Source organism: Coprococcus sp. AF21-14LB (genome assembly GCF_003458885.1).
Taxonomy (GTDB): Bacteria; Bacillota; Clostridia; order Lachnospirales; family Lachnospiraceae; genus UBA9414.
The window spans coordinates 1-52,525 of record NZ_QRVX01000015.1 but is presented as its reverse complement, the minus strand read 5'-3'; the positions used below and the strand labels follow the sequence as shown (position 1 = coordinate 52,525).

Annotated in this window: 55 protein-coding genes and 3 pseudogenes; 7 read left to right on the top strand and 51 right to left on the bottom strand. The window is 40.1% G+C overall.

What is annotated here, in order from left to right:
• The 3 genes from DWX73_RS05730 to DWX73_RS05720 all read left to right on the top strand — a co-directional run.
• Nucleotides 1–499: TetR/AcrR family transcriptional regulator (locus DWX73_RS05730; protein ID WP_147334774.1), on the top strand; the 499-nt coding region annotated here is incomplete at its 5' end.
• A 231-nt stretch (nt 500–730) separates the two neighbouring features.
• A complete protein-coding gene (locus DWX73_RS05725; RefSeq protein WP_118347714.1) occupies nt 731–1,813 on the top strand; it encodes a YibE/F family protein in 1,083 nt (360 codons plus the stop codon).
• The gene (locus DWX73_RS05720) at nt 1,810–2,565 is read left to right on the top strand and encodes a YibE/F family protein (RefSeq protein ID WP_118347712.1); all 756 of its coding nucleotides are present in this window, start codon (nt 1,810–1,812) and stop codon (nt 2,563–2,565) included. Before DWX73_RS05725 ends, DWX73_RS05720 begins: the two co-directional genes overlap by 4 nt.
• Nucleotides 2,566–2,616: 51 nt before the next feature.
• Here the strand turns inward: DWX73_RS05720 and DWX73_RS05715 are convergent, their stop codons facing one another.
• Both DWX73_RS05715 and lexA read right to left on the bottom strand, forming a co-directional pair.
• On the bottom strand, nt 2,617–3,981 hold the full coding sequence (locus tag DWX73_RS05715) for an MATE family efflux transporter (RefSeq protein ID WP_118347710.1): 1,365 nt from the start codon (nt 3,979–3,981) through the stop codon (nt 2,617–2,619).
• A gap of 18 nt (nt 3,982–3,999) precedes the next feature.
• Complete coding sequence (gene lexA / locus DWX73_RS05710) at nt 4,000–4,617, bottom strand: transcriptional repressor LexA (protein ID WP_118347708.1); 618 nt, start codon at nt 4,615–4,617, stop codon at nt 4,000–4,002.
• Between the two features lie 207 nt (nt 4,618–4,824).
• Between lexA and DWX73_RS05705 the strand changes: the two genes are divergently transcribed.
• Complete coding sequence (locus DWX73_RS05705; RefSeq protein WP_118347706.1) at nt 4,825–5,250, top strand: LysM peptidoglycan-binding domain-containing protein; 426 nt, start codon at nt 4,825–4,827, stop codon at nt 5,248–5,250.
• A 234-nt stretch (nt 5,251–5,484) separates the two neighbouring features.
• The gene (locus tag DWX73_RS05700; protein WP_118347704.1) at nt 5,485–6,549 is read left to right on the top strand and encodes a tyrosine-type recombinase/integrase; all 1,065 of its coding nucleotides are present in this window, start codon (nt 5,485–5,487) and stop codon (nt 6,547–6,549) included.
• Nucleotides 6,550–6,608: 59 nt separating this feature from the next.
• Here DWX73_RS05700 and DWX73_RS05695 read toward each other — a convergent pair.
• The 3 genes and pseudogenes from DWX73_RS05695 to dtd all read right to left on the bottom strand — a co-directional run bounded on the left by DWX73_RS05695 (nt 6,609) and on the right by dtd (nt 10,470).
• Nucleotides 6,609–8,659: pseudogene (locus DWX73_RS05695) on the bottom strand (HelD family protein).
• 26 nt (nt 8,660–8,685) lie between these two features.
• The gene (locus DWX73_RS05690; RefSeq protein WP_118347702.1) at nt 8,686–9,921 is read right to left on the bottom strand and encodes a hypothetical protein; all 1,236 of its coding nucleotides are present in this window, start codon (nt 9,919–9,921) and stop codon (nt 8,686–8,688) included.
• Between the two features lie 102 nt (nt 9,922–10,023).
• Nucleotides 10,024–10,470, bottom strand: a complete 447-nt coding sequence (gene dtd / locus DWX73_RS05685) for a D-aminoacyl-tRNA deacylase (protein WP_118347700.1) — start codon at nt 10,468–10,470, stop codon at nt 10,024–10,026.
• A gap of 163 nt (nt 10,471–10,633) precedes the next feature.
• Here dtd and DWX73_RS05680 point away from each other — a divergent pair, with 163 nt between their 5' ends.
• Nucleotides 10,634–11,392, top strand: coding sequence for a tRNA 2-thiocytidine biosynthesis TtcA family protein (locus DWX73_RS05680; RefSeq protein ID WP_118347698.1), 759 nt, complete (start codon nt 10,634–10,636; stop codon nt 11,390–11,392).
• Between the two features lie 126 nt (nt 11,393–11,518).
• Here the strand turns inward: DWX73_RS05680 and DWX73_RS05675 are convergent, their stop codons facing one another.
• Genes DWX73_RS05675 through DWX73_RS05640 form a run of 8 tightly spaced genes read right to left on the bottom strand, consistent with a single transcriptional unit; the run spans nt 11,519 to nt 18,108 of the window.
• Entirely contained in the window at nt 11,519–12,166 is a 648-nt protein-coding gene (locus DWX73_RS05675; protein WP_118347696.1) for a cytidylate kinase-like family protein, read from the bottom strand.
• Nucleotides 12,167–12,211: 45 nt separating this feature from the next.
• A complete protein-coding gene (locus DWX73_RS05670) occupies nt 12,212–13,120 on the bottom strand; it encodes an RluA family pseudouridine synthase (protein WP_118347694.1) in 909 nt (302 codons plus the stop codon).
• Entirely contained in the window at nt 13,113–13,652 is a 540-nt protein-coding gene (gene lspA, locus DWX73_RS05665) for a signal peptidase II (protein ID WP_118347692.1), read from the bottom strand. Before lspA ends, DWX73_RS05670 begins: the two co-directional genes overlap by 8 nt.
• 47 nt (nt 13,653–13,699) lie before the next feature.
• Entirely contained in the window at nt 13,700–14,467 is a 768-nt protein-coding gene (locus tag DWX73_RS05660; protein WP_118347690.1) for a YlmH family RNA-binding protein, read from the bottom strand.
• A gap of 10 nt (nt 14,468–14,477) precedes the next feature.
• Nucleotides 14,478–15,011: a cell division protein SepF gene (locus DWX73_RS05655; RefSeq protein ID WP_118347688.1), complete on the bottom strand. Its 534-nt coding sequence runs from the start codon at nt 15,009–15,011 to the stop codon at nt 14,478–14,480.
• Nucleotides 15,012–15,032: 21 nt separating this feature from the next.
• Entirely contained in the window at nt 15,033–15,728 is a 696-nt protein-coding gene (locus DWX73_RS05650) for a YggS family pyridoxal phosphate-dependent enzyme (protein ID WP_118347686.1), read from the bottom strand.
• A gap of 14 nt (nt 15,729–15,742) precedes the next feature.
• Complete coding sequence (locus DWX73_RS05645) at nt 15,743–17,143, bottom strand: HlyD family efflux transporter periplasmic adaptor subunit (RefSeq protein WP_118347684.1); 1,401 nt, start codon at nt 17,141–17,143, stop codon at nt 15,743–15,745.
• A 17-nt stretch (nt 17,144–17,160) separates the two neighbouring features.
• Nucleotides 17,161–18,108, bottom strand: coding sequence for a TIGR01212 family radical SAM protein (locus DWX73_RS05640; protein WP_118347682.1), 948 nt, complete (start codon nt 18,106–18,108; stop codon nt 17,161–17,163).
• 81 nt (nt 18,109–18,189) lie between these two features.
• On the opposite strand from DWX73_RS05640, the gene DWX73_RS05635 reads away from it, so the two are divergent.
• A complete protein-coding gene (locus DWX73_RS05635) occupies nt 18,190–18,387 on the top strand; it encodes a DUF378 domain-containing protein (protein WP_118347680.1) in 198 nt (65 codons plus the stop codon).
• Between the two features lie 84 nt (nt 18,388–18,471).
• Here DWX73_RS05635 and DWX73_RS05630 read toward each other — a convergent pair whose 3' ends face one another.
• The 38 genes and pseudogenes from DWX73_RS05630 to DWX73_RS05455 all read right to left on the bottom strand — a co-directional run bounded on the left by DWX73_RS05630 (nt 18,472) and on the right by DWX73_RS05455 (nt 52,351).
• Nucleotides 18,472–19,122, bottom strand: coding sequence for a D-alanyl-D-alanine carboxypeptidase family protein (locus tag DWX73_RS05630; protein ID WP_242996646.1), 651 nt, complete (start codon nt 19,120–19,122; stop codon nt 18,472–18,474).
• Between the two features lie 5 nt (nt 19,123–19,127).
• A complete protein-coding gene (locus tag DWX73_RS13905) occupies nt 19,128–19,442 on the bottom strand; it encodes a hypothetical protein (RefSeq protein WP_242996644.1) in 315 nt (104 codons plus the stop codon).
• Complete coding sequence (locus tag DWX73_RS05625; RefSeq protein ID WP_118347678.1) at nt 19,426–19,821, bottom strand: methylglyoxal synthase; 396 nt, start codon at nt 19,819–19,821, stop codon at nt 19,426–19,428. Before DWX73_RS05625 ends, DWX73_RS13905 begins: the two co-directional genes overlap by 17 nt.
• 12 nt (nt 19,822–19,833) lie before the next feature.
• Nucleotides 19,834–20,964 carry an FtsW/RodA/SpoVE family cell cycle protein gene (locus DWX73_RS05620; RefSeq protein ID WP_118347676.1) on the bottom strand — a complete coding sequence of 377 codons (1,131 nt, stop codon included), beginning with the start codon at nt 20,962–20,964 and terminating at the stop codon, nt 19,834–19,836.
• The gene (locus DWX73_RS15490) at nt 20,961–21,173 is read right to left on the bottom strand and encodes a cell division topological specificity factor MinE (RefSeq protein WP_213049413.1); all 213 of its coding nucleotides are present in this window, start codon (nt 21,171–21,173) and stop codon (nt 20,961–20,963) included. The genes DWX73_RS05620 and DWX73_RS15490 overlap by 4 nt, the downstream gene beginning before the upstream one ends.
• A 21-nt stretch (nt 21,174–21,194) precedes the next feature.
• Nucleotides 21,195–21,977, bottom strand: a pseudogene (gene minD / locus DWX73_RS05615) (septum site-determining protein MinD); the annotation flags it as partial.
• A 17-nt stretch (nt 21,978–21,994) separates the two neighbouring features.
• Nucleotides 21,995–22,648 (bottom strand): septum site-determining protein MinC, encoded by a 654-nt coding sequence (locus tag DWX73_RS05610; protein WP_118347720.1) that lies wholly within the window; start codon nt 22,646–22,648, stop codon nt 21,995–21,997.
• A gap of 22 nt (nt 22,649–22,670) precedes the next feature.
• Nucleotides 22,671–24,224 carry a penicillin-binding transpeptidase domain-containing protein gene (locus DWX73_RS14805; protein ID WP_330413499.1) on the bottom strand — a complete coding sequence of 518 codons (1,554 nt, stop codon included), beginning with the start codon at nt 24,222–24,224 and terminating at the stop codon, nt 22,671–22,673.
• Nucleotides 24,221–25,522, bottom strand: a complete 1,302-nt coding sequence (locus DWX73_RS14800) for a hypothetical protein (RefSeq protein WP_330413498.1) — start codon at nt 25,520–25,522, stop codon at nt 24,221–24,223. Before DWX73_RS14800 ends, DWX73_RS14805 begins: the two co-directional genes overlap by 4 nt.
• 49 nt (nt 25,523–25,571) lie before the next feature.
• Nucleotides 25,572–25,964 carry a rod shape-determining protein MreD gene (gene mreD / locus DWX73_RS05600; protein ID WP_330413497.1) on the bottom strand — a complete coding sequence of 131 codons (393 nt, stop codon included), beginning with the start codon at nt 25,962–25,964 and terminating at the stop codon, nt 25,572–25,574.
• Between the two features lie 164 nt (nt 25,965–26,128).
• Entirely contained in the window at nt 26,129–26,992 is an 864-nt protein-coding gene (gene mreC, locus DWX73_RS05595) for a rod shape-determining protein MreC (protein ID WP_118347674.1), read from the bottom strand.
• A gap of 37 nt (nt 26,993–27,029) precedes the next feature.
• Nucleotides 27,030–27,749, bottom strand: coding sequence for a RadC family protein (gene radC / locus DWX73_RS05590; RefSeq protein ID WP_118347672.1), 720 nt, complete (start codon nt 27,747–27,749; stop codon nt 27,030–27,032).
• 36 nt (nt 27,750–27,785) lie between these two features.
• Complete coding sequence (locus DWX73_RS05585) at nt 27,786–28,046, bottom strand: DUF4321 domain-containing protein (RefSeq protein ID WP_118347670.1); 261 nt, start codon at nt 28,044–28,046, stop codon at nt 27,786–27,788.
• Between the two features lie 134 nt (nt 28,047–28,180).
• The gene (locus tag DWX73_RS05580; RefSeq protein ID WP_118347668.1) at nt 28,181–29,806 is read right to left on the bottom strand and encodes an NAD(P)/FAD-dependent oxidoreductase; all 1,626 of its coding nucleotides are present in this window, start codon (nt 29,804–29,806) and stop codon (nt 28,181–28,183) included.
• Entirely contained in the window at nt 29,803–31,044 is a 1,242-nt protein-coding gene (locus tag DWX73_RS05575; RefSeq protein WP_118347666.1) for an NAD(P)/FAD-dependent oxidoreductase, read from the bottom strand. Before DWX73_RS05575 ends, DWX73_RS05580 begins: the two co-directional genes overlap by 4 nt.
• Before the next feature lie 10 nt (nt 31,045–31,054).
• Nucleotides 31,055–32,338 (bottom strand): methionine gamma-lyase family protein, encoded by a 1,284-nt coding sequence (locus DWX73_RS05570; protein WP_118347664.1) that lies wholly within the window; start codon nt 32,336–32,338, stop codon nt 31,055–31,057.
• Between the two features lie 33 nt (nt 32,339–32,371).
• Nucleotides 32,372–33,334, bottom strand: coding sequence for a tRNA (adenosine(37)-N6)-dimethylallyltransferase MiaA (miaA, locus tag DWX73_RS05565; protein ID WP_118347662.1), 963 nt, complete (start codon nt 33,332–33,334; stop codon nt 32,372–32,374).
• Between the two features lies 1 nt (nt 33,335).
• Nucleotides 33,336–35,360, bottom strand: coding sequence for a DNA mismatch repair endonuclease MutL (gene mutL, locus DWX73_RS05560; protein WP_118347660.1), 2,025 nt, complete (start codon nt 35,358–35,360; stop codon nt 33,336–33,338).
• A 6-nt stretch (nt 35,361–35,366) separates the two neighbouring features.
• A complete protein-coding gene (gene mutS, locus DWX73_RS05555) occupies nt 35,367–38,027 on the bottom strand; it encodes a DNA mismatch repair protein MutS (protein WP_330413495.1) in 2,661 nt (886 codons plus the stop codon).
• Between the two features lie 325 nt (nt 38,028–38,352).
• On the bottom strand, nt 38,353–38,577 hold the full coding sequence (locus DWX73_RS05550) for a DUF6718 family protein (RefSeq protein ID WP_118347656.1): 225 nt from the start codon (nt 38,575–38,577) through the stop codon (nt 38,353–38,355).
• A gap of 401 nt (nt 38,578–38,978) precedes the next feature.
• Nucleotides 38,979–39,344, bottom strand: a complete 366-nt coding sequence (locus tag DWX73_RS13465; protein ID WP_147334773.1) for a hypothetical protein — start codon at nt 39,342–39,344, stop codon at nt 38,979–38,981.
• Nucleotides 39,345–39,584: 240 nt separating this feature from the next.
• Nucleotides 39,585–40,001, bottom strand: a complete 417-nt coding sequence (locus DWX73_RS05535; RefSeq protein ID WP_118347718.1) for a putative ABC transporter permease — start codon at nt 39,999–40,001, stop codon at nt 39,585–39,587.
• 74 nt (nt 40,002–40,075) lie between these two features.
• Nucleotides 40,076–41,518, bottom strand: coding sequence for a tRNA (N6-isopentenyl adenosine(37)-C2)-methylthiotransferase MiaB (gene miaB / locus DWX73_RS05530; RefSeq protein WP_442871982.1), 1,443 nt, complete (start codon nt 41,516–41,518; stop codon nt 40,076–40,078).
• Nucleotides 41,519–41,602: 84 nt separating this feature from the next.
• A complete protein-coding gene (locus tag DWX73_RS05525; RefSeq protein WP_118347648.1) occupies nt 41,603–41,779 on the bottom strand; it encodes a DUF4250 domain-containing protein in 177 nt (58 codons plus the stop codon).
• A 19-nt stretch (nt 41,780–41,798) separates the two neighbouring features.
• Complete coding sequence (locus tag DWX73_RS05520; RefSeq protein ID WP_118347646.1) at nt 41,799–42,026, bottom strand: DUF896 domain-containing protein; 228 nt, start codon at nt 42,024–42,026, stop codon at nt 41,799–41,801.
• A 114-nt stretch (nt 42,027–42,140) separates the two neighbouring features.
• Nucleotides 42,141–42,455, bottom strand: a complete 315-nt coding sequence (locus DWX73_RS05515; RefSeq protein WP_118347644.1) for a hypothetical protein — start codon at nt 42,453–42,455, stop codon at nt 42,141–42,143.
• A 111-nt stretch (nt 42,456–42,566) separates the two neighbouring features.
• A complete protein-coding gene (locus DWX73_RS05510; RefSeq protein WP_118347642.1) occupies nt 42,567–43,400 on the bottom strand; it encodes a pyridoxamine kinase in 834 nt (277 codons plus the stop codon).
• A 12-nt stretch (nt 43,401–43,412) separates the two neighbouring features.
• Entirely contained in the window at nt 43,413–45,071 is a 1,659-nt protein-coding gene (locus DWX73_RS05505; RefSeq protein WP_118347640.1) for a putative polysaccharide biosynthesis protein, read from the bottom strand.
• 17 nt (nt 45,072–45,088) lie between these two features.
• The gene (gene ybeY, locus DWX73_RS05500; protein WP_118347638.1) at nt 45,089–45,583 is read right to left on the bottom strand and encodes an rRNA maturation RNase YbeY; all 495 of its coding nucleotides are present in this window, start codon (nt 45,581–45,583) and stop codon (nt 45,089–45,091) included.
• A gap of 17 nt (nt 45,584–45,600) precedes the next feature.
• The gene (locus DWX73_RS05495) at nt 45,601–46,629 is read right to left on the bottom strand and encodes a PhoH family protein (RefSeq protein WP_118347636.1); all 1,029 of its coding nucleotides are present in this window, start codon (nt 46,627–46,629) and stop codon (nt 45,601–45,603) included.
• Nucleotides 46,630–47,859, bottom strand: coding sequence for a sporulation protein YqfD (locus tag DWX73_RS05490; protein WP_118347634.1), 1,230 nt, complete (start codon nt 47,857–47,859; stop codon nt 46,630–46,632).
• A 17-nt stretch (nt 47,860–47,876) separates the two neighbouring features.
• On the bottom strand, nt 47,877–48,173 hold the full coding sequence (gene yqfC / locus DWX73_RS05485; RefSeq protein WP_242996643.1) for a sporulation protein YqfC: 297 nt from the start codon (nt 48,171–48,173) through the stop codon (nt 47,877–47,879).
• Nucleotides 48,174–48,253: 80 nt separating this feature from the next.
• Nucleotides 48,254–48,670, bottom strand: coding sequence for a SatD family protein (locus DWX73_RS13895; protein ID WP_278321073.1), 417 nt, complete (start codon nt 48,668–48,670; stop codon nt 48,254–48,256).
• Nucleotides 48,652–48,906, bottom strand: a pseudogene (locus DWX73_RS14280) (SatD family protein); the annotation flags it as partial. The pseudogene DWX73_RS14280 and the gene DWX73_RS13895, both read right to left, overlap by 19 nt.
• 126 nt (nt 48,907–49,032) lie before the next feature.
• Complete coding sequence (locus DWX73_RS05470) at nt 49,033–49,620, bottom strand: 5-formyltetrahydrofolate cyclo-ligase (protein ID WP_158556826.1); 588 nt, start codon at nt 49,618–49,620, stop codon at nt 49,033–49,035.
• 35 nt (nt 49,621–49,655) lie between these two features.
• Entirely contained in the window at nt 49,656–50,276 is a 621-nt protein-coding gene (locus DWX73_RS05465) for an HAD family hydrolase (protein ID WP_118347716.1), read from the bottom strand.
• 130 nt (nt 50,277–50,406) lie between these two features.
• Nucleotides 50,407–51,438 (bottom strand): YeiH family protein, encoded by a 1,032-nt coding sequence (locus tag DWX73_RS05460; RefSeq protein ID WP_118347624.1) that lies wholly within the window; start codon nt 51,436–51,438, stop codon nt 50,407–50,409.
• A 13-nt stretch (nt 51,439–51,451) separates the two neighbouring features.
• Nucleotides 51,452–52,351 (bottom strand): NAD(P)/FAD-dependent oxidoreductase, encoded by a 900-nt coding sequence (locus DWX73_RS05455; protein ID WP_118347622.1) that lies wholly within the window; start codon nt 52,349–52,351, stop codon nt 51,452–51,454.
• Nucleotides 52,352–52,525 lie beyond the last annotated feature (174 nt).

Below are 52,525 nucleotides of genomic sequence, written 5' to 3'. Positions count from 1 at the left end.
TTTAGACAAATTAACCGTTAAAGATATCATTGAAAAAGCAGAAGTAAATCGAAATACATTTTACTATTATTTTGAAGATATCTATGACTTGCTTCATGCGGTATTTAAACAGAAATTTGATGATTATTGTAATGAAGCTAGAGAAAAATCTTCTTTTTATGATGAATATGTTCGAGCTGCTGAATTTATCTTAAATAATAAACGAGCAATGGAACACATATACCATTCAAAAGATAAAGAGCTGATTCAGCAATATATGGAGAAAGTTACTTGGATTTTTATAGAATATTTTGTAATAGAAGCCGCTGATTCTTATAAATTATCAGATGAAGGAATTCATTATCTTACAGGATTTTATACCGATGCCATTGTAGGAAATACAATGCGTTGGATTAAAGAAGGTATGCCTCCTTTTCGAGAAAAATATCTTTTATTAGTCTCAAAGTCATTTGAAAATTCTATAGATGATATGATTCAATCCTATTTAAAATATTCTTAAAAACTGCGATGTATCAAATAAATAATCAAATCTACATAGGAATACAGATAAAATACAGCAACTGTTTGAAATACTAACAGAAACTGTTTTTGTCTGTATTTTCTTTTCTTCTTTTCATTATATTGTCAAATGTATCTGGGCTTGGATCCATTGAGCTTGCCGTTTTGATTAGTTGCAGTGTCAGTAGATGTATGCTATCATAAATGACATAGGTTTATTGAGGTGAAAACTATGTCAAAAAAATATATTTACAGTATCATTTTCTATTTGTTATTTTTGATATTTGTAGCAAATGATGCATGGCTTTATAAAACTCCGATTGCAAAGATTACACAAGTTACAGAAAAGAAAATTGCAGAAATGCCTGCTGTCCGTGGCGGAAAAGAAATCTACTATTTGCAGAATTTAAAAGTCAAAATCTTAAATGGCAGTCAAAAGGGAAAGATACTGACAATTAGAAATGAATATACTACCTCTCGTATAATTGATCAAAAATATCATAAAGGTAATCGCGTTTTATTAGAAAGCAGCAATGGAAAACCAGTTGCAGCAATTAAAACTCAGAAACGAGATTTCTATTTGGCAATGCTGTTTGGCGGAATCATCGTACTGCTGATTCTTTTCACAGGCAAGCAGGGGATTCGTACTTGCATTTCCCTTATCGTAAACGGAGCTATTTATATTCTCGGATTTTTCTTGTTTTTAGGCGGATATGATCTTTTGCCACTGTGTAATTTGCTTGTTATCATTTTTACCATTGTAACTATGCTGATTTTGAATGGTTTCCATCGCAAAACAGTAGCGGCAATTTTATCCACGTTCTTTGTATTTTCCCTAATCATGATGATCTTTTTTGTTACTTTAAATACCACTGAACCATTTGATTATGGAATGATGGAATATCTTGGAAGTACAGAAAATCCGGAACATCTCTTTATAGCAGAAGTAATGTTTGCCGGTCTTGGCGCCATTATGGATGTCGCTGTTACATTAACCTCTGCTATGGAAGAACTGATTCGGAAAAAACCTGATATTTCTCTTCGCAAATTATTTCATTCCGGACGGGAAATTGGATATGACATTATGGGGACAATGATCAGTGTATTATTATTTACCTTTGCCGCAGGGTTAATTCCATCTTTTTTAATCCGAATGAACAATGATGTTCCGTTCATTACTAACATTAAACAATATATTCCATTTGAAATTTCCAGATTCTTGATTGAAAGTATAGGAATTGTTGCTGCAATCCCGATTTCTATTGCAGTTTCCTCAGGATTTTTTAAATTGGCTGTTCGAAGGGAGAGAAGATGATGATATTAGTACTCATTCTTGTATTATGTATTTTTCTCTTCTTCGTAGGAGGAGAGCGTGGCGCTATCGTTGTAACAACGCTAGCCGGAAATGTTTGTGTATTAGCAGTTACGCTCATTCTTTTGGCAAACGGAATGCCGATTTTTCCCATTGTTTTTCTTGCCGCAGTACTAATCAGTTATATTACATTAATCCGACAAAATGGAAACAATCAGAAAACCTGGTCCGCATTTGTAAGTGTGGCAGGGATTATGCTTGTTCTTTCAGTAGCCATTGCAGTAATTGTGCACATTACTAATGCTGGTGGATTAAATGAAATTCAATCTGTCCAAGAAGATGTAGCGTTTTATTATACATTGGATATTCAGATTCCTATACAGAAAATTGCTGTAGGAGTTGTTATTTTAAGTGCACTTGGAGCTATTATGGATACAGCGCTTTCTGTAACGTCAGCAGTATACGAAGTTTCTCTTCATAAACAAGAATTATCCAGAAAAGAATATATTTTATCTGGAATCCAAGTGGGAAAGGATATTATCGGAACAACCGCAAATACACTTTTATTCGCATACTTTGGAGAATCTATTTTACTATTTTCTTATCTGGTGAATATGAAATATAATTGGGAAATGATTTTAAACTCAAAGCTTTTATTTCAAGGTCTTGCCATGATGGCGGCCGGTATGACCGCATGTCTGCTGGCAGTACCTGTTTCATCATATATCATAGCAAACGTAATCAGTGATAAATAAGAAAAACTGCAGAAGAGGAATGTTCTGCAGTTTTTTGTAATATTATATAACTTATTTGAATTCCGTGGGATGTGCTAGTTCCTTCATGGTTCTGCGATTTAGTATCACTGCCAGGAAAAAAGCAAATACATCAGCAACAGGCTGAGCAAGCTGAATTCCTGTTAACTGGAGAAAATAAGGCAGAACAAGAATCATCGGAAGAAAGAATAATCCCTGTCTTGCAGCCGCCAAGAGAGAGGCGCGCATTGTTTTGCCGATTGTCTGCATCAACATATTATTCATTAAAACCCATCCGCCTAAAGTAAATGTCACACACTGCATCCGAAGCGCTGTGCTGCCAATGGAAATCACAATAGGATCGTCCTTTCGGAAAATTGTGACAAGCGGTTCTGCAAACACGATCCCAAGTACAGAGAAGATAATAAGACCGCCAGTAGCGACCTTTACACAGAACCAAAACGCCTCCTGTACGCGCTTATACCGCCCCGCACCATAATTATAACCGCATACCGGTTGAAATCCCTGACCAAAGCCAATCAGGGCAGAATTTGCAAACATGGTAATTCTTCCAACAATAGACATTGCGGCAATGGCTGCATCGCCAAATGGATTTGCAGATAAGTTTAACGCCAGCGTTGCGATACTTGCAAGTCCTTGACGAAATAGTGATGGAAGACCGCCGCCGGCAATCGTAAGTAAATGTTCTTTGATATGCTTTAGATTCTTCAAACGAATCGGTATGCAAGTAGAAATCCGAATACCTGCCAACAGCAAAATGAAGCTGATAAGCTGGCTAATGATCGTAGCAAGGGCTGCACCGGCAACGCCCATATTCAATCCAAAAATAAAAATCGGATCCAGTACAATATTAATGACAGCACCAGAAGCAATCCCGAGCATTGCATAGAAAGCATTCCCCTGAAACCGAAGCTGATTATTCAGAACAAATTGCGCTGTCATATACGGTGCTCCAAGCAGAATAATTCCAAGATACGCTTCCGTATGGGGAAGAATCGTTTCCGTAGAGCCAAGCAGAAGAGAGAGTGGTTTCAAAAAAATCAGTCCCACAATTGTAATGATAAATCCTACAAAAATAGCAAGATAAAAACCGATTGCTGCAAGCTGTTCCGCTGCTTCATGATCTTTGGCTCCTAATTTTCTTGACATGGAATTCCCAGATCCATGACCACAAAAAAATCCGGCTGCCTGTATTACAGCCATAACAGGAAATGCAACTCCGACTGCAGCGGTAGCGCTCGTGCTGATCTGCCCGACAAAAAACGTATCCGCCATATTATAAAATGCCGTAACAAGCATACTAATTATCGTCGGGATCGCCAGTCGGATAATAACCGATGGAAGAGGATCATCTGTCATCATTTTAAACTTTTCTTCTTGAGAAAGTGGATGTTTCATACTAATACTGCCTCCCGATTAACGCATAAAACGGAAGACACCGATTACTTTACCTAAAATTTCAACATGATCCACAATAATCGGATCCATGTGATCGTTCTCCGGCTGAAGTCGATAAATACCTTCTTCTTTATAAAAACGCTTAACAGTAGCGCTGTCATCAACCATAGCTACAACCATATCTCCATTGGCCGCTGTACATTCCTTTTGAACCAGTACAAAATCACCATCCAAAATACCGGCATTAATCATACTTTCACCTGATACTTTCAGCATATAAGTATTCTTATTCGGCATAAATTCCACAGGAATAGGGAAATAATCTGTAATATTCTGTTCTGCAAGGATTGGTTCTCCAGCCGCAACCCGTCCAACAATTGGAACCTGAACCATTTCCCGGCGTGACAGATTAAAGTTCTCATCAAGAATTTCGATCGCGCGCGGCTTTGTTGGATCTCGACGGATATAACCATTCTTTTCAAGTGTCTCTAAATGTGAATGAACAGAAGAGGTAGACTTCAAATTCACGGCTTCACAAATCTCACGTACTGCCGGTGGAAAACCTCTTTCTAAAATCTGTTCTTTTATATATTCTAAAATTTCGGACTGTTTTTTGCTGATATTTCCATTTGACATAGTAATTCCTCCTGAATATGGCACAACTAATTTAAATTTAGTTTATCATAGATAATTTGAAAAAGCAAACAAATGTTTGAAATGTCTTGACAAACGTTTGTTCGTATATTATAATGCGAGCATAAACGAACATTCGTTCTGATTGATAAGAAAGATAAGTTATAATCCATTAAGAGTTCTACAAGAAGAGCAGGAGGGGAATGTATTATGAAACATAAGAGCAATTATCATCATCACAATCCAAATAATCAAACGAACCATAATCACAGACGGAGATCCTCTGTCATAAGAATACGTGCAAAGCGCTTATTCATGGTTATTTGTATGTTAATTGTAATCAGTTGTACCTTATTGCTTGGAAGCGCTTTTGCAAGTGCACATGATTCTAGCGAAAAGAACACAAACAATAAGTATTATAAATGTATTGAAGTTGCTCCTGGAGAAACACTATGGACTATTGCGGATCGTTATGCTTCAACAGAATATGATTCGTATCAGGAATATATCGATGAAGTCATTCAAATTAATCAGATGGATTGTTCTACGCTGTATGCTGATCAAAAACTTATTATTCCATATTATGCAGAGGAACACTCAGAAGATATCTATACAGCATCTGCGCTTATGCAATAGCTTTTTGCCATATACCATATAAATAATACATATCATGTGACTGAATCGAATTCTTGGAAAAGAGTTGGTTGAATGAATTTTGTGTTTCATTATTGATATTTGTCTCTTCATTGAGAGAAGTATATCTATACGACAAATACAGATTTATCAAATAGATATAGACTAAATTGATTATTCATGGTACAATCTCTTTAGATTTATTAATTTTAAGATATTCAGAAAGGGTTTACTACTATGGCGAAAGACATTAGAACATACCATGAACAGGCTTTTATTGACAATACGCTGCGGCTGCGTGAAGTTCTTCAAACAATGCCGCCTTTTGTAAAAGATTATTTTCGAGCGATTGAACCGACTACTTCCGCAAAGACAAGAATTTCTTATGCTTACGATATCCGTGTCTTTTTCCGGTTTCTCATGGAGAATAACCCTGTTTATCGCAACTATACACTCAATCAGTTCCAACCCGCTGATTTAGAACGTGTTGAACCGGTTGATCTGGAAGAATATCTGGAATATCTGAAGGTTTATCACTCTGACGATGATAAACAAATTACCAACAGCGAAAAAGGGATTGCAAGAAAGCTTTCAGCATTAAGAAGTTTTTATACCTATTATTACCGTCATCAAGTAATCACAAAGAATCCAACAGATTTTGTAGATATGCCAAAGATACATGAAAAAGCTATTGTGCGTCTGGATACCGATGAAGTTGCAATTTTACTTGACTATGTTGAGAATTGCGGAGCAACACTAACCGGTCAGAAAAAAGTATATTATGAAAAGACAAAAGAAAGAGACCTTGCCATTCTTACTCTCCTGCTCGGAACAGGAATTCGTGTTTCTGAATGTGTCGGTCTTGATCTGGATGACATTGATTTTAAAAATAACGGAGTAAAAGTAACTAGAAAAGGCGGAAACGAGATGGTTGTCTATTTTGGACGTGAAGTTGAAAAAGCTCTTCTTAATTATCTCGAGCATGATCGAAAACTCCAGAATCCTCTTCCGGGAAATGAAGAAGCCCTCTTCTTATCTACTCAGCGAAAACGCATGGGTGTGCAGGCAGTTGAGAATATGGTAAAGAAATATGCGCGACAAGTAACTCCAAATAAAAAAATTACACCGCATAAGCTGCGCAGTACATATGGTACTTCTCTCTATAAAGAAACAGGAGATATTTATCTTGTAGCAGATGTATTAGGGCATAAAGATGTTAATACAACCCGGAAACACTATGCAGCCATAGACGATCTTCGTCGCAGGCAGGCTGCCAGTGCCGTAAAACTCCGGGAAGAATAACCTGACTTTAGCTTTATCTGCTAGATTACTTATTGGTTTTCACAAAAATAATTCATTCGCTAATTTTCTATATGCAATATGGAAAGTTCATGTAATGCTCTTGTTGCACAGATATATTCTGCCTGTCGTGCCAGTTTCTGATTTGGAATTTCTTGCTGCCAGGAACAAACACAGTCAAATTCCAGTCCTTTTGCAAGATAAAATGTCGTGACAGTAAGGCCTTTTTGAAATGAACTGCTGTTTCGATCAAGATATGTTACTGCAGCATATTCTTTCAGATGCTCATAAATCCAGAGAGCTTCTCTCTCTGTTTTTGTAAGGATTGCTGCTGTTTCATATCCGTTGACTAATACTTCCTTAGAATCCGGATAGAGATATTCCAGACAAGATTGCAGTGCTTCCACTCTACTGTGAAATATTGCTTCTTTTATCGGCGTTCCATGTCGCTGAAAAACACTGATACCGGATAATCCAATAAGACGATTTGCATATTCAGTAATTTCTACTGTGTTTCGATAACTTTTGTTTAGAACAATTTTCCGAATCTGTCTTCCATATATTTTAGGAAGAAACTGAAGTACATCCTGCTGTTCTTCATCCATTGTCTGTGCTTTATCGCCAAGAATTGTCATACGGCAGGAAAACATCGTTTCAAGGATACAGTACTGCAGATATGAGTAATCCTGCATTTCATCGACAACAAGGTGTTTAATGTGTTTATGCTGACGAACGCTGCAAAGACGATATTTCATATACAGCATCGGAAATACATCCTCATATCGGAGAAAACGTTCTTTCTGAGGAAGTTCCGGAAGTGGTTCAAAGCCAAACATCTCTAAAAATTGAGAATAGATTACATAGAGATCTTTTGTTTCATACATTTTTTGAAATTCTTCTGTAATGACTGCCCGCTCTTCTTCCGTCAGATCTTTTCCACGTAATGTTTCATATTCATCTATTACATATTCCATAACAGAATCCATTCTTGATAGTAATGGGATCTGAGTAAATTTATCATAAAACAGGTGAATCAATTCATATTCGCTTTTTTCATAGCCTTTCCAGTGAATTTTATGAAATTGAACAAGACTATCTTCTAAAATAGCGAAATACCCTTCCATCATACCGATAAAATCAGCAGATTGTTTTTCGTGAAATTTAGAACCGGCTTCTGGTGCAAAAAGCTGTTGTTCCAGAAGATCATACTGATCCTCACAATCATTGATATACGGCAGAAGCTCTCGATAAGCAAAAAGATCAAAACTCATTTCCTGAATTGGTTCTTCTCCCAATTCCGGCAAAATTTGAGAAATATAGTCTGAAAACACTGTGTTTGGAGATAAGATTAAAATATTGGAAGATTTCAAGTGTTTGCGATCATGATAAAGTAAATACGCTATTCTATGAAGTGCAATCGAAGTTTTTCCACTTCCGGCAGCTCCTTGAATAATCATAATTCGATCTTTCGTATTTCTAATAATTTCATTTTGTTCTTTTTGGATTGTTCTGATAATATTTTCAGATGAATGTCTCCATTCATTCCAAGCTCTGCTTTTAAAATATCATCGTCTATTTTAATATCACTTTCAAATGCATAGATCAGCTTACTATTTCGGATTTTGTACTGCCATTTTGAAACTACTTCACCACTCATTTTTCCACCAGGTGCCAGATAGGATGCCGGTCCTTTATCATAATCATAGAATAAACTGCTGACCGGAGCACGCCAGTCATAGATTAATGGAATCTGTCCACTTCCCTCTGAAAAACTGGCAATCCCGATATAAAAGGCTTCTGCATCATCCTCACCGTCATATTGAAAATCTACTCTCCCAAAATAAGGGGAATCTAGCATTTTGCGAAGACGCCGTCGAAAAAGCCGCTGCTCTCTCGTACTATTCATCTGTTGAAATAATGCTTGCTGATTATCATAATTCTCGTAGCCATATTCATCCATTTCTGTATAGCTTTCCCAATAATAGTCATGCATACGGTCAATATCTTTCTGACCATCGGCAATCTTCTGATCCAATTCCTGAATTCTCTTCTGTAATTTTGAAAGTACGAAAAAAAGATATTCTTCTGATGTATTTGTAGTAATCTCGTTCATAATTACTCACTCCTGTTGCTCTAGTCTTATGGGGTATTCTGTATCACTTCATTAGAGCCAAGCGGCATTAAATAATATGAAATCGTAACCGGGTAGCCTGATGCCCCGTCATAATGCCAAAATCTTAAGTACTGTCGATCATTTGTCATACCATCAAATAACAAATGCTGTTGTCCTCCAAGCCAATAACCAATTTGTGGATTGTCTGTTAAAAAAAAAGCTTCCGGATAAGCACTCTGAAAATGTGAAGCAAATAATATCTGCACAGCATTTCGGGGATCATATTCCAATGCAGAAAACCCAGCAGCGACATAATCTCCCGGCATAAAGATATGGTACATATCATTTTCAGAAAATGCCAGTGTTTCTGGTTCCGCAATCATTTCCAGGCTGTACATTCCATTTTGTTCCTCAGTGAACGGATATACAGCATAACAGTCTTGTCCTTGCATAATTCTAAAATTCAAACAAACAGAAGTATCTTCTGCCAAAAGCGGCTGGCCATTGACCGCCGGAACTGTATATTGCTCTGTAAACGTAACCTGTGCAAGAAAATCGATATCTGTTCCCGCTGTAATTTTCACTGTCTCTAATTGAATATAACGATCTGCTCCGTCTGTACGTCGGGATAACGCATAGCGTTCCAAACTATTCTTGATCAACCAGTTTCTATCAGAATAGCTTCCGGCTATCCGAAAGCTTCCGGAAATAGTACTCTCCAGTGTTTCCAGCGTTGGATCCGCTGCCAGCAATTGCTGCATCTGACAGACAATCTCTGAATCCGCATCAAGCCGTTGCTCATCTAAAGAAGAGATCTCTTCGTTTAATACAGGATCTTTTGGAAATGGCTGCTGTTTTACAAAAAAATGTTTATAAGGATGCCAGATCATAGTCGTATCATGCACCGGATCACGCCAGGTGATGGTCTTCGGATCATCGAGTGAGGAGGATAGCTCATACGACACTTGGATTTTCAGGTCATCAGTAAAAAAGCCTCCCAGTATAAATGTAGTCAATCCGGCTCCGGCAAATAAGATCCACATATTTCTCCACGGCCGTTCCGACACCCAGTAAAAAACAAGGCAGCCTGCCGCAAGAAGTGCAAACGCCAGCGCAGCTAAAAGACTTCTAAGCCATGGGATTCTATATGTGATCTGATAATACTTCAGCAAAAAAATATCTGTCCATGTAAGTATTTCGCATAAAAATGCGAGTCCAAGCAAAATACATCCTGTTATCTTACGTTTTTTTGAAATTTTCATAACTCCACCATCTTTTATGTGTATTCACACATTTGTATCAATACATGCACAACAATGCATGACGCAATAGACATCTGCTTTTTTGTTTCCTTCAGCTTAGCATTATAATTCTTTAGAATCCAGAATGATTGTAAATGGTCCGTCATTCAATAAATCCACTTTCATATCGGCGCCAAATTCTCCTGTCTGGACAACCGGAATAACTTTTTTACATTCTGAAATAATATACTGATACATCGCATTTGCCATATCCGGAGCTCCTGCATCTGTAAAGCCCGGACGATATCCCCGTTTACAATTTGCATAAAGTGTAAATTGAGAGACAAGGAGAAGTTCTCCATCAACATCGGCAAGAGATAAGTTTGTTTTTCCCTGTTCGTCTTCAAAAATGCGAAGCCCTGTCATCTTTTTTACCATTTTATCTGCAATTTCTTTTGTATCATCATGTGTCACACCGATTAAAACAAGAAATCCTTTATTGATTTTTCCTATCATCTTCCCTTCTACTGTTACCGAAGCATGTGTCACACGCTGAATTACAAATTTCATAATCATTTCCTCCTAAAGTTCCTATTTGTTATTTTTTTATTATAGCAAACCTACTGGCTTCACACAAGAATCGTCTCAGAAAAGTGTTGCATTTCCGCAGAAAATAAGCTAACATAACGATGATTAATAGTATTTAGTATTGATAGTAAAGGCAGGAATACAGATGAAACTACAACAATTATTAAGCTTGACACGAAAAGCAGTTGATGAATATGAAATGATTCAGGAAGGTGACCATATTGCTGTTGGTATTTCCGGCGGAAAAGATAGTCTGGCTCTTCTCTATGCACTGCAGGGGCTTCAAAGATTCTATCCGAATCATTTTAAACTAAGTGCAATAACCGTAGATTTAGGCTATGAGAAGTTTAGTACAGAACCCATTGCAAAGCTTTGTGAAGAACTTCATGTGCCTTATCATGTAGTAAAAACAGATATCGCACATATCCTGTTCGAAGAACGTAAAGAGACGAATCCTTGTTCGCTCTGTGCAAAAATGCGTAAAGGCGCCCTAAATGAAGAAATATTAAAACTTGGATGCAATAAAGTGGCATATGGGCATCATAAAGATGATATTATCGAAACAATGCTTTTATCAATGATTTTTGAAGGCCGCTTTCATTCATTTTCTCCGAAAACGTTCCTGGATCGAAGAGAAATTACCGTGATTCGCCCATTGATGTTTATTAATGAAGCGGATATTATCGGTTTCAGCCGCAAATATCAGTTACCGGTATCAAGCAGCCGTTGTCCGATTGACGGACTGACCAAACGCCAATATGCCAAAGAGCTGCTACACCAGATTAATACAGAAAATCCGGGAGCAAAGGAACGGATGTTTACCGCAATCTTAAATGGAAATATTAGCAGCTGGCCGCCGCGCACACTTCACCCGCGCATCCAGCAAAAGAAAGAAACTGAATAGTTTTTCAGAGCGTAAATAAAGCTCCGGCAGAAATACTTCTTTAAACATAAAGAGAGTTCTCTGTCGGAGCTTTCTGATTCGTTTCAATGCACACCGGATGGCAGATCCGGCAACTCAAAACAAATCTTAAATTGCTTCTACTGTTTTTTGATCGTTAAATGCGTCAACATAACGAATAATTGCTTCTACGGTCTTGTCGATTCCAAGCTTAGAACTGGACAGACAGAGGTCATAGCTAGACGCATCTCCCCAACGCTTGCTCGTGTAATAATTATAATAGCTTGCACGCTTCTTATCTGCTTTTAAAATCTTATCCTTTGCAGCTGCATCTGTCAAATCCTCTGTCCTTGCAATCCGCTGAATACGCGCATCTAATTCCGCATGTATAAATACACTGACGCGATTTGGAAATTCTTCCAAAGCATAATCTGCACAACGTCCTACAAGAACACAAGGACCTTCTAATGCTATCTTCTTAATCGTATCAAACTGTGCGAGAAAGATCTTTTGATTCAGCGGCATATCTGAATATGCAGATGATGCAAATCCATAAGAATACGTATCCATCACGAGAGAGTACAGAAAGCTGTTTGTAGGCTTCTCGTCATGGCTTTCAAATAGCTCTTTGCAAATACCGCTTTCTTTGGCTGCGCGCTGCAACATTTCTTTATCGTAGAAACCGATTCCATAGTGAGCGGCAAGTCTCTTTCCGATTTCGTGTCCACCACTTCCAAATTGTCTTCCAATTGTAATTATTGTATTCATTTCACTCATAATGCCACTCTCCTTTTTAGATGATATGACAATTATATACTATTTTTACAATTTACGCAATAAATCCTCGAAATATTTTGGTAAAGGTGCATCAAACTCCATATATTCTCCTGTAGATGGATGATGAATTCCTAGTATTTTTGCGTGAAGTGTCTGTCCCTGGAGTTTATATGGACATTTTGCCGGACCATACACTTGATCTCCAAGAAGCGGGTGATGGATTGATGCCATATGTACTCTGATCTGATGTGTTCTTCCTGTTTCCAATTGGCATTGAATGTAAGTATACTGCGCAAAACGTTTCAATACTTTATAATGTGTTACCGCTTCCCGTCCACGATTATAATTTACAGCCATTTTTTTCCGATCAATAGGATGACGGCCGATTGGAGCGTCAATTGTTCCGGAATCTTCTTTAATCACGCCATGCACAATCGCATGATAGATTCGGCGAATACTATGCTCCTTGAGCTGCTCTGCCAGGTTTTGATGCGCCGCGTCATTTTTGCAGACAATAAGGGAACCTGTTGTATCCATATCAATCCGGTGAACGATTCCGGGACGCATTACTCCATTAATCCCGGACAAATGCCCCTGACAGTGATAAAGAACCGCATTGACGAGGGTGTGACTGTAATGTCCGGCTGCAGGATGAACGACCATTCCTTTTGGCTTATTTACGATTAAAATATCATCGTCTTCGTAAAGAATATCCAACGGAATATCTTCCGGGACAATATCCGGTTCCTGAAGTTCTGGAATCTGTACTTCAATCCGATCATCCGGAGATACTTTATAGTTGGCTTTCACAGTCATGCCGTTTACAGAAACAAGGCCGTCTTTTAGTAATTTCTGGATATAGGAACGAGAATACATCTCCATTTCCTGCGCTAAAAACTTATCAATCCGATCATTGGACTGTTCTTCTACAACAAATACTTCCAGATTATTCATTTGTAGTCCCTTTCTTTCTATGCAGAAGTAAATCTGTCATTAAATCCATATCTTCCTCTTTGTAATAAAACAGGATCAGACAAAGGAGTATAAAAGTAGCTACTGTAACAAAAATATCCGCAACATTAAAAATCGGAAAGTTAATCAGCGAAAGATATAAAAAATCAATTACATAATTATGGCAGACGCGATCAATCATATTTCCAACTGCACCCGTCATAATGAAAACAAGACACCACCGCAGCGGAGTGTAGCGTTTTTCAAATGGCATTTTCGTGAAAAAGAACATCCCGATCATCAGCATAAAAACACCAATGAGAACAAAAAACACTTTTTGATTTTGAAATATGCCAAATGCAGCTCCTCTGTTTTCCAGATATTGCAATTGAAATACATTTTTAATCAAAATAACAGGTTCCTTATCTTTTAAATTTACTACAGCCAGATATTTGGTAACCTGATCCATTACTACCCCCGCCAGAAATGCAAGCATACCGAGGGAATAGCACCGCCTTTTTAAAACATTTGTCATGAAATACACTTCTTTCTTTAAATTGTTTTACAATGAAATACATTTACTTAAATATATTTATTGATGCATACACTGATCCGTCCTTTTTTCGTTCTGCCGGATGCCTCACAGAAACGAAAGCGTCCAAGTCCCCGAACGGAAATAATGTCCCCTTCTTTTACTTGATAACCATTTGAAGTGATCAGCTTTCCATTCACAAACACTTTTCCACCTTCAATCTGCCCGGCCAATTTACTTCTGGACGCTGAAAATGCCAGCGCAAGCAGACTATCCAGGCGCACAGAGGCAACTGTTCCGCGAATCGACTCTAATTTCGGTTCATAATGAAATTCTTCTTTTAAGATCCTCTGTGCCAGAACAGTTGTATGACGTATCCGTGTTAGATTGTCACAAATGTATTGTGCAATGGAACGATGTGCAAATAAAATAGCCCGATCCTGTTCTACAAGAATATCACCCAATTTACACCGTTCCAGTCCCAAATGTAAAACTGCACCAAGCACATCTCGATGTGACAATTCTTCTGCGAATTTCTTTTGGAGCGGTACAATTGCAATTGTTTCATACGGAAAGTCGATCTCTTCTACCGGATACAAAGAAAAAGCATCAGGTAGAAATGCAACCATCTGACGCTCTGAATACATATATCCTCCGCTGGAACAATACATCGTGTCAAATTCATTGTGCGGTGTCGTATGTAAAATATTTAGTTCATTCAAATTCAAAAAATCTGAATAGCAAATGATACCGCGCCGATATGCTGTCCGCGACAGCTCTATCAGGCGCTTCTGTAACATTAATTCTTCTTTTTGCATAAATCTTTCCTTAAAAACGTGTACGAATAGAAGGAACATCAAATGAAGAGTTCAGTAAATCCTGTAAATCCCCGGAAATTTCAACATTCGTTGGTGTTACAAGGAAAATATAGTTGGAAATCTTCTGAAGATTGCCACTGATTGCAAATGCAGCTCCGGATGTGAAATCAATAATCCGCTGTGCAATCTCAAGATCCAGTCCTTCCAGATTCAAAATGACCGTACGTCCTTCTAACAGCGTCTCTGTAATATCTCTTGAATTATCTACAGAATTCGGCTTAATCACGCAAACCTCCATGCTAGGTGCACTTTTTCTTGCTGTTGGACGCATCGGAGTTACTTTATTATTAGACATTCTTGAAGATTTGGAATGACTGTCACTGTAATCTTCTTCCTCTTCTGTGCTGTCTTTTTTTCCAAATGCATTTTTCTTTGATTTATCATCATAATCATCAAATTCTTCGTCATCATCCATGAAATCGTCATCATCATAATCATCTTCATCTAACTTCATGATGGAAAGAAACTTATCTAATACTCCCATGTTATTTTATACACTCCTATCTTATGTTCTGTCGTAATTTCTCTCACCGAAGATGCCTGTTCCTACACGAACAACTGTAGCACCTTCTTCAATCGCAACTTCATAGTCGTTGGTCATACCCATTGAGAAAATACTCATAGTAACATTATTAACTTTTTTTGCTGTGATGTCAACAGATAATTGCTTTAATTTTGCAAAATATATCCGATTTTCTTCAGGATTTTCTACATATGGTGCAATGGTCATAAGTCCCTTTACGCGAATATGGGAAAAATCTGCAAAATGATCAATTTCTTTCAGTAATTCTTCCGCTGAAAATCCGAATTTACTTTCTTCTTGCGCTACATTTACTTCAAGAAGAACATCTGTTATACAGCCTTTTTTTGCCGATTCTGCTTCAATTGCTTCTGCAAGGCGCAGCGAATCCACCGAATGAATCAATGCTGTTTTCCCAATAATATATTTAATTTTATTGCGCTGCAGATGACCGATCATATGCCACTTAATATCTGACGGAAGCTGATCATATTTGTCTGTCAGCTCCTGCACTTTATTTTCACCAAAATCTCTTATCCCACAGTCATATACTTCCTTTAACATAGAAACCGGTTTTGTTTTGCTGACCGCAATCAGCGTTACTTCTTCTCGTTTTCGGCCGCATCGTTCACATGCAGCCTGAATATTTGCTTCTACTTTCTTCAAGTTTTCTTCTAACATGATCTCACGCTCCTTTATTCTAAGACAATTTCATTTTCCCGGACAGTGTCTCCGTACAAGGCAATCTGGTCATAATTAGATAACCCGTAGGCACTTCCGGACTGAATTACATAATATTCTTCACTCTCTGCCAATACATGGATTTGTTTAAAAACTGCATAGCCTTTATTGACATTATATACGCCCTTTAACGTCTTCGTCTTGCCAATGACATAAGTATCCTGAGATTCCGGCTCGAGAATTACATCTCCCTTTTCAAATAAGCTCTGTTCCAGATAAGAAATACCTTCTTCTTCATTTGCATAATAGACATCAGCCGCAACAAATTCTGTTGTATTTTTCTTTTTCTCTTTCAATACGCCGCTCTCATTTGTCTTTCCGCTTTCCGTAATATATTCTGTCGGAACAATATAAAACTTCTTTTCCACAACTGCTGATTTTGGAATCTTAAGTCCTGACTGATCTTCCAGAATGAGTTCAAAATCAAGATATCTGTCGCCGGCATAGCGAATCATCGAATGATCAAATGTCAGATACGCAAAATAAGCACCGTCTTTCTTCTCAATCCGGATTCCGGCCCAAATATTTTCGTTGTCTTTCAGCATTTTAAGCTTTACCGTATTCGCTTCTGATTCCAGAAGGGTTTTCGCAGTATCTGCTGACAACACCGTCACAATCTGCCATGACTCGGAAGTGATCAGCCGGCAGACCGGATCCCCGGCTTGTACCTTCTGATTGTTCATAAATTCCTGGCGACTGTAATCTTTCTTTTGCAGATGATCTAATGTAACCTGCTCTGCAGTTAGTCCTTCATAGCCATCTTGTGAAAACTGTATGATACCGTCATCCGGCGTCTGAAACAGGCTCAACCCGGCAATACTTCCTCCCTGAATTAAGGAATCAAGATACATCTGTTTGCCGATAGAAGAATTGCTCTGCAAAATACTTTCCAATCCTGTCTTTAAACTATATGTTTCTGAAAAACGATTTGGATCATAGCTCTCCACAAAATTCTGTGTTTGCATAAGAAACTGTGCCGTATCTTCCTGATCCAAAACAGCCTCTTCTGACTGTGAAACATTCTCATCATAAGGAATCTTTTCTTCTGAGATCGTATAAATATTCTGTCCGACGGCAACCTTACTTCCTTCCGCAGCGTAATAATTAAGATAACCTCCCGTCGCTGCCGGAATGATGATTTCTTCTCTAAGAACAAGACCACTGTATGAATTATCTTTCAAAATAGAGCCTTCCCGTACTTCATATCTAATCACATGATTCTTCGTTAGATAAGTAAATACCGTCACAATTAGATAAATAAAAATCACTCCAAAAATTAACAGTCCGATATTAAATTGCTTGTTTCTCTTTTTAAATGTTCTGATATTTGAATATTCTTTCAGTTTTCCAGCCACCTGGCAATGCTCCTGTATTAAATCTTAGAAAGTGCCGGACCATTACGGTAATGGAATTCTTTTCCCTGATAAATTCCCCGTTCTTCCATCCGTGTAAGCGCCTCGTCTTTTAGCTTCCACCAACTTGTATTCCAATTCGAAAAAATGGCTTCTTCCTCCGGAACCCGGCTAAAAAGCCTCTCCACAACAATCGTTGGATCTAAATATGCAATAAATGTAAGTAATCGTTCAAGATATTCTTCTTTTGAACATATTTGTATTGTACCATTTTCATATGCTTTGGACAATACAGTGTTACGCGCAATATAAAGAGAATGCAGTTTTACTATCTCTGATCCAAGAACAGAAACAATCTTAGCTGTTTCAATGACATCCTGCATCGTATCTCCCGGAAGATTTAAAATAAGATGAGTACATACTTCAAAAGGATAGCGGTGAATCCTTAGTACACTGTCAATATATTCTGCCAGTCCATGGCCTCTTTGAATTTGAGCCAGCGTATGATAATTTGCAGTCTGAAGCCCAAGTTCAATCGTAATTCTTACATCGTATTCCAATTGAATTTTATGCAGCAGCTCAAGATAGTCATCACGAATACAATCCGGTCTGGTAGAAATGGAAAGTTCCACAATATCCGGAAAGGATGCGGCTTCCCGCATATATGTTTCGAATTGGTCCAACGGCATAAATGTATTTGTATAATTTTGAAAATAAGCAATGAATTTTTCCGCTTTATATTTGCGTTGAATCTTCTCTTTCGTAGTTTCAAGCTGTTCTCTGACACTGATGCTGGAATTCATTGCTTCAAATCCGGTTCCGACTTCTGCGCAAAAGGCACATCCCTTACGTCCACCCAGACGATTTGGGCAGGTAATTGGAAGATTTACCGGAAGCTTATAGACTTTCTGATGATAGATTTTTTTTAAATATTCAGAATACACACGATAATATTTATTTTCATTCATATTGTAAAAAACTTCCTTTATATGTGAATAACCAACTGCATCCGGGATATACTATAACTATCGAGTAAAGGAGGATATCATATGAAATGGTTCGATAACACAGCATTAACGATTGTTATTATCGGTGCAGTGAATTGGCTCTTAATTGGTATATTTCATCTGGATCTTGTGGCTTTTCTATTTGGAAACATGTCTGTACTTTCCAGAATCATCTATACTATTGTCGGATTATGCGGACTGTATCTGATTAGTCTTTTTGGACGAATTCAGGAAATGTAAGCTATTTCCAAAAAGTCAAACACATAAACGCCACACATAAAAGAAAGAAGAGGGAATTTCCCCTCTTCTTTTGTAATGCAGTCATTAAAGTGCAGGTACTGCTTCTAACAGTGAGGTCATATCTGCATACAGTACCGGCCGCGTATCAGCTCCCATAACAATAGAAATGTATGGGCTGCCAGAAGCATTTTGACTGTACAAAATCAGGCATGCACCTGCTTCATTCGTTGTTCCGGTCTTACCTCCAACAACAGAAACATTCGCCGGCACGGGATACATTCCATTTATAAATTGATTGCTCTGTTTCCATATCTGACTTCGAATCGTTCCATCCGCCATAGTAATCGATGCCGTATATTCACTGGCAGAAACGATCTCCTGAAACACAGGATTCTTAATACATTCATTAAAAATCAAATACAGATCATATGCCGTAGTGTAGTGTTCTTCATGCTGATATCCGTTTGAATTCACGAAGTGCGAGTTTGTAGCTCCAAGAGATTGCGCTTTTTCATTCATCATCTGGGCAAAAGCCTCTTCACTTCCACTAAGAAACTCTGCGATTGCAACAGCTGCATCATTTCCGGATGGAAGCATTAATCCATATAAAAGATCACGAAGCGTTAATTGATCTCCTGTCTGCAAAAATGCTTTTGAAGAATCTGACGGCACATTTACCGCAGTCTGACTGACCGTTACAACCTCATCCAGGCGTCCGGATTCCAGTGCCAACAATGCAGTCAGTATCTTTGTTGTGCTTGCCGGAAAAAGTCGGTCATGAATTCGATAAGATATAATACCTTTTGTTCATTTACTCCGAAAAGACCTGCTCCATGTAACATTGTATCTTCTGAAACAGACGGATTTCCAATGTTCTCAGCTGTCACACAAAGCTCATCTGCAAATAATGATCCGCGATATAAATCTTTGCGGTATGTGTCAAGCTCATATTCCGTAATTGCTTCTGATGGTTTCGGCTTAGCACATCCTGAACAGGTGACACAGCAAAGAAGGATACAACTCATTTTGATAATTTTATTATTTATACATTTCACGCCAATCTAAGTCTCCCCTGTCAAGTGCATGAATGATTAGTTCCGCTGTTGCAATATTGGTTGCCATTGGAATATTGTAAGTATCACATAATCTGACAACATCATTTACATTTGGTTCGTTTGACTTTGGAGTCAGCGGATCCCTGAAAAATATAAGCGCATCGATTCCATTCTGCTCAATCTGTGCACCGAGCTGCTGCATTCCCCCCAGCGGTCCGGCGAGATATTTATGGATAGAAAGGTTCGTAACTTCCTCGATCAGTCTTCCGGTTGTTCCGGTTGCATATAGAGAGTGCTTGCTTAGGATTCCCCTATACGCGATACAGAAATTCTGCATAAGTGTTTTCTTTGCATCATGTGCAATTAATCCGATATTCATCTCTGTCTCTCCTTATTGATATTTTTTCGGCTGCAATCCTACATTAAGCACAAATCCGATTCCCATATATAAACAAATAAGAGAGGACAGACCGTAACTTATGAACGGTAATGACAAACCTGTATTCGGGAAAATTCCCGTTGCCACACTAATATTAATAAATGTCTGAATCCCAATCAGTGAGGCGACGCCGCCGCAGATAATCATACCTGCCAAATTTTGCGCCCGTAGTCCGATTAAAATACATTCCACTACTATTAATAATAACAAAATTATTACGATACAACAACCCACAAAACCTAATTCTTCTCCAATAATTGCAAAAATAAAATCCGTCTGAGGCTCTGAAATAAAGTTACCATTTTTTACAGAAGTAGTTGTATTATTATCAAGTCCCTTTCCTGTCAGCTGTCCGGAACCAATCGCCATAATAGAGTTGCTCTGCTGATATCCCGTTCCATCTCTATATTCATCCGGATGCAGCCATGCAAGAATACGTTTCTGCTGATATGGTTTAATCAGTTTCTGGTCCGGCTGCACAACAATGCTTAAAAAAATCACTGAAATAGGAATCACAATGACCAGTACTGTTCCGATGAAGCGATAATGCAGCCCCCCAAGATATAAAAGAGCACAAAATAATGCTGCAAGACAGATGGTATTAGAAAGATTCGGCTGTAGATAAATCAGAACCAGAGACGGCAGAATCAATGCAACGCCTTCCCAGAGTGTCTTATTTAAAAGCCCTTTACAATTCTTAAATACTTCTTCACGCTTCATCAAAAATTGAGCAAAAAACAAAATCATAAGAAGTTTTGTTAAGTCAGAAGGCTGAATTCTTGTAAAGCCCAGATCCAGCCAACGCTTTGCGCCGTTCACGGAAACTCCGAAGAATCTTACCGCAACAAGCAGAAGCAGATTCACGACATACATGACCCAATAGAATTTCAGCACCCAGTTATAATCAATCAATGACACAATTACCATAACAACGATACCCAGAATCACTCCGAAAATCTGTTTTGGCTGTGAAGATTTCTGTGCACTGCCAACTGCAAGAACTCCTATAATAGAAATTGCAATGACAAGCACTACCAGATTAAATTTGTAATCTTTCAAATGATACGGTTTTGTTAATTTCAAATTTCTTCTCCTGTAAGTTTGATATGTATGTGTGTATGTGTTACCTGAACTTCAAATTCCTCTTTTGTAATTTCTATATATCTGGAAAGAATCAGATATAATTCTTTTTCCAGCTGCTCCATTGCAGTCTCTGTACAGCAGATCCGGTCTGAAATCAGCAGTGATCTCAAGCGTTCTTTTGCGATTGGAACTGAAGCTCTTTTTTTCATATTTCTTTCCTCCCTAATGCTTTTTAATGCATGCATTAGTTTCTGGAAAATCCCGCCGCCTTGTTCCAGATCTAAAAACGGAACTTCTTCTCCGCCAATTCGTTTACAGATATTCCGGTAAGCCTGTCCTGCCAGAGAATCCTGATCGATGACAGACTCTCCCTGATTTGTCGCAATTACTACCTGCTCATCATCCGGAATCGCTCCGATCAGATGAACAGACAGAATCTCATTCACATCATCGACAGACATCATATCCCCTCTCTTTACCATATCAATACGAATTCGATTGATAATCAGATCAATCTTACGGATCTGATTTGTTTCTAAAAGACCGATGATCCGATCTGCATCTCGAATCGCCGAAACTTCCGGCGTTGTTACGACAAGCGCTCTGTCTGCACCTGCGATCGCATTTTGAAATCCCTGCTCGATTCCGGCAGGACAGTCCAAAAGCACATAATCATATTCTTCTTTTAACTCTCCCGTCAGCTTTTTCATTTGTTCCGGAGAAACCGCAGATTTGTCTTTCGTCTGTGCAGATGGCAGCAGATACAGATTTTCATAGCGTTTATCATGAATCAATGCCTGCTTTAACCGACATTTTCCTTCAATCACATCGACAAGATTATAAACAATCCGATTCTCAAGCCCCATTACTACATCCAGATTGCGAAGCCCAAGATCAGTATCGATTACAATAACTTTTTTTCCACTTTGTGCCAGACCGACACCGATATTTGCGGTAGTTGTTGTCTTTCCGACACCGCCTTTTCCTGATGTTACAACAATAATTTCACCCATTTCGATTCCTCCTGATCTTACTGTCCCATTCCCGCAAGCGGAAACATTTTAATTTTTGCATTCTGAAGAACTGCAATTTGCGGACAGAATGTAATTTCTTCTTTTTCAGAGCAGCGGGAATATCTGATCCCACGCCCGGCAATTTTCAGGCGTCCCGGACAAAATGCAAGAGCCGCAATAAAAGCCTCTTGATCTCCCGCAATTCCGGCATGAATATGTCCGGAAGCTGTTCCGAGTATGATCACATTCCCTTTTGCAGCGACACGGGCGCCTTCCTCCACATTTCCGAGAATGACAATACTCGTCTCGGATTCCAATATCTGATGTCTTTTCAGTGTTCCTTTGTAAAACTGTCCATCCTGTCTTGCAAAATCAGCAATGCAGTTATTAATCACATTGCGGTATGCAAGCTCTGTATGTTCCGACTGATCAACGATGCAGATAATATTTACTTTACCTGCTTCAGAAATTCGGCTGATCAATGCTTCTTCCTGTGCCTGACTCAAAGGACGGCCTTCAAATGAGACCGCCATTTTTGCCTCTTTGAAAAATTTCGCAGAAGATGCAAATTTCTCTTCCACCCGGTCAAGAAGCTCCGGAAACGGAATTTCCCGATCCAGGTGTACAAGAATGCCATATCTGCTGCTTTTGATGATTACGGAGGGTTTCATTATATTTTTACCTTCTTTCGCATTAATCTCCTGCAATCGCAGCTCCAAGCTCGGCAGCCTGGTTATGGATCAATGACGATTCATCAACAAGATGATAATAGTATTTGACAACATCTCTTCCAATCTCTGCAGCATAAGAAGAGCTGTATCCATTTGCAATTCGAACGGCAAGCGCAATCTCCGGATTAACACTCGGTGCATATCCTACAAAAAGCGCATGATCCGCGTGAGTCGTACTCTGCTGTGCGGTTCCGGTCTTGCCGGACATTTCAAAATCCAAAGATCTCATATCAGAAAATGTAGACGAATTTTTAACCATATCCGCCATACCATCCTGGATCAGATTCCAGCTAGTGGAGGAAATATTCTCCATTTTGGTTAGAAGTTCTGGTGTAAATGTTTCAATGACATTGCCGTCCAGATCCTGCGTATGATCCAAAAGTGATAGAGAATACACATTACCCCGACTGGCAACTGCAGTCACATAACGAGCCAGCTGACTTACCGTATAAATATTAGTACCCTGACCAATAGCAGAACGAACGGCATCCGTATCAGAAATGTTCGGCTCTGATTCAGGAATCTCAAGTCCGCTCTTCTTGTCTAAACCAAATTCTGCTGCATAAGATGCCAGTTTATTAACTCCAAGACTGTCTGAGTAGGAAGTTTCATTTTCTTTTGTTTCTGTGTTATAAGAAACCGTTTCTCCCAGTAAATGACCGACTTCATAAAAATAGCAGTTACATGATACATCAATTGCCCGCTCTACTCCGATACTGCCGTGTGCCCCACTGTATATCCAACATTTCGGACTCGGTGTTACCTTTGTATACACACCGGAACAATTAATTTTTGTACCGCCGTCAATAATGCCTTCTGTCAAACCTGCTGCAGAAGAAACCATTTTGAACGTAGATCCGGGAGCAGTTCTCTCTTGTGTCGCCTTATTATAAAATGGTCTTGAAGAACTTGTCTGAAGCTCATAATAATAAGCAGTATCCATTGTATTTGCCAGACGGTTATTATCATACCCAGGGTAAGAGACACAGGCAATCGTACTTCCGGTGTTTACATCTGTCATAACAATAGAACCGGTACACGGCTCAAGTCCCAGCGCTCCCGGAGTCAGCTCGAGCGACTGAATCTTTGCGCGAATGAAGTCGTAGGATGACAGCGAGCCATCTAACAGTCCATTTATCGAAGCCTCATCTCTCGCCAGAACGTTTTGTTCAAACAGAGCAAGGCAAAGTTCGGTTCCGCTGATTGTACCGTCTTTAATCATATAGCGATATACCAGTTTTGCAAAAGCATCATCTGTTTTTAAGTGGTCCAGTGTAAATGTCAGGATTGCCTGATAAATCTCAGAGGCATCGGAATATTTTGCATCTGCAGACATATAATTTTGTAACACAGATGTATCAATCCAGTTTTTCGAAATTGCATGATTCAAATACGTATAAAGGTTGATGGATTCGTCTTCCATCCATGCTTTGTACATTTCATCATTTGTATCAATTTTGTCTTTCTGTATAATTCCGATATTTGTCGTCAGCAATGTGGTTGCAATATAATTCATATACGCCTGCATTTCTTTTGAAAGTTCACTATATGCAGCGCCTGCGGGTTAGAAAGCTGTGCAGACAGTTCTGCCAGAGACTGCTCCAGTCGTACCTGGAAAGCACCGTAAATCGCCTGTTCATTTGCCCCGGCTTCTGCAAGCGCAATATGATCCATATCAAGGATGCTGTTGTTGATCAGCGCAAAATACACATCATCAATTGGAATGATTACATTTTTTGAATCACTTTCCGGATCCGGCGTATAGTTCATAATATTTTGGATCTTACTCAGTAAAATACCCGCTAACTTTTCTTCGATCACGCGATATGCTGCGATCTGAAGATTCTTATCAATGGAAAGATAGAGATCATTTCCTGCTTTCGCTGCAGACACTTTCTGAGACTCTACAACTTTTCCCACATTATCTACATAGACAGTTTCTTCTCCTTTTGTACCTTGCAGATATTGATCCATAGACTGCTCAATCCCGGCTTTTCCAACAATATCTGTCAGAGAGTAATTACTATCCTTCTCTTCTGACAGTGTTTCATATTCTGACTGGGAGATTTTGCCCGTATAGCCAAGCAGCGGTGCAAAATACATTCCATCCGGATAGGTACGGACAGAATCTTCTGCAATATCAATGCCATAAAGCGTATCGAGATGCTCCTCAATCGCAGCTACTGTCACATCTTTAATATCTGTGGCAATCGTTACCGGAATGTATTTCTGGTAACTGTTCAAATGCATAGCATAACGAATCGTTGTCAGCTTTACTACCGTTGCCTTGTCATATTTTTTCTGATCAATATTGTAACCGCTTTTTTCGTCTTCACAGAGAAAATCCATAATATCCTGTGCGGTAGCATTCTTTTGTTTCGTACTCAGTTCATCAATGGTCCGCTTCCCGTACACATCGGCAATGAAACGCTGTCTCCGCGTTCCCTCGCTCATGGCAAATTCATATTCTCCATTGCTGTTTACAAGGATATTGAAGTCATTCACAATACTGTCTCCATTGGATTCTACAATATCAATGACATTCAAAATCGTCTCATTGATCACATCATTTTTTTCTGCTCGTGTTTCTGCATCAAATGATCCGTCATCTTCAATGGTAACTGCATAGGCAAGCTTATTATCCGCAAGTACATTACCATTACGGTCATAGATCCGTCCCCTTGTTCCCTTGAGTTCTTTTTTCTTCTGTATTAATAATTTATAATCTTCCAAATAGTTCTGCCCATTTACGATCTGCAAGTCAAACACACGGTAAATCAGTGTGGAAAATAATATGCAGAATGCAATAATCAAAACAAAACCTCTGGATTTTATAACATTTTTAAATGTAATTTTGATCCGGTTAAACAAGCTTACCAGCACCCCTTTTTTCGTCATCGTCCAAGCGTTGATTTACATATAAAATCAATGGATATAAAAACAATGTAATAATGATCGTATATACAAGTTCCGGCACGATAATATTCCAGAAATAATACCAAAAATCAAATTTACTCCGCATCATGTAAAGGAAAATATAATTACAAAGTCCGAATACAAGCTCACTTGCAGAAATCAATAGAATTGGAAGTTTGATATCATCTTCAAAAAACATTCTGTTAAAAAAGCCATTACAGTATCCGATCAACAGATAGATCAATGCGTAAGCGCCGATCATGGAACCAACTCCATAAAATACATCCATGAAAAGACCGGAAACAAATCCAACAATCATTCCTTCTTTTTTACCACGCATGAACCCATAAGAAGATGCCAGAATAATCATAAAATTCGGAGAATGGAAGCAAAAGCCAAATGCTGAAATACGGTTGTCTGCAGCAGGAAAAATACTACGATAAAAACTGCTGTTACAATTTTTCTTTTCACGTTGATACGCGCTCCTTTCTGATAACCCCGCCGTTATTCTTCTTTTCCGGTTAATTCCTGTTTCGTTGTTAAAATAACAAGTACTTCCTGCAAATGCTGGAAATCCACTGCCGGAGTCAGATATCCTGAGCAAGTAAGATTATTCGAATCTTCTTCGATAGAATCTACATAGCCAACGAGAATTCCCTGGACATATCGACTGCTGATAGCAGATGTTACTACATATTCTCCGGCTGCAATTTCTTTGCCTGTATTCGGCAAACGTTCAAAGCGAATTCGTCCGTCATTCATTAATTTTAAATCGCCATTCACAATACAATTATCGGAGGTAGAGAGCATCATGGCGCTGACTTTACTTTCATCATCAATAATTGAACGCACTTCCGCCCAATTAGGCCCAACCTCGGTAACGATTCCTACAAGTCCGCTTCCTGCAATCACATTCATATCTGTTTTGATTCCATCATTGGAGCCTTTATCGATCGTAAAAGAATTAAACCAGTTGCTCCCGTTATTAGCGATAACCCGGGCGCCTATCTTCTCATAATCTGAATAGTTCTGATCCAATTTATACAGAGCCTGAAGACGTTCCAACTCCGATTGCTGCTGCTGCAGACTATTACGTTCCAGAGTTAATGCATCTATCTGCTCTTTTAACGTCTCATTTTCTGCTTTTAATTCCTGAAGCGTCTCGAAATTATCCGTCAGATCGCTGAGCCATACTCCTATCGTATTAATCCCTTTCTGCATCGGCACAACTGTATATCCTGCAATAAAACGGAACGGTCCGCTTGCCTTGCTGGATAACAGGGACAGCCCCATCATTAAAATACAGATCAGGCACAGGATCAGTACCCAGTATTTATTTGACAATGACGATTTATTTCGCTTTTTCATGCTATCATCCACCTACCATAATAATCTGATTAAAAATCTAGTTGCATTCATAATATTTTTGCTCCAGCAGCTTCTGTTCTGCCATACTGACATAACAGCGATCACCCAAAATGATGTGATCCAAAAGCTCAATGCCGATCAGCGCACCCGCTTTTGCAATCTGCTGTGTTACCATAATATCTGCATGACTGGGCGATGCGTCTCCGCTCGGATGATTATGAACCAGAATCATAGAAACAGCCTGATACCTCAATGCTTCAATCATCAGTTCCCGCGGAGAAATAATCGCAGAATTTACCGTCCCTTTAGAAATAATCCGTTCTCCGATCAGCTTAGATTTTGTATTTAGAAGCAGCAGCATCAAAAGTTCCTGCTCCTGATGTCGAAATTCTTCCATATAGTACGCCGCAATGGAAGACGGATTGTCAAAACAAAGAGATTCCTCCGCCTCTGCTTTTGCTAGTCGTTTTGCCAGTTCTGAGAGACAGAGGATCTGAAGCGCTTTTACTTTTCCGATTCCGGGGATTTTAAGAAGCGCTTCATAAGACCATGTATGAACAGCCAGCAGTCCTTCCTTTGGTCCTCCCGGGTGCAGGAGCATTCTTGCTAGTTCAAGAGAAGTGATTCCCTTTGTTCCTGTCCTCAGTAAAACAGAGAGCAGTTCACTGTCTGTAAGAAACTTTGCTCCGTTCTGCTCACATTTTTCATATGGCCGATCTTCTTTTAACATTTCTTTCATTGTACAAGTCTGATTCATAGTTCTTTTGCAGACGCCGCCATGAGACAGCAGATATTATAAGAAGCGATATATAATAATAGACAAAATCATGCCCAGAATGCTGGCAATGTTAATCTCGATGCTGAGTCCAAATGTAATTGACATTACCCCAAGATTCAGTACAACTGGATTCTGAAGTCCAAATGCCTGTCCATATGACAGCCAGCTCAAGAATGATACACCATCCGCAAGCATTCCGATAAAGCCTCCAAGCACAATTCCTGTCAATATCAACAAAAATAAAGCCCATGAATTTTTGCTTCCTGAACCTCTCATTGATACTCCTCCTCTAATCCATTTCTTTCACAAACTTAGTTCATTTTAGCATATTTAAAAAATAGTGTATATACTTTGCAAAAACTTTATCATTAAATTTTTCTTAACTCCAAAGTCATTTTTTGCTGTAAAAACTACATCCATTTTTGAAAACGTGCTGCAATCATTTCCGCAATTTTCAAGCCGTCTATTGCTGCTGAAGTGATTCCTCCGGCATATCCGGCGCCCTCTCCACAAGGAAACAACCCTCTTATCTGATGCTGCATATCAGCATCTCGCGGAATCCGCACCGGTGATGATGTTCTGCTTTCTACACCGGAAAGCAATGTATCCGGATGATCAAAGCCACGAATCTTTTGCCCAAATGTGTTCATCCCCTCGGCAATCGCATCTCCGATAAACTCCGGTAAAATTCCTCGTACATCTGCAACACAGTATTCGCCTTTCATCTGTGGATGGACAAGGTTCTCCGCCACTTCCTGCGGCGTTTTTGTTTTTGAAAGAAAATCTTCCAAACGCTCCACCGGAATCTTTCCTTTGCCCGCTTCATATGCCCGCCGCTCCAGTTCTCTTTGAAAACGAATTCCAGCCAATGCATCTTCTGCACCGTAATCTTCCGGAGATACTGTCACTACAATAGCGCTGTTGGCATTCTCTCCTGCCCGGTCTCGGTAACTCATACCGTTCACAGCAAGCATTCCTTCTTCCGAAGAAGCATTCACAACATAACCGCCCGGACACATACAAAAGGAATAAACACCTCTTCCATTCTCCAGATTTGCTGTCACTTTATAAGCAGCCGCTCCAAGATATTGCTGTATTTCTTCCGGCTGATCTCCATACTGAGCCATATTAATCATCTTCTGTGGATGCTCTGCACGCACTCCTACCGCGAAAGACTTCGGTTCCATTGCCACCCCTCTTTCATAAAGACGAAAGAAGGTATCTCTTGCACTGTGTCCCGGAGCAAGGATCAATACTTCTGTTTCTATGTAGGAATCTTTTCCCTCTGGAAGATGTTTCACCATTATACCACACACCTGACCTCGATTTATGTCAATATCTGTCATCTGTGTATGAAAAAATACATCTCCGCCATGTTTAAGAATAAATTCCCTCATATTTCTGACTACCTTCGTCAAAATATCAGTTCCGATATGCGGTTTATTTACATAACAAATATCTTCCGGCGCACCGTGTTCGGCAAAAATCCTCAATACTTCAGCTCCTCTTCCATCCGGATCTTTCACAAGTGTATTGAGTTTTCCATCAGAAAATGTTCCTGCTCCGCCTTCTCCAAACTGTACATTAGAATCTGGATCTAAATATCCTGTCTGCCAAAACATTTCCACATCTTTCATCCGTTCCTCTACCGGCGCCCCTCTCTCGATTAAAATCGGTCGATATCCATGAAGCGCAAGCATATACCCGCAAAACAAACCTGCCGGCCCGCATCCAACAATAACCGGACGATGGCGCAGCATTTCTGTACCGCTTTCCGGAAACTGATATCTCTTCTCCGGAGCCTTCCCAGCTACAGATTCTTTCAGCCGTTTTAATACCTGCGCTTCTTTCGGAACCGATACATCTACAGTATAACTGTAAAAAAGCTGCGGTTTTTTGCGCGCATCCAGCGACTGCTTACGGATCTCATACTTCTGAATCTGTCCTTCCGGAACCCGAAGCGTCTGCGCCAGTTTTTTTCGGAATTGTTCCTCACTGTGAGGAATGGGAAGTTTTACTTGATGAACTCGAATCATATATTTTTCCTTTCTGCCGCGCTCTGTCCTGCCAGATAACCGCTTGACCACGCCCATTGGAGATTATATCCGCCGCAAATACCGTCTACATCCACAATCTCCCCGGCAAAATACAATCCGGAGATACGTTTGGATTCCATTGTTGCAGAATGGATCTCTCTCGTATCTACGCCGCCTGCACAGATTTGAGCCTGTTCAAATGGGTTTGTTTTTATTACTTCTGTCTTAAAATGCTTTATTTTCTCTATAAGCATCAAAATTTGTTTTTCTGTTAGTTCTTTTCCCAATGTTTTTCTTGAAATCCGGCTTTCCTGTACAAGTACCTGTGCCAGTTTTTTGTGAAACAAGCCAATGAACAGCTCTTCTGCCGTCTGTTCCGGATGATTATGAATCCGCCTTTTTAAAAGCCGCATAACTTCCTGATCTGTAAGTCCCGGAAGAAAATCAAGCTCTGCCCATACCTGTTTTTTATCTAAAAGCGCATAAGCAGCATATCTGCTTACCTGAAATACCGGAATGCCTGATATTCCATAATTGGTCAATTGCAGTTCTCCGCTGTCTTCTGCAAGCATCTTCCCGCCGGACCATATGGAAACACGCCCCTGCACCCGCACACCTGATATGATTTTATAGAAAGATTCTTTACAGCAAAGTTGTACAAGCGCCGGTACTACAGGAACAATCCGATGACCGAGTTTCTGAGCTAACGGATAGCCGCTTCCGTCAGAACCTGTATTTGGTGCAGCTTTAGAACCGGCCGTCAGGATAACCGCATCTGCTTCATAACATCTTTGCCCTGTTCGAATCCGGAATCTTCTTGAAGCTCCCTTTCCGGAAGGCTTAATCTCTAATACCTTCTCTTCGGTATGGATATCCACTTTTAGCCGCGTCAGCTCCATTCGAAGCACGTCCAGTACCGCTGATGCCTGATCTGAGTTTGGATAGAGATATCCATTTCTGTCTTTGGCATAAACACCAAGACGATCAAAAAAAGAAATCGTCTGCTCCACCGGAAATGTCTGAATCACTTTCCATGGAAATTCCGGATTCTGACTGCGGTAACATTCCGGCGTCTGATATGTATTTGTAAAATTACATCTTCCATTTCCGGTAGATAAAATTTTCTTTCCTATCCGGTCTTTTTGCTCTAACAAAAGTACTCGGGCGCCAGCCTTTGACGCAGCAATGGCAGCCATCATACCGGCCGCCCCTGCACCGACAATTACTATCTGTCTCATAAAACTCCTTTTACAATGTAACCATACCGGCATCAACAAGTTTCTGCAATGACATTAAAATACCAAATTTTGCATGTTCCCATGTCAATCCTCCCTGGAAATACACTGCATACGGAGGTTTGATCGGACCATCTGCACTCAATTCAATAGAAGAGCCCTGTACAAATGCGCCCGCTGCCATAATGACATCGCTGTCATAGCCAGGCATTGCCCACGGTTCCGGTGTGACATAGCTGTCCACCGGCGCTGCTGCCTGAATTCCCTGACAAAACGCAATGACACCTTCCGGTGTTCCAAATGTAACTGCCTGAATGATATCATGACGGCTTTCACTTCCATTTGGCACAACAGCAAAGCCTAACTGTTCGTAAATATTTGCAGCAAATACAGCTCCCTTCAAAGCGCCATTTACAACTGTCGGTGCTAAGAAAAATCCCTGGTAAAAATCTTTCATAACGCCAAGTGTAGCTCCAACCTCTTTTCCAAGTCCAGGGGATGTCAAACGAACTGCACAATTTTCAATACATTCATGAGTACCTGCAATATAACCTCCGATCGGTGCAAGTCCGCCTCCCGGATTTTTAATCAGAGAACCTACGATCATATCTGCCCCCACATCACTAGGCTCCTGCATTTCTACAAATTCTCCATAACAATTATCTACCATACAGATGATGTGTGGATTGATTGATTTTACAAAGGAGATCGCCTCTCCTATCTTTGCAACTGAAAGTGTCGGACGTGTCTGATAACCTTTTGATCTCTGAATTTCGATTAATTTTGTCCGCTCATTGATAGCCGCGCGAATGCCTTCAAAATCAAAATCGCCATTTTCTAACAGATCTACCTGCTGATATGTTACGCCATATTCTGCAAGCGATCCGCGAGACGGCCGAATTCCAATCACTTCTTCCAGCGTATCGTATGGTTTTCCGGAGATAGAAAGCATTTCATCGCCCGGCCGGAGATTTGCACTGAGTGCAAGCGCAAGCGCATGGGTACCGCATGTAATCTGTGGTCTGACAAGGGCGTCCTCTGTGTGAAATACTTTCGCATAAACTTCTTCCAGTTTATCACGCCCAAAATCATTATAGCCATAACCACTCACATAATTAAAACACTCTGCACTGACCATACAGTCCTGCATTCCTTTAATCACTTTCAATTGATTATATTCTGTAATCCGGTCAATTTCCTCGAACCGTTCCTTTAATTTTGCTTCTACCTCGCGTCCAAATCTCAGAACCGGTTCAGAAATTCCAAGCGCCTGATACATAGTTGTTATTTCCGTCATATTCTTCTCCTCATTTCTCTTTCTAATGCTATCTTATATTCCATCTGCAGCTGCAGTAATTTTCTTTTCCTTCAAAATCCGAAGTATCTCATTTAAAATCAAAGTCTCATCATTGTGAAACTCCTGTTTCTCAATCCAGATAACATCCCGTTCCCTCCGAAACCATGTCAGCTGGCGTTTAGCAAAATGCCTCGTATCTCTTTTCAGGAGATACACTGCTTCAGACAATGTGATCTCACCTTCCAGATAAGCCAGAATTTCCTTGTATCCCAGCCCCTGCATCGAAACAAGCTCTCGCGTACATCCACGCTCTTTCAGCGCTCTGACTTCTTCGACAAGTCCTTCTTCTAACATCTGGTCAATCCGTTTTTCAATCCTGTTGTAAAGAACCTTACGATCATCGTTCAACACAAAATATGCAAATGCATACGGCGATTCCTTTTGACGTTCCTGTGCATTGTGCTCCGAGATTTTCTGTCCGGTCTGATGGTAAAATTCCAGTGCACGGATTACTCGTTTGATGTTGTTTGCGTGAATTGTCTGGGCAGAAACCGGATCTACTTCCTTTAATTTCTCATGCAGCGCCTCAGCGCCGTTCAACTTTGCGTATGTTTCCAACTCATTTCGATACGATGTTTCTTCTTCATTTGCTGTAAAATCAATATCATACAGAAGCGCCTGAATATAAAATCCAGTTCCCCCCACAACAATTGGAATATGTCCTTTTGCATAAATTTCTTCCATTGCCTTTTTTGCCAGGCTCTGGAAACGCACGACATTAAATTCTTCTTCCGGCATAAGAACATCGATCAAATGATGTGTAACTCCGTCCATCTCCTCCTGCCGGATCTTGGCAGATCCGATATCCATATATTTATAAACTTGCATAGAATCAGCGGAGATAATTTCTCCGCCGATTTTTTTTGCAAGTCCGATAGATGCTTTTGTTTTTCCGACCGCAGTCGGTCCTGTTAAAATAATTAACGGCTTCTTCATCTTATACAATCCTCTTAAATTTCTTCTCCAGTTCCCGACGGCTCATCTCAATAATCGTCGGACGCCCGTGCGGGCAGTGATATGGATTCTCCAATTTCAAAAGTTCTCCAATCAATGCATGTACTTCGGCCGATGATAATTTGGAGTTTCCTTTTACTGCGGCCTTACATGACATGGAGGCAATTTTCTCATCAATAAGCTCCGGGGTGAGATTTGGTCCCACTTCATCCGAAAGAGAATCAATCATTTCCATCAGAAGTTCTTTCTTAGCAATGCCAAAAAGGTTATCCGGAACAGCTCTCACTGCAAAGGAATCACCGCCAAATGGTTCAATTTCAAATCCGATTCTCGTGAATTGATCCAGATATCGACAAAACAGTTCTGATTCCTGCATTGTCAGATTCAAAATAATCGGCGGACTAATGTACTGAGAGGTATACTCTCTTGTACGCATTCCCCGAAGCGTTCTTTCATACAATACTCTTTCATGGGCTGCATGCTGATCGATGATATACATTTTATCTTGCAGCTGCACGATCCAATAAGTGTCAAATACCTGACCGACGATTTCATACTGTGCAAGTGTTTCCCGTTTCAGAAGATTTTCTGAAAAAAGATCCAACTGCTGCACAGAACTATCTTCCGCTTTCCTTCCTTCCGGAGCTTGCTTTGATTCCGGTTTTGGTGCCAGCTTTGGTTCCGCAGATAGTTGTTCCGTCTGCTTTCGATAATTCACAGCCTCGCGAATCCGGTCTGCCTGAAATTGTGGTTTTGCAAAGGCGCTCTTTCCTGCCACCTCTGCCTGAGAATTCTGGTTGTGATACGACAATACCCGATCCCGCATCTTCTGCATAAAATAATCCAGTTTTGTTCCGTCTGATGCCTCTTTTGACAAAGGCTCTTCTGTTATTCTGTCTGATTTCGTGAAATCTCTTTTCGGAAGACCTGATTTTGGAGCCTTTAAATTCGTATCATTCACTTCCGGAACATTCGATTCCGGAAGTTTTGGCTCCGGAAGTTCAGCCTCCGGAATCAGCTCTTTTCCATGCAAATGTGCATTTACAGTCTCATAAAGAAATCGGTATACTTCCTGTTGATTACTAAAACGAAGCTCCATCTTTGTTGGATGTACATTCACATCAATGTTTTCTCCCGGCATCTCCAGATGAAGAACAGTAAACGGATATTTATGCTGCATCGAAAAATCTTTGTACGCATCTTCAATCGCTTTCGCTACTATTTGATTTTTAATGTATCTTCCATTAATAAAATAATTTTCATAATTTCGGTTTCCCCTGGTAATAATCGGTTTCCCGAGAAATCCGGAAATTTTCATTCCATGTTGTTCTGCTGAAATCTCAATCAGATTCATTGCGATTTCCCGCCCATAGATATGATAAATAACATCCTTGAGATTTCCGTTTCCGGATGTATGTATTTTCGTCTGACCATTATTTATAAATTGAAAAGATACTTCCGGATGTGACAATGCCAGTCTTGTCAGCAGCTCACTGACATGGCTTGCCTCCGTCATTGGCGTCTTCAAAAACTTTCGTCTTGCCGGAGTATTATAGAACAACTGACGTACAAGAAAGGTTGTTCCGTCCGGAACTCCTGCCGTTTCAAAAGAAACTTCTTCTCCCCCTTCAATGCGATAGCAGTTTCCATAGTCATCTTCCTGTCGCTTTGTATTTAATTCCACTTGCGAAACAGCCGAAATACTCGAAAGCGCCTCGCCCCGGAATCCGAGGGAATGAATATGAAGAAGATCTTCCACCTGACGGATCTTACTTGTTGAATGGCGCAAAAATGCATTCGGAATATCTTCCTTTGCAATTCCGCATCCATTATCTGTAATACGAATGAAAGAAATCCCGCCTTCCTGGATTTCTGCCACAACGGCAGTTGCTCCGGCATCAATTGCATTCTCTACAAGTTCTTTCACAACAGAAGCCGGACGTTCAATTACTTCACCGGCTGCGATCTTATCAATTGTAATTTTATCCAGTACTTGTATCTGTCCCATAATATCCTACCACCGATTCTTCAGTTTATTCTGCAGACGATAAATGGCATTCAGCGCATCCATCGGCGTCATATGCGCAACATCCATTTCTTTCAATTCTTCCAGCACATCATCATCTTTTACTGTATCAAAAAGTGAAAACTGCGCAAGATCCACCTCATCATAGCGCGGCGCTTTTGCCTTTGGCTTCGGTTCTGTTTCCGCTGATGCAGCCTCATTGATCCGAAGCGCAATATCCGAATCACTTAGTTCCTCTGCAATTTCTTTCGCTCTGGCAATAACACTGTCCGGCACTCCTGCAAGCTTTGCTACCTGTATTCCATAACTCTTATCAGCGCCGCCTTTTACGATTTTGCGAAGGAAGACAATATCATCTCCATTTTCTTTTACTGCAATACAGTAGTTATTGACATTACTAATCTTTCCTTCCAGCTCAGTCAATTCATGGTAATGTGTGGCAAACAATGTCTTTGCTCCAAGCAATTTGCCGTTGCTGATATGCTCTACCACTGCCCAGGCAATAGAAAGTCCGTCAAATGTACTTGTTCCGCGGCCGATCTCATCCAATATCAGCAGGCTCTTACTCGTTGCATTGCGAAGAATATTGGCAACTTCTGTCATCTCCACCATAAAAGTACTCTGTCCGGATGCCAGATCATCAGACGCTCCGACACGGGTAAAAATCCTGTCCACAAGTCCAATATTTGCACTTTTCGCCGGAACAAAGGAACCAATCTGTGCCATCAATACAATTAACGCGCTTTGGCGCATATAGGTAGATTTTCCAGCCATATTCGGACCGGTAATAATTGCAATCCGGTTCTTTTTATCATCCAGATAAGTATCATTTGCAATAAACATATCGTTTGGAATCATTTTCTCTACAACCGGGTGACGTCCGTTTTTTATATCAATCACACCTTTTTCATTGATCTTCGGACGCACATAATTATTGCGCTCCGCCACAACTGCTAAAGATGCAAATACATCCAGTTTTGCCACCGCTTTCGCCGTCTTCTGAATCCGCACAACTTCTGCTGCAATCTTATCACGCACTTCACAATAGAGTTGGTATTCCAATGCGTATAATTTGTCTTCTGCACCAAGAATCGTATCTTCCAGTTCTTTTAACTCCGGAATCGTATAGCGCTCTGCGTTGGCTAATGTCTGCCTGCGTGTATAATATTCTGGCACCTGATCTTTAAATGAATTCGTCACTTCCAGATAATAACCGAATACTTTATTAAATTTTACCTTCAGTGTGCGGATACCTGTTTTCTCCCGCTCCTTTGCTTCCAGCTCTGCAAGCCACGTCTTTCCGTCTGATTTGGCATTTCGCAACCGGTCTACCTCTTCAGAATATCCTTCCCGGATAATTCCGCCTTCTTTCATCGCCAAAGGCGGTTCCTCCTGGATCGCTTCTGTAATCAGACTGCAAAGATCTTCCAGTGTATCCATCTGCTCACGGATATCACACAACCCTTTTGTACTCATATCTGCTAAAATACAATGGATTGGCGGCAACATCGCAAGTGAACTCTTCAGCGCGATTAAATCTCTCGGATTTGCCGACTGATATGTCACACGGCTCATTAATCGTTCCAAATCATAGATTGCTCCCAGATATTCCCGGATTTCTTCCCGGCAAATGGCGTTATTTTTTAATTCTTCAACGGAATTTAAACGTTCCTCAATACTCTCTGCATCGATCAAAGGCTGCTCCACATATTTTCGGAGTGTACGCCCGCCCATTGCTGTGCGTGTTTTATCAAGAACCCATAGCAGCGAACCTCTTTTTTGCTTTTCACGAAGCGTCTCACATAGTTCCAGATTCCGTCTCGTAGAACTGTCAAGCAACATATATTTTCCAGTAACATATCCCGTCAGACGGCTCAAGTGCGTCAGGTCATTTTTTTGTGTTTCCAGAAGATACTGCAGCAATGCCCCCGATGCGATCACACCACAGTCATAATCCTTCAGGCCAAGCCCTTCTAATGAAGACACATGAAAATGTTCCTTCAGCGTTCGCTCACAGATTGCATCATCAAAATACCATGCATCCAGTGAATAAATTGTAATGCCAAGTCGATTTTTCATATCATCCAAATCCATGCCGCTCATATAAAATGCTTCATTGCAAATAATCTCCGAAGGCATAAATTTGTAAATTTCATCTCTGAGCTTCGTACTGCTGTCAATCTCTGTTACAAGATAGTCTCCGGTTGTAACATCTGCAACAGACAAACCATACCGGTCAGCAATATAGACAATACACATGAGATAATTGTTCTTTGTCTCATCAAGCGCCTGCGTATTCAAATTCGTTCCCGGCGTCACAATACGAACAACTTCTCGTTTCACAATGCCTTTTGCCTGTTTCGGATCCTCTACCTGTTCACAGATTGCAACTTTATAGCCCTTTGATACTAATTTATTCAAATATCCATCTACTGCATGATATGGAATCCCGCACATCGGCGCGCGTTCTTCCAATCCACAGTTTTTTCCTGTTAACGTAATTTCAAGTTCTCTTGATGCCGTCAATGCGTCATCAAAGAACATTTCATAAAAATCACCAAGACGATAAAAAAGAATACAATCTTTATATTCTTTCTTTGTTTCCATGTATTGCTGCATCATTGGTGTTAATGTATTACTATTTTTCATATTCCCTTTGTTTATCAGTATTTTAGGACGTTGTCATCAGTCTGCAACGTCCTAATACTTTTTCCCTTTTAAGTTTTTCCTATATGTATGAATCCAACCCATCTCTTATTTTTCAGAAATAAGGATACAGGTTATATTTCGGTTTTCATTTTAGCAGACTTATTTTATATTTTCAAGAAAAAACCGAATATGACATTGCAATCCTACTAACCGAATAAAATTTCCTATATAATATTTGCAGATGAATTTGCTTACTTTTTTTAATTCTTCTGTGAAGTACAATAAAGAAAATGGACAGCACTATCCCGTACTATCCATAATTTCTTTACATTGCCTCTACGGCATGCACAAATTCTTTTTCTGTGTTTACAAAATGATATGGCTCATACTCACCATACGCGGACGGCCTACTAATAGTTACAAGCTGAATTTTATCATAGCCAACTTTTGACTCAATACTTCTTTTAAATGATGAAAGATGCTTTCCATGTGTTGTTCTTAAAGCAACACAGCCAACATCATCAATGTTTTTTGCAATTAAATAACACATATTCTAAAGCCTCCTTAAAATCTTGTTCTGTTTGAATCTTCCCCATGTATATAATATTTTTTCTGAGCCTGATAAAGCTCATAATATCGTCCTTGTTTTTTAGAAACAAGTTCTTCATGGGTTCCTTTTTGAATAAGTTTTCCATCATCAAATACCAGTATTTTTTCACAGGATTTGCAGCTGCCCATTCTATGAGAGATAGAAATACTCGTTTTCCCTTCTACCATTTTTCTTATAAATTAAAAAGAGCAGAACATGTATTTCTACATACTCCACTCTGATGTGACATCTCGTATCTTAATGACATTGCATTGTGACATCTCTTTTTCTTTTCTGCTTTTGTATTTTCACAATTTTAAAGGCATTAACTCTGTCTTGTACATCAAATATAATTCCGATAATCACTTCAAAAAATCTGAATGCTCTTCAATATATTCCAGCCGATACTCATCCCAAGAGGAGTAGCGACGATTTCCTTCTTCATCACATAGAGCGCTTTTTTCAGGAATATATGTATAGCTTCCATCAATTATTTCGAAAATAGATAAGCCATTTGATGATAAAGCTGCTGTTGCACGATCAACTCCAATCAAAAGCATGATAGCCAGAAAAAATAGCACCAAATATGGATACCCCCGCTTAGTAATCCATATTCTCCCTTCAGTCAATTTATCAAAAATGAATCCTACAATAATACAGCAAACTATGAGGCCAATTAACCCCCTTAATGAACTTATTCTAACAAATCTCCAATATATTCGTTCCATATATTCTTTTACCATCCTCTCTGTATATTTTTACACAATCTTCATCAAACCTGCCGTTTCTAACTACTTTCCCAAACAGTTCTCTTTTGTTCTTACTTAATCCTATTTTGTCCTTTTTCTATCCGTACTCTCCCCCTTAAACTATTCTGTAAATACATTACATTCATTGTACCAATCTCAAGTTGATTTTACATTATATCTACGGTTGATTTTAAACTGATTTACAACAACAAACTGCTTCTATAACACATGCCATGTCGGTTTTTCCTCCCGATAAACCGCATACAACAAATATGCTCCAAGAAAAATACCGCAGGTACATAATCCCGCAAAAATAATCATAAATGGTACACAAATCTGTCCGAAGAGCTGAAGCGGCTGGTCGCTATAATCCCACACTGCCCATCCGCACAGCTTATTCACCAAGATCCCGGTTAAAAATTCCATTGCTGTTACAAAGACAGTACAATAAATTACCTGCTTCCAGAGAGGCTCTCGCCAGGCAAACAGAAGTCCCTGCCAGGTACAGAAGAGAAAACACAGTCCGCCAAGCAAAAACATGCTCCAATGTGAAAAACCTCGAAACAGGATTTCAAAAGAATAATAAATGCACCCTCCGAGGGTAAATAAAAATAAGTATTCACTGAATCGTTTCATAACAAAAAATGCCCCCACTATGAGATATTCTCTCTATAGTGTTGGCATTTTTTTCTGAATTTATAACAGGAATCTTAGATCGCTTCTCCGATATAATAAAATCCTTTACATTCATTTAATCTGACATCTACAAGTGTTCCGATCAACTCTTCATTTCCCGGAAAATGCACAAGTATGTTATTGCTTAAACGTCCTGTCACAAGGGAAGGATCATGTGCATTGACAGATTCTACCAAAACTTTCTGAACCGTACCGCTGTGGATCGCACATACTTCTGCCGAAATCTTCTGTACTTCTGCAAGCAAACGGTCAAACCGTTCTTTCACAATCTCTTCCGGCACCTGATCTTCCATAATCGCTGCAGGTGTTCCGGTACGTTTTGAATAGATAAATGTAAATGCACTGTCGTATCTTACTTTTCTGACTACGTCCATTGTTTCTTCAAAATCTTCTTCCGTTTCTCCCGGAAATCCTACAATGATATCTGTTGTCAGTGAAATGTCCGGAATCGCTTCTTTAATTTTTCTTACAAGTTCCAGATAACTCTCTTTTGTATAGCGGCGATTCATTTTTTGCAGAATCCGACTGCTTCCGGACTGAACCGGAAGGTGAAGATGACGGCAGATTTTTTTTGAATGTTTCATGACTTCAATCAGCTCATCTGACAAATCTTTCGGATGAGACGTCATAAAACGAATCCGTTCCAGTCCTTCAATCTTTTCGATTTCTGTCAAAAGCTGTGCGAAACTGATTGGATGCTCCAATGTCTTTCCGTAAGAATTTACATTTTGTCCAAGAAGCATTACTTCTACAACACCGTCCGCTACAAGCTTTTCAATTTCCCGGATAATGTCTTTCGGATCACGGCTCCGCTCCCGTCCGCGCACATACGGTACAATACAATAACTGCAGAAATTGTTGCATCCGAACATAATATTCACACCGGACTTGAACGAATACTTTCGCTCAGTCGGAAGATCTTCTACAATTTTATCGGTATCTTTCCAGATATCAATGACCATCCGCTCAGATTCAAATCTTGTTGCAATCAACTCTGCAAATTTATAAATATTATGTGTGCCGAAAATCAGATCTACAAACCGATAGCTCTTTTTCAGTTTTTCTACAACTTCCGGCTCCTGCATCATGCAGCCGCAAAGGGCAATCATCATATGTGGATTTTGCTTTTTTGCATGATTTAACTGTCCAAGCCGTCCGTACACTCTCATATTCGCATTTTCCCGAACGGTACATGTATTAAAAATGACAAAATCAGCGTGTTCTTCATCCTCTGTTTCCTGATACCCAATCTGTTCAAGAATTCCTGCCAGTTTCTCTGAATCTCTTGCATTCATCTGGCATCCAAACGTAGTAATGCATGCCGTCAACGGACGCCCTGCTGCTTCTTCTGCTTTCTTTACATACTCTTTTGCCTTTTTAATAAAATAATACTGTCTCATTGGTTCTTCTGTCGGCGCCGGCTGACTCAGATCAATTTTCTCCAGAAGAACATCCATTTCTTCTTCTGTATTTCTATGGTACTCTGGCATATGTATTTCTCTCCTTCTTATCTTCATTCATAAAGGTGCTGCACCGCCTGCCTAAACAAAACGATTGCTGTCTGCATCATATTTATAATCGATTCCATCAAGGATTCGCTGAATTTCTGCCGCATCTTCATCCATTGCACGGCACAATTCTTCCAATGACGGATACACATCTCTCAGCTTCATATTCACTGCGCTTAGCAGCATCACAGGATCTTTTTTCGGCAACATGATGTTTCCTCCCTAAAATTTATGATGTGAGTTTATTTTTATTGCCGTGTTTTTTGCCCAGATCTGTAACCGTTCCATCTGGATTCTGAATCGAAATATTGTTGAGCTGTCCTCTCAGGTTTCTGCGGACCGCCTCAATATATTCCTGGCGGAGCACCTGCTGCTCCTTCGCTTCTTCTTTTGTTAATCCTTCTGCTTTTGATTTTCTATATAATTCATTGATTCGCGCAATTTTTGCCTCGTCCATGTATATCATCCTCTCTTTCGTATTTTCTACCGTTTCTCATTGTACAGGATTCCATTCCAATTGTCCACTGCTGACGTTTATCTTTTGTATTTATGTTAGAAAATGTGTAAAGCATTAGCTGGAGTAATTTTCCAGAAATCCATACAAAGTTTTCATATCTCTGATTTTCTTTTTCTCTCGAATCTCTTTTTGAAGTTTCTCCGGAAGACCTGACATCGGAATACTTGTTCGCTCAAATACTGTCTTTTGATCTGCCAGATACACAATGACATAACCATTTTCTTCTGCCAGATAATATTCTGCACCGATCTCGGCTGTCCCCTCTGTCTGGACAGTTTCCTCCTTTAACTTTGTCTCCTGTTCTGAAAGATACCGTTTTTCTGTTCGCTGATAGCTATCTTGATAAAGCAGCATGATTCCTGCAATCATGACGGATGCTGCAATAAAAATGCAATACTATATCTGGATTTCATTACAATCTCTCCTTTTTACTCATAGTATTGGCATTTATTTTTTTCGTATACTTGTGAAACTGAAAAATTATTTTTCAAAAAGCGCCGGCAGACAAGTCTCCAGAAGCAGTCCGTCTCGCTCCGGATACACATACCGGCTGCTTGTCTGAATACAACGTGCTGTAAATTCATGCGCCATCCGCACACACTCCGAGATTTCTTTTCCCTGCATCCATGCTGCAGTAAATACACCGTCAAACACATCTCCGGTTCCGTGATAATGTCCTCCGCAAGAAGGAAAGAAGAACTGTTCTGCTGTTTGATTCTGGTACAATGTTACTGCTTTCTTACCGTCCGGAGCCGGCGCACTTGTCAAAATCACCTTTCCTTCCGGTTTCATCTGTACACAGAGCGCCTGACAAAGTTCACGCAGTTGATCCGCGCCCATTTCTTCACAATATGGCGTCTGGCAGAGAAGACAGGCTTCCGTCAGATTCGGAATGATAATGTCGGAGCGTTTTAGAAGCCGCTTTATTTCTTCACAATAACTGCTGTCAAAATTGCTGTAATAACTCCCATTATCCCCCATAATCGGATCAAAGATTACAGGAACCTCCGGAAAATATTCAAGAAATGCTTCACAGGCAGAAATAATCTCCCTGTTCCCAAGATAACCGACAAAAATTCCGTCGAATCTTATTTGTTGCTCCCGGAAATGTCTCGCACAGTCATACAAATACGCATTTTCCGTTTTCGTAATCGCTGGCTTTCCATACCCTCCGGTATGGGTAGAGAGCAGCATCGTCGGAATTGGACAGGCTTCTATGCCCATCACACTAAGTATCGGCATCATGTTCGTAAGAGCTGCCTTTCCCACTGCACACAGATCGTGAAGCAGCGCTACTCTTTTGACTGGTTTCATAACTACTCTCCCTTATCTGAATAAATGCAAACGGCGGCAGATCTTTATAAGCTGCGATCCTTTTGGAAGCGTGCGCATATCTGCTTCTGTCAGTCCGCCGAGTTTCAGTAAGCTGATTCCATATACCAACACCGCCACAAGAATCGATAAAATTGTTGCAAAGTTAGATCCTATCACAAATGACAGCAATTTGTATACAAGGAATGTAACAACTCCCATAATCGCTGCCGCTCCCAGCGGAAGCAAAAAGCTTTTCCGCACTTCCTGGCGATATCCGATCGCTTCGTAGATTGACATCGCATTTAAAATACACATAGACAGGGAGAAAATAATGTTACCGACAATCACAGAATAAATTCCCCATTTAAACATCACCATCATAATGACAAGACACACAAGATGGATTGCCAGCGAGATAGATGCGTTCCGCACAGGTACCGTCATTTTATTAATGCCCTGAAGAACTGCATTTGTTACGGTAGACAAGCAGAAAAATACAATACTAATCGCTCCAATATGCATCATTTTTGTAGGTACTTCCACATTTCCGCTGTAAAGTAGTGAAAGAATCGGTCCTCCCATTACTGTCAGTCCTACAAAACTTGGGATTGCAATTAACATTGCCGAACGAACAACAAGCGTAATCTTTGTATGGATCAATCGCTTATTTCCGGTCGTTACAGCTCTTGTCATACTTGGAATCATAGATGCGCCAAGCGCATTTGCCATTGCCAGCGGTACATTGATCCATACATTATACTTACCGCTGAACATTCCCCAATATTCCATATATTCTTTTCGTGCCACACCTTGCACAGACATAATTTTTGTAAAAATTGCCGCATCTAAAGACTGGCTGATATTATATACTGCAGTACTCAACAAAACAGGTGCACAGGTTAGAACAAGAATTTTTGCAATTTCGCCATAACTCTCCTGTTTTTTTGAACCATCCCGCAAAAGCTGTCTTCGGATCGTCTTTCGATATCCCCAGAAAATGATCAGAAGAAACATAAGTGCTGTAGCTGCACCAAGTACCGGACCAAGCGTTGCTCCTGCTGCACCGTAAGCTGCCTTCAGCGCTTTTACATTTTCTTTCTTAGCAATTCCGGCACCGATTTTCAAAAATGCAGTTGCACCGATAATTGCCGCAATAGCATTCACAACCTGCTCAAGTACCTGTGATACTGCCGTCGGGATCATTGTTCCAAGTCCCTGGAAGTATCCGCGGAATGATGCAAGGATTGCTACAACAAAAAGCCCCGGCGCCAAAAATCTAAGCGGATATGCACTGTATGGCGATGTTAAAATATTGGCAGCAATAAAATCTGCTCCAAAATAAAATATACAGGCTGCAATTCCGCCAACAATTACTGACAAGAGAAGCGCCGTCTGAAAGAGTCTCCAGGAATTCTTTCTCTCTCCCTTAGCAACTCTCGCTGATACAAGTTTGGATACCGCAAGCGGCATACTGTAAGACGTCAGAAGCAACGCTAATGCATAAATCTCAAATGCGATACTATAGTACCCCTGCCCTTCATCTCCCAGAATATTCGTAATTGGGACGCGATATAATAAACTAATTAATTTTACAATAATTCCGGCTGCGGCAAGAATTGCTCCCTGTGCCAAAAAGCTTCCGCTTCCTTCTTTTTTCTTTCGATTTCCCATGAAACTACCCCTTCACTCTATCTTGTAATTCCGAGCTGCTCCAGAATATCACGCTGTTTCTGTTCCATGACTGCACGCTCTTCCTCTTCCATATGGTCATACCCCATCAGATGAAGCATACTATGGGCAATCAAAAATGCATATTCCCTGCGAATAGAATGTCCGTATTCTTCTGCCTGAGCGATTACCCGCTCTTTTGAAATCACAATATCTCCAAGTACAAGCTCTCCGCTTTCCGGATCAAACGCAGAATCGTCTTCTTCAAGAAAATCAAATGTTCCTGCCTCTTCATATGCAATCATCGGGAAAGACAACACATCTGTTGCCCGATCAATTTCCCGGAAGTTTCGGTTCATTTCCTGAATCTCGTTATTCATTGTTAAGAGCAGGCTGACGGTGGCTTCATAAGGACATCCCTCATAATCCAGCGCCGCCTCAATTACTTCTTCTGCTAACACCTTTGTCTCCAGCGGAAGTTGTAAATCGCCTTCTTCTTCAAATAATAATGTCATGGTCGTCTCCTTATTTTTTATTCTTTTGTTTTATTCTTTTTATTTCCTTTTGTCCGCTCCTTTGTTCTTCCGTCCTTTGCTCCGGTTTTCGGTTTTGTTTCATAAGCTTCATAGGCCTGAACAATCTTTTGTACGAGCGGATGTCGCACAACGTCTTTACTTGTCAGATTGCATATCTTAATGTCCTCTATCTGACTTACGACTTTCACTGCGATATCAAGACCGGATACCTGACCGGATGGAAGGTCTTTCTGTGTTGCATCACCTGTAATAACAACTTTCGATCCAAAGCCAATTCGTGTCAAAAACATCTTCATCTGAGCCGGTGTTGTATTCTGTGCCTCATCTAAAATAATAAATGCATTATCAAGCGTACGTCCCCGCATGTAGGCAAGAGGCGCAACTTCTATCAGACCTTTCTCCGAATTCTTGATAAAACTGTCTGCACCCATAATCTGATAAAGTGCATCGTAAAGCGGTCTTAAATATGGATCAATTTTACTCTGCAGATCCCCCGGAAGAAATCCCAGCTTCTCACCGGCCTCAATTGCAGGTCTTGTCAGAATGATCCTTCCCACCTCATTATTTTTAAATGCAGTAATTGCCATCGCCATTGCCAGATAAGTTTTTCCGGTTCCCGCCGGTCCAAGCCCAAATACAATCATATGATCCCGAATTGCATCCACATATTTCTTTTGTCCTAATGTCTTAGGCTTTACCGGTTTTCCCATGATTGTATGACAAATAATCTCTTTATCAATTTCAACCAGCGTACCGCTTTCATTTTCCATTGACAGAGCAAGTGCATAATTCACATTTTGTTCCTGAATCTCATTGCCGCGCACAGAAAGTTCTGTCAATTCTTTTAACACAGACTTTGCACGGTTCGCCTGCACCGGCTCACCGATAATCTTAATTCCATCTGCACGGGGAATGATGCTGACATGAAGTGTCCGTTCAATTTTCTTTACATTTGCATCAAACTGGCCAAATACATTTTGCTCATGTCCGCTCGGAATTTCTATCATTGTTTCGAGAATACTCATTTATTCCTCTCCTTTTATATGATCAGTATCTTTGACGGCCTGCACCGTCTCCCCGACAGTTTTGATGACCGTCAGAGTTCCCTTTGCCACAGCATTGCTGTGATCTTTGTATATTTTAACATTATTTTCAAGAATTTGAACCCCTTTTTTCTTTAATTCTTTGCAAAACCGATCAAATTCTTCTGTCATTTTCCTGCGAATCTCCGAATCCGCATATTCTGTATCAGAAAATGTATATGCCCGGATCTCTTTTAGTCCGATCCTGATCGGAAGATCAAAGTGTTCACCGATTCTCAATGTTTTCTTCTTCACATACGTTTCTGATTCCGGAAACCGGTGAAACAATATCCCTGCCTGAATCGCATATGGACCGGCTTCCAGTAAAAGCGCTTTCCTTTTCTGCCCGGTATATACTTTCTTTTGATATTCTATTTCCATCCGACTTTCGTATGGAATTTCCGTTTGAATATAAATATCTGCATCTGCAATATGATATTGATAGCCGGTGACTTCCTTATTATCATCCAGTACAGGTACCGATCCGGACACAAGCAGATCCCCTTTTTTAATTTCGCTTCCTGCTTCCATCTGCGGCACGCCTTTCCGTGTAATCATTTCTGTAATAACACCATCTGCGTCAGAAATAATATCTGCCGGCGCCTCAATCTCTTCTTCTGGTTCTTCCCGGATCATATCCATGTTTTCCTTCATTTGTACCAAAAGCCTTGTTCCCTGAATAGAAGCAGAAACCCATATCACGTCATCATATTCGCTGCGGATTGCTTTCACAATCTGCTCACAATCAATCTTACGTTTCAACATTCCATGACAAATATCCTTTGACGCAAGAAACTGCAGCATCTCTTCATCTGTATGAGAATAATTACCGCTAATGTGGATGTTCCATATCCGAAGTGACATGAGATATACAAGCAGCAGACAAAGTATCGCACCTGTAAAAAATGCCTGCCGCTTTCTATTTCGGTTTAGAAAAAAAGGAAGTCCTCTCCGATCCAGAACTTTAATCTTCATATTGGATTTCCGAAGAATCGGTTTTAATTTTCGAAAACTCTTAACCGATAAGTACATTTCATAAGCGTGTCCGCAAGGTCTCAATCCCCACAGACGGATTTGATGATGACTGCACAGATTCAAAAAGCGTTCCGGAGAATACCCTGTTATTCTGATTCGCACATATCCCCGGATATACTGAATTAATTTTACAATCATGAAACTCCTTTCCGGCATTAAGACAGCGGCGGGTATTCAATACTTTTAATACGTCCGCTTACTTTCATTTCATCATTCGTAAAAAAATCTATCTGCATTCCTTCACCTGTCACTTTAATCTGACCGGCTTTTGTACGGATGCGAATCAATACATCTGTATACTCTAACAAGCCACCATAATTCTCAATATGAAGTTCTATCTGTCCAAGCATGGTAACAATCGGAACTCCAAGCACCACATCTTTCGGCATATTTACGGCATCTGCCATCCTCGCTCTGCGAAGGTTTTTTTCCTGGTTATGTGTCTCACTCATAAGAAATGCCATACCTATACTTTTACTGTAGTATATGTATGGCATCTTCAATTATGATTCAAAACAGATGAAACTTCTAATCAGCCCCAATAACGACAAAAAAGTTTCTGCATCTCCCGCTTTGTACGAATATACTGATGATATCCCATTCCTCGCACTGCACGGTTAATATTCTGCTTGGATGTCTTGAAAATCTCTGCCAGTTCTGTTTGTTTCGGCGGCTCTTCGTATCCTGTTTTTAAAATCGTAATCTCCATAATCATACTTTGAAGCGATTTCCAACGCTGCTGTACGAAATCACACATGTGAAGACTTTCATTAAAAAAAGAAAGTTGATCTTCATGAGTGTCTGCCATCACAAGTATCCTTGATACTTGATAGTCATTCTCATTCTGTAGTCTGTTGAGTGCTTTCTTTGCATATTCATAAGACGGTCCCGCAACATTTCCCCCGGAAGGCGAAAGAGCGTGAGCATTTCCCCGATCCCAACTCCAAATCTTACCGGTATTTTGCGAAATCGAAATTGAATAATATCAAGAATCTCTAAGACATGTCTGCCCGTATAAAAAAATCCACAAAACTTTCCTTCTTCCGTTGGCACCAGATCTGATGCGATATCTTCCTTATAGTAGGTATTGATATACTCTAACGTACGCATAAGATCTTCCCGAATCTTCTCCTGATTATCTGGCTTTTCCGAAAACAACATTTCTCCTATTACCGCATAATACATAAGATGCCCCCTTTTCTCTGATAGTTCTATCATACCACCAGTGTCCAAAAAGTCAATCAAAAACCGTTTACATTTTTAAAATTTGCAAGATTCTCCATTATTTCAGCAGATTTTTAGTCAACTATTTTAAATAGACTTTTTGTATACTTGTTTTTCCGTGATAACCATGTCTGCCGCAATATCAGATACTTCCTGTGGAAGCACATCTGCAATCTGACGTTCATACGCCAGCCCTATGCGCTTACAGCCGGAAACATGTTCCAAATATCGGTCATAGTAACCTCCTCCATAACCGAGTCTTCTCCCCTCCGTGTCAAACGCCACTCCGGGCAAAATCATTAGACTATCTTCAGAAGGCAATGCCTCCTCGATTCCCTGCCGTAAAACCGGCTCCAAAATCCCAAAATTTCCTGATATCAAGTCTGCGCGGGAATGAATCTCAAAAAAACACATCTCTCTTCCAAATACTCTCGGAACATATAAATGCTTTTGATCCAGTAAAATTTGGTCAATCAACGCTATCGTCTCTACCTCCGACCGAAAGCTCACATAGCAGAAAACATTAACCGCCTGACGATATTCTTCCAACATACAAAGTGTATGGCAGATCTGTTTACTCTTCTTTCTTCTCTCGTCCTTAGATAATGTGTCTCGCAGATACAAATACTTTTTTCGTTTTTCTGCTTTCCATTCTGCCAGATGCAATTTTTCCACCTCATTCCACAAATCTGTCAGCTGATTTCTTATCGTTATTCTATAAATTTTAAAAGATCTGCAATTTTATCAATTTTTTCTGTGCCGGAAACAGCTCCAAATCCATAAGCTGCAAATATAAATGGAATGCCCGCTTCTCTAGAAGCTTCACAGTCTCCAGCAGTATCTCCCACATACACCGGATCCGTCAGCTGATTCCGTTCTACTACCGTCTTAATATTCATTCCTTTACTCTTTTTTGTATTTCCGTAACATTCAATATCCGTTACATAAGACTCCAAATTTGTCTTTCTTAGGAACTGCTCAATATATCCGGACTGGCAATTGCTTACAATGCAAACACGGCATTTCCTGGATAAAGTAATAAATGTGTCTCGCATTCCTTCATAGCACAGATCTTCCTCACACGCCTCCAGATAACTGTGTTCATATTCGCAGCAGAATTCCATAATTCTTTCCCGCTCTTCCTGAGTAAGTTCCGGAAACAGATCCTCTGCAATTACATTCATCGGTTTCCCAAACTCCCGCTTCAAAATCTCACCTGTAATATGTTTTGCTTCAATTCCTGCCGATGCAACTGCCTGATTCCATGCCTTTGCCACGACATCCGTTGTATCCCATAAAGTCCCATCCACGTCAAAAATAATATCTTTCATTCTCATTCCTCCATCTTTTGCCATAAATTACAAAATTGCCCTTCTGATTTTTGCTAAAAGTTCACCTGGAATTAATTTAGCATTTCAGAAGAGCAATTTCAATAAATTTATCTGATTCGTTATAAGAATTTTACCAAAGATGCATCGCATGCTGCATTACAAGAGAAACAATCGTGATTCCGATCCAACAGCAAAGTCCCATGAGAATCGGCTTTCCGCCACTTTTGATAAGCTTTACTACATCTGTATGGAATCCAATGGCTCCCATTGCCATAATAATAAAGAATTTTGACAATTCTTTCAAAGGTACAAACATTTCCGCCGGAACTCCCATCGCGGTCGCTGCCGTCGTAATAACACTTGCGCCGATAAAAAACAAGATAAAAAACGGAAATACACTTTTTAAAGACACTTTCTCTCCGTCTGTTCCTTCTGCCCTTTTTGTTCGCAAAAAGGCAAGCACTAATGTAATCGGAATGATTGCAAGCGTCCGTGTCAGTTTTACTGTTACTGCTTTGTCAAGTGTCTGACTCCCCAAATGGTATATACTGTCCCAGGTGGAAGCTGCTGCCGTAACAGAAGATGTATCATTGACTGCCGTTCCCGCAAAGATTCCGAATGCCTCTCCCGATGTTGTAGAAAATCCAAGAGCACCCCCTAAAGCCGGAAAAATTAAAGCCGCAAGAATATTAAACAAAAAAATAACCGAAATTGCCTGCGCCACTTCCTCATCATCTGCATCAATGACCGGAGCTGTTGCTGCAATAGCTGAGCCTCCGCAAATGGAAGAACCTACTCCAACTAGCGTAGAAATATTTCCGGGAATATGCATTGCCCGATGAAGTATATATGCGATTATGAGGGATGTTCCGATTGTACAAAGAATAATCGGCAATGACTGTTTCCCTGTTTCTAAAACTACCTCCAGATTCATACCAAATCCGAGCAGGATAACTGCGTATTGAAGGATTTTTTTTGAAGTGAATTTAATTCCCGGAGCAAATATCTCTTTTTTCTTTATCATTGGCGCCAGTGCCATTCCGATTAAAATCGCAAACACCGGTCCTCCAATGATCGGAAACTGTTTTCCCAACAGGAAAGATGGAACTGCCAATGCAGCACACAGCAATACACCTTTCCAGTTTTGTCTCATTGTATTCATAGATGCTGCCTCCCTAATGCTGTGCTGCATGGATAGCTGCAATCGTACCATCTGCCACTGCAGTTGAAACTTGTCTTACCTGTTTTACACGAATATCTCCAACTGCATAGACACCGGCAAGTTCTGTTTCCATAGTTTCATTTACCGGAATAAATCCATTTTCCAAAGTAAGTTCCTGATATAGCTCTGTATTTGGTACTGTTCCTGCATAAACAAAGATACCACAACCCGGATCTTCGATTGTTTCTACAGCTCCTGTCCGTTCATCTGCAATTTCCAGAGATTCTACCTGATCTACACCATAGACTCCGTGAAGCCTTGAATGAAGCCTAAGTTCCATATTCGGTGTTTGATTTATTTTGTTGCGAAATTCTGCAATACATCCCAACTGCTCTTCAAAATGAATGATTGTCACTTTCGCTGCATATTTAGAAAGATACAGCGCTTCTTTTATCGCTCCATCTGCTCCGCCCACTACATAGACATGTTTTCCAACATACTGCGCGCCATGCTTGGCCGCGTTTAACGCCATTCCTCTTCCGGCAAGTTCCTGTTCTCCCGGTATTCCCAGTTTGCGCGGCGAAGTTCCATTCGCAAGAATTACTTTTTCGGCTGTATATGTGCCGGAATCTGTTACAATTACTTTCTTTGCTTCTTTTAAATGTACTTCTGTCACTTCTGCTTTTATAATCTCCACACCTGCATCTTCTGCCTGGCATCTCATACGGTCTGCAAATGTTTTTCCTGTTTCATTTTCTACCACTGCTGTATAATGTGTTACAGTCGAAACCTTTCCAATCAGTCCACCCACTTCGTTTTTCTCAATAATTGCTGTTTTCATCCCACGGCTGACTGCGTAAATTCCCGCACTGATTCCTGCCGGTCCTGCTCCGATAATAATTACATCATACATTGTCAATTCCTCCTTAAACGATATTGCATTTCTTTCATTCATAGTTTTTCCTTACACGAATACTATATGATAGTTTTATCATTTTGTAAAATTATAATAAATGATAATTATATAAAATTTATCTTATGGTAAAATCGTCCACAAAAAAAGGGCATCCACTGCAATGTCATTAAG

Bases quoted from the DNA above. Each gene is read 5' to 3' on its own strand.
- DWX73_RS05725 (WP_118347714.1), top strand. From the start codon at position 731: ATGTCAAAAAAATATATTTACAGTATCATTTTCTATTTGTTATTTTTG.
- DWX73_RS05720 (WP_118347712.1), top strand. From the start codon at position 1,810: ATGATGATATTAGTACTCATTCTTGTATTATGTATTTTTCTCTTCTTC.
- DWX73_RS05715 (WP_118347710.1), bottom strand. From the start codon at position 3,981: ATGAAACATCCACTTTCTCAAGAAGAAAAGTTTAAAATGATGACAGAT.
- lexA (WP_118347708.1), bottom strand. From the start codon at position 4,617: ATGTCAAATGGAAATATCAGCAAAAAACAGTCCGAAATTTTAGAATAT.
- DWX73_RS05705 (WP_118347706.1), top strand. From the start codon at position 4,825: ATGAAACATAAGAGCAATTATCATCATCACAATCCAAATAATCAAACG.
- DWX73_RS05700 (WP_118347704.1), top strand. From the start codon at position 5,485: ATGGCGAAAGACATTAGAACATACCATGAACAGGCTTTTATTGACAAT.
- DWX73_RS05690 (WP_118347702.1), bottom strand. From the start codon at position 9,921: ATGAAAATTTCAAAAAAACGTAAGATAACAGGATGTATTTTGCTTGGA.
- dtd (WP_118347700.1), bottom strand. From the start codon at position 10,470: ATGAAATTTGTAATTCAGCGTGTGACACATGCTTCGGTAACAGTAGAA.
- DWX73_RS05680 (WP_118347698.1), top strand. From the start codon at position 10,634: ATGAAACTACAACAATTATTAAGCTTGACACGAAAAGCAGTTGATGAA.
- DWX73_RS05675 (WP_118347696.1), bottom strand. From the start codon at position 12,166: ATGAGTGAAATGAATACAATAATTACAATTGGAAGACAATTTGGAAGT.
- DWX73_RS05670 (WP_118347694.1), bottom strand. From the start codon at position 13,120: ATGAATAATCTGGAAGTATTTGTTGTAGAAGAACAGTCCAATGATCGG.
- lspA (WP_118347692.1), bottom strand. From the start codon at position 13,652: ATGACAAATGTTTTAAAAAGGCGGTGCTATTCCCTCGGTATGCTTGCA.
- DWX73_RS05660 (WP_118347690.1), bottom strand. From the start codon at position 14,467: ATGCAAAAAGAAGAATTAATGTTACAGAAGCGCCTGATAGAGCTGTCG.
- DWX73_RS05655 (WP_118347688.1), bottom strand. From the start codon at position 15,011: ATGGGAGTATTAGATAAGTTTCTTTCCATCATGAAGTTAGATGAAGAT.
- DWX73_RS05650 (WP_118347686.1), bottom strand. From the start codon at position 15,728: ATGTTAGAAGAAAACTTGAAGAAAGTAGAAGCAAATATTCAGGCTGCA.
- DWX73_RS05640 (WP_118347682.1), bottom strand. From the start codon at position 18,108: ATGAATGAAAATAAATATTATCGTGTGTATTCTGAATATTTAAAAAAA.
- DWX73_RS05635 (WP_118347680.1), top strand. From the start codon at position 18,190: ATGAAATGGTTCGATAACACAGCATTAACGATTGTTATTATCGGTGCA.
- DWX73_RS05625 (WP_118347678.1), bottom strand. From the start codon at position 19,821: ATGAATATCGGATTAATTGCACATGATGCAAAGAAAACACTTATGCAG.
- DWX73_RS15490 (WP_213049413.1), bottom strand. From the start codon at position 21,173: ATGAAAAAAAGAGCTTCAGTTCCAATCGCAAAAGAACGCTTGAGATCA.
- DWX73_RS05610 (WP_118347720.1), bottom strand. From the start codon at position 22,648: ATGAAACCCTCCGTAATCATCAAAAGCAGCAGATATGGCATTCTTGTA.
- DWX73_RS14805 (WP_330413499.1), bottom strand. From the start codon at position 24,224: ATGAATTATATTGCAACCACATTGCTGACGACAAATATCGGAATTATA.
- mreD (WP_330413497.1), bottom strand. From the start codon at position 25,964: ATGCGTGGTAAAAAAGAAGGAATGATTGTTGGATTTGTTTCCGGTCTT.
- mreC (WP_118347674.1), bottom strand. From the start codon at position 26,992: ATGAAAAAGCGAAATAAATCGTCATTGTCAAATAAATACTGGGTACTG.
- radC (WP_118347672.1), bottom strand. From the start codon at position 27,749: ATGAATCAGACTTGTACAATGAAAGAAATGTTAAAAGAAGATCGGCCA.
- DWX73_RS05585 (WP_118347670.1), bottom strand. From the start codon at position 28,046: ATGAGAGGTTCAGGAAGCAAAAATTCATGGGCTTTATTTTTGTTGATA.
- DWX73_RS05580 (WP_118347668.1), bottom strand. From the start codon at position 29,806: ATGATTCGAGTTCATCAAGTAAAACTTCCCATTCCTCACAGTGAGGAA.
- DWX73_RS05575 (WP_118347666.1), bottom strand. From the start codon at position 31,044: ATGAGACAGATAGTAATTGTCGGTGCAGGGGCGGCCGGTATGATGGCT.
- DWX73_RS05570 (WP_118347664.1), bottom strand. From the start codon at position 32,338: ATGACGGAAATAACAACTATGTATCAGGCGCTTGGAATTTCTGAACCG.
- miaA (WP_118347662.1), bottom strand. From the start codon at position 33,334: ATGAAGAAGCCGTTAATTATTTTAACAGGACCGACTGCGGTCGGAAAA.
- mutL (WP_118347660.1), bottom strand. From the start codon at position 35,360: ATGGGACAGATACAAGTACTGGATAAAATTACAATTGATAAGATCGCA.
- mutS (WP_330413495.1), bottom strand. From the start codon at position 38,027: ATGAAAAATAGTAATACATTAACACCAATGATGCAGCAATACATGGAA.
- DWX73_RS05550 (WP_118347656.1), bottom strand. From the start codon at position 38,577: ATGTGTTATTTAATTGCAAAAAACATTGATGATGTTGGCTGTGTTGCT.
- DWX73_RS13465 (WP_147334773.1), bottom strand. From the start codon at position 39,344: ATGGAACGAATATATTGGAGATTTGTTAGAATAAGTTCATTAAGGGGG.
- DWX73_RS05535 (WP_118347718.1), bottom strand. From the start codon at position 40,001: ATGAAACGATTCAGTGAATACTTATTTTTATTTACCCTCGGAGGGTGC.
- miaB (WP_442871982.1), bottom strand. From the start codon at position 41,518: ATGGATGTTCTTCTGGAGAAAATTGATCTGAGTCAGCCGGCGCCGACA.
- DWX73_RS05525 (WP_118347648.1), bottom strand. From the start codon at position 41,779: ATGTTGCCGAAAAAAGATCCTGTGATGCTGCTAAGCGCAGTGAATATG.
- DWX73_RS05520 (WP_118347646.1), bottom strand. From the start codon at position 42,026: ATGGACGAGGCAAAAATTGCGCGAATCAATGAATTATATAGAAAATCA.
- DWX73_RS05515 (WP_118347644.1), bottom strand. From the start codon at position 42,455: ATGATTGCAGGAATCATGCTGCTTTATCAAGATAGCTATCAGCGAACA.
- DWX73_RS05510 (WP_118347642.1), bottom strand. From the start codon at position 43,400: ATGAAACCAGTCAAAAGAGTAGCGCTGCTTCACGATCTGTGTGCAGTG.
- DWX73_RS05505 (WP_118347640.1), bottom strand. From the start codon at position 45,071: ATGGGAAATCGAAAGAAAAAAGAAGGAAGCGGAAGCTTTTTGGCACAG.
- ybeY (WP_118347638.1), bottom strand. From the start codon at position 45,583: ATGACATTATTATTTGAAGAAGAAGGCGATTTACAACTTCCGCTGGAG.
- DWX73_RS05495 (WP_118347636.1), bottom strand. From the start codon at position 46,629: ATGAGTATTCTCGAAACAATGATAGAAATTCCGAGCGGACATGAGCAA.
- DWX73_RS05490 (WP_118347634.1), bottom strand. From the start codon at position 47,859: ATGATTGTAAAATTAATTCAGTATATCCGGGGATATGTGCGAATCAGA.
- yqfC (WP_242996643.1), bottom strand. From the start codon at position 48,173: ATGAGTGAGACACATAACCAGGAAAAAAACCTTCGCAGAGCGAGGATG.
- DWX73_RS05465 (WP_118347716.1), bottom strand. From the start codon at position 50,276: ATGAAAGATATTATTTTTGACGTGGATGGGACTTTATGGGATACAACG.
- DWX73_RS05460 (WP_118347624.1), bottom strand. From the start codon at position 51,438: ATGAATACAATGAGACAAAACTGGAAAGGTGTATTGCTGTGTGCTGCA.
- DWX73_RS05455 (WP_118347622.1), bottom strand. From the start codon at position 52,351: ATGTATGATGTAATTATTATCGGAGCAGGACCGGCAGGAATCAGTGCG.